The organism is Senegalimassilia sp. (assembly GCF_977052095.1).
Map to the genome: position 1 here is coordinate 1 of NZ_CDRSTZ010000004.1, position 57,671 is coordinate 57,671.

The following is a 57,671-nucleotide window of genomic DNA, read 5'->3' on the forward strand; positions in this document are numbered from 1 at the left end:
ATGGGGCGTTGTTTGCGTCGGCGGAATTGCCCCCCCTGGGCGGGGGCGGGTGGGTCGGCTGCTTCATCTGGGCCGCCGTCGCCGCACCGCCCGGCCAGCACTAAACGATGTCCGGACAGCCTGCGCCTCCGCAGCTCTTACTTTATTGGAAGCGTTGCCGTGAACGTAGTGCCCGCCTCTTGCGTGCTGGCAACCGTTAACGTGCCGCGATGCTCTTCGGCGATGGCGCGCGCGATGGCAAGCCCCAGGCCGTGGCCGCCCGTGCCGCTGGTGCGCGCCTTGTCCGCGCGATAGAAGCGATCGAACACATGCGGCAGGTCTTCGGGTGCAATAGGCGCACCGGTATTGCGAACCGCAAGCTTCGCGTACTTGCCCGTCTCCGAAAGAGTCACCTCCACCACGCCGCCTTCGTCAACGTACTTACATGCGTTGTCGATAAGCGTGCCTGCCAGCCGGCGCAGGCGCTGCTCGTTGCCGAGAAGCAAGATGCCGGGTTGCACGTACGGTTCCAGCTGCACGCCGCGCTCGAACGCCACGGACTCGAACTGCAAAAGCTCGCCTTCTACCAGGTCGGACAGGTCAACGAGCTCGAAATTCGCCCGCGGCGCTCCCGCGCTTGCGGCGGCCTCTTCCTCGTCCATCTTCGCCAGCTCCAGCAAATCGCCCACCAGGCCCTGCATGGCCTCGGCCTCGTGCTGCGTGCTTTCAAGCCACTGGCTTTGGCTGGCAACGCTGCGTTCGGGGCGCTCAAGGGCAATGGACGTGTTCGCCAGGATGACGGTAAGCGGCGTTTTCAGGTCGTGGCTGGCGTCGGCCACGAACCGGCGCTGCTGCACCCACGCACGCGCCACGGGGCCAAGCGCCCAGCGGCTGAAGAACAGGCTGATGACGAAGAACACGGCCAGCGTGGCAACCTCGATGACGGCAAGCGTGGCCGCAAGGCTTTCCCAGCCCCGCGCCGAGCTGATGTCGGCGAACGCCAGATACATGTCGCCGCCCGCCTGACGCTTCAAGTAGAACAAGCCGGAATCGGAAAGCTTGCCGAAGCCCTCGGCGGCATCGGCAAGCTCGGCGCCTGCCTGCTCAAGCACGTCGTCGCTGATGGATGCCGTGTTGAAGCGACCCGACGCCGCCGTGACACCGTTGGCGTCTACCGTAAACAGCGCCACGGGAATAACCTGCCCGCCGCCCTTGTCGCGCCCGCCGATGGTGGGCCCACCGAACCCGTCCGCATCATCGGCGATGCCGGCAATAAGCGCACTTGCGCCGGCGCCGGTTGCGGCAGGAGAATCCTTGCCCGTCGCGTCAGAGGAAGAGGCGGCCGAAGCCGAGCCGCCGTCAGGCGTTTGCGCCGCGGCGGCAGGCTGGCCGCCTTCCCCGCTTGCGGCGGCCTGATCGGCCGAAGTACCCTCGCCCTCCGGGGCCGCGCCTCCATCGGGCTGGCCGTCTTTGCCTGGCTGGCCATCTTTGCCCGGCTGCTGTTTTCCCTGATGATCGGACGCCTGGTTCACCACGTCGTTCAGCGTGGCCTCAACCACCGCCACGCTTTGCTGGTAGTTCACCACGCAGATGGTGGCAAACACCGCCGTCAGCACCACGGCAACGGTGATCATATTCAGGGCGATGAACTTGATGCGGAGCTTCTTCAGCATGCGCGCGCCGCCTTACGCCGCAGACTGGCCGTCGACGGCAAGCCGATAACCGGCCTTGCGGATGGTCTCGATGCACGCTTTCGATCCCAGGAAGCGCATCTTTTTGCGCAGGAAGCTGACGTAGGCTTCCACGTTGTTGTCCTCGGCCGTGGACTCGATGCCCCACACCCGCTCGATGAGCAGCTCTTTCGACACCACTTGGCCCGGGTTGCTCATAAGCACTTTCGCCAGGGAAAACTCCTTGAACGACAGGTGGATGGTCTTCTGCCCGCACGTCAGGTCGTAGCTTTCCAGGTTCAGCGACAAGTCGCCCGCCGCAAGCTTTTCGAACACCACCTCGCCCTGGCGACGCGTGAGCGCACGCAAATGCGCCAGCAGCTCGGCGGGGCTGAACGGCTTGGTCATGTAGTCGTCGGCGCCGCTGTCAAGGCCGGTGATCTTGTCGGGCACGGCGTCGCGCGCCGTCAGCAGCAGCACCGGCGTGCTGACGCTTTTGCGGCGCAGCTCGGCCACCACGGTGAAGCCGTCCATCTTCGGCAGCATGACGTCAAGGATGACCACGTCGTAGATGCCGCTTTCCGCATACGCCAGGCCATCGGCGCCGTTGTGCACCACGTCGACGCCGTAATGATTTTCCGTCAAGATATGCGCAAGCGCCTGCGCCAGGCGTACGTCGTCTTCCACGATGAGAATCTGCATGGTGTGCCTTTCATAACCGCAAGTTCGCGCCAAGCCAAGCACGAATGCCCCGCCAGCCACGCCGCGCCAACCAAACGCCAGCAAGCAAACGACATGGGGAGGCGCAATCGTTCATCCAACAGTATACGGTGAACCCTGAAAGCGGGCTGAAAGGGTGCAGTAAGCCGTAACCACGCGCAAAAGAGGCCGCCCCTTGGGACGGCCTCTTGCTTGCTTAGCGTTCGTAAACCTGGTCGCAGCCGAGCAGGTCTTTCATGGTGTGCCAAATCTGGTGCGGGTCGCCGATGGGGTGCGCCAGCGGTTTCATCTCGTAGCGCTCTACCGCGCCCGACAGCAAGTCGACGGCGAACACCTCGTCGGACAACGTCAGTGCCTGCTTCGGGCAGATGTCGGTGCAGCAGCGGCACTTCACGCAATCGCCCGGGAAGTGCTCCACGCCGAACGTGCCGTCCTCGTCGGTGAACTTGCTGATGGCGCCCGTCGGACAGAACGTGGCGCACATCTGGCAGCTGCCGCATTTGTCCGGGTCGATGATGACGTGACCCCACAGACGCGTCTCGATCATGACGTCCTGCGGCTCGCCCAGGCTGGCCAGGCTGTTCAGCAAAAGCTCGCGGCGATCGGGGATGAAATGCGGCAGCGTGCCGTCTTCCATAACCTTCTGGAAACGCGACTCGGGCTTGTCCTCGATTCCCAGCGTTTCCTTCACGGCGAAGTCGGCCGTGGTGCCGGCGGCCGTTTTGGCCTCGGACTTCATTTCCTCGAAGAAGTGGCGCTTGTCGGCGTCGAAGCTGGCCTTGCCCTCCAGGCGCGCGCAGCGCGGGAACTTGGCTACCAGGTCAACGCGCATGCCGTTGTTCCAGGTTTCCAGCAGCGTATTGGCGGTGTCGCGCACCTGCTCGGCCATGTGGAAGCCGGTGGCGTGCGGGCATTCGCCGCACTTGCCTTCGACAAGGCTGACGTGCTTGGCGCCGGCAACGGCCAGCGTGGTAAGCAGGCTTTCCTCGACGCGACCCAGGCACGTGACGGACACGACCTTCGTGCGGTCGATCAGGCCTTCGGCGGCATTCACGATCTGCTCGCACGCGATGATGACCTCACCATCGGCGGCACGCATAGCCTGGATGCACTGATGCAGCAGCTCGGCGTCGTTGGGACGGTGCGCCTCAAGCGCGCACGTCGGGCACACGGTGGCGCACGTGCCGCAGCCGATGCACTTTTCCGGCGAGATGATCAGCTCGTTGTCCTCATAAGAAATGCAGCCTGACGTGCACACTTCGGCGCATTTCAGGCATTTTGCGTTACGATTGCGCACAACGGCGCAGCGGTTCTGGTGAACCGTGATATCGGCGCTCTGCAGTTTTTCGAGCAGACCGAAGAAATTCTTTGCACTTGGCATTGCTGCCCCTTTCTCGTCTACCCCCTTGCAAACCGCCAGTATAGCGGTTCCCCACACCAGTCGCCCCCACGACCTGAAACGTTAACGCCGGCAAACAGCGCGAAGGCAGAGGCTGACTGCCCCGCCTTCGCGAAAACGCTACTTGAACGCGCCCGTTGCTGCATCGAACTCGCGCACGGTGCCGTCGGCGTACTCGATGCCCCAGGTGCCGTAGTCCACGTCGAACGCGGGGAGCACCGGAGCCGCAAACGCGGGCTCGGGCTGCTCGGCCGCATCTGCCTCGCCTGCCTCAGCAAACTCAGCGGCCTCGCCCTCGGCAACGACATCGGCGGCCGCAACGGCTTCCTGACCTGCAGCTTCGTCGACCTCGGCAGCCTGCTCTTCCGCAACCCCAGCAGCCTGATCGGCCTCGGCTTGCGCCTGCGCCGCCTCGGCGGCGGCCAATTGCGCCTCGTAGCTGGCGCGCGACGGGATGCGCACGCACGCGATGCCTTCGCCCAGCGCGCCCTCGTTCATAAGGTCGCGCACGCGCTCGACCATGTCCACGCCCTCGGCCGGGAACGACGAGTCGCTGCCCGTCTTCACCGCCATAAGCGCGTTGTCGCCGAACTCCAGCTCAAGCCAGTGATACGGAAACGCCGGCTCGCCGTTTTCAGCGTGAATGTTGTTAGCAGCCGTGATGGTGTTCGACACCTTCGCGAACATGTTGTGCAGCCACTTTGGCATGACGCCCTGCCACAACTCTTCGGCGTCGGCGTTGGACTTGTCCCAATACGGGCGGTGCAGCTTGATCATGAAGCGCATCACGTTCTCCACGCGCGCTTCATCGGCCGGCGCATGCGACTGCACCAGCGGCGGCGCCACGTAGGAATACGAGCGCTTGATGTCGGCAACCTGCTCGTCGTTGAATAAACGTTCGTCCAGGTCCATACGCAAAATTAAAGAGGGTCGAATAAAAGCGGTCATGGCTCGTCTTCCTTTCCTGAGAGCAATGCGGACCGCGCACGCCCCCGCGCGCGTCGGTACCGCCTTCCACTTGGATTCTTCCCCAAACCCCGTCGCGAAGTATCGCGCAACCGCCGGCGCGTTGTCAAACGCCAGTTGCCGAAAGCGTTGCAGGCAGGCTTGCTTTTATCCTACAGAAAGCATAACGAACCGCGCGAAATCAACCCTTGACACCGCCGGCGCGCCACCCCTATCATCGGTTGCGGGGAGTCCGCCTGCGTGCGAGAGGCGCGCGGCAGACATGTTTGCAAAAGTCGGAACTTCAGGGGTGAAGTTCCCGGAGTCGGCCTGACGGGCCGGCACTGTAGCGTCGAGCCGCTTGGGCTGGCGCTTGTTTTGTTGTAAGCAATGTCTGGGAGGGGCGGAGCATGTCTGATTCCACTTTCAATCTGTTCGATTCCGAACTTGATGAGTTCGATCCACTAGAGGACACCGGCGCCGACGAAGAAGAGGACGAGGGCGGCGACATCGCTGCTATCAGCGCTGCAACCGATACGCCCGGCGAACAGCCGGCCGAGCCCGTCGACACGCGCACACCCGAAGAGCGCATCGACGACCTGTTCAAATCCATGGCCCCGCGCCGCAAGGTGCTGCTGGGCATCCTGGCCTTCGTTGAAGAGCCGCAAACCGTCACCGACGTGAACGCGCACGTCGACAAACTGCAGGAAGACAACTTCAGCGTGTACACGGCCGCAAACCTGTGCAGCCTGCTTGAGCGCGCCGGCGCCATCGAGCGCGTCACCGCCGACGGCACGCCGGCCGACGAGGTTGAAACCGAGCCGAAGACCGTCGTCGTGGACGGCGTGGAGTATCTGGAAGCCGCCGAACCCGTTGAGGTGTTCTGGCGCATCACCGAGGCTGGCCAGGCAAAACTTGATTCCGACAAGCCCATCGACCGCCTGCGCGCCCTGCTTGAGGAAGACGCGAAGTACGCCACCATCTACAAGCGCATCCTTATGCTGTGCAACGACGCGTCCGGCGCCACCACGCCCACCATCAACGGTGTTGTGGACAACGACCCGCTGGTGCAAAAGCCGCGCCTGTACGCGCCGCACTTCGTGGACAAACTGGAAAAATGCGACGCGCTTGAATGGCGCAAGGCGTGGTTTACCACCGAAATCGGTAAGCAGGGCCTGGAAATGCTGGCAGATGTCGTGGACGAACCCACAGCTGAATACGAGGAGAACTAATCATGGCCGAGAACACCAACACCGCCGAAGAGGCAACCATGGACGAGCTTATCAAGCTGATTGAGCAGCGTGCCGCAACGTACGGCCTGCTCAGCCGCTTGTTCCGCGTGGAAATCGACCAAGAACTGCTTGACCAGCTGCACGGTATGCGCTTCCCCGCCGCCACGGGCAACTCCGATGTTGACGAGGGTTACCTGCGTCTGGCGAAGTACCTGTCCAACACCTGGGAGAACAGCCTGACCGACCTGGCCGTGGATTACACGCGCGTGTTCATCGGCCACGGCGTGGACGCCTTCTCGGCCGCCTACCCGTTCGAGAGCGTGTACACGTCCGAGAAGCGCCTGCTCATGCAGGACGCCCGCGACGAAGTGTTGGCCATTTACCGTTCCGCCGGCCTGGACAAGCAGGACAGCTGGAAGGAAGGCGAAGACCACGTGGCGCTGGAGCTGGAGTTCGAGCAGATCCTGGCCAACCGCACCGTCGAGGCACTGCGCCGCGGCGACGAGGACGAGGCCGCCGCGCTTCTAACCACGCAGCAGAACTTCCTGGAAGATCATCTGCTGTCCTGGGTGCCCATGATGACGGCCGACATGAAGCGTTTCGCGAAAACCGACCTGTACCAGGGCCTGGCGTATCTGACCGATGGCTTCCTGAACACCGACAAGGCGTTTCTGGACGACGTCCTCACCGACGAGGAATAGGCACCGCCCGCGGCGCGCGCGCTGAAACCGGCGCGCGCCGCGGTGACACTGCAAGGTTTCCCGGCGTGGAGGGCGCCGGCGTGGGGGCCGACATCGGGCGAACGAAAGAAGGAGCGATGACTACTACAGAAAACCGCACGGACCTGCCCGAAGACCGCGCGGACAAGACGAGCCAGGCAGCGGGCGCGGCAAGGGCGCAAGCTGCCGAAAATCAGGAGAAGACCGGCGGCATGACCCGCCGCACGCTGTGCCTTGGCATCGGCGGCGCCGCCGTGATGCTGGGCTTGGGCGGGCTGAAGTACGTGGCCCCGCAGGCCATCATTCGCCCTCCGGGAGGCCAGGACGACGAGCGCCTGATCAGCGCGTGCATCCGCTGCGAGAAATGCTACGAGATCTGCCCGCGCGACGTCATTCGCCCGGCGCACATCGAAGACGGCATCCTGAACATGCGCACGCCAACGCTCGATTTCAGCGACAACTACTGCGACTGGTGCACCGAAGAAAACGGCGGCACGCCGCTGTGCGTGAGTGCTTGCCCCACGAAGGCGCTTGAACTGCCTGCCGGCGCCACGAAGGAGAACACCATCATCGGCCGCGCCGTCATCAACACCGACTGGTGCCTGGCGTACAAGTTGATCGGCTGCCGCTTCTGCTACGATGCGTGCCCCTACCAGGCCATGGAGCTTGACGGCGACAATCGCCCGGTGGTCCTTGAGAATAAATGCAACGGCTGCGGTGCCTGCGAAAGCGTGTGCGTGTCGCTGCAAAACGGTTCCATTTCCGAGGGCGCCACGGCGCGAGCAATCACCATCCAGCCGCTTGACCAGGTAGAAAGGTAAGGTGCGGTCATGAAAAAGAATTCGAAGACGCTGCGCACCTTAACGGCGCTTGCCGTCATCGTCATCGTGTTCGTCGGTTTTTTGACGAACCTGGGCATCGGCACCATTTCAGCGCCGGGCATCTGGGACATCTCCATCCTGTGCCCGCTGGGCGCGCTGGGCACCATGCTTGCCAGCAAGATGATGGTGCCGCGCGCACTGGTGTCGCTGGTCATCATGGTGGTGCTTATCGTCATCTTCGCCCGCGCGTTCTGCGGCTGGATCTGCCCGGTGCCGCTGGTGCAAAAGCTGCGCGACCTGTTCAGCAAGCCGCAGGCTAAGGAAGCGAAGGCCGAAGACGCCGACGGCACCAAGGCCGCCAACGTGGCCCCGCTGACCGACGAGGAGAAGGCCACGCTTGCCACCGGCTGCGAGAAGGACGCGAAGGGCCTGGCCGGCTGCGCCAGCTGCGCAAAGAAGCGCGGCGACGCCGTTGACGCCCGTCATTTCGTGCTGGGCGGCGCGCTGGTGTCCACGTTCATCTTCGGCTTCCCGGTGTTTTGCCTGGTGTGCCCCATCGGCTTGACGTTCGCCACCATTTTGCTGCTGGTGAACCTGTTCGGCCAGGGCGACGTCACGTGGTCGCTCATCGTGGTGCCGGCGCTACTGATCGCTGAAGTGGTGCTGTTCAAGAAGTGGTGCCACAAGCTGTGCCCGCTGTCGGCGTTCATGAGCCTTATCGCGAAGCTGAACCGCACGTTCAAGCCCACCATCGACGACGCGAAGTGCCTGGAAACCAGCAAGGGCGCCACATGCGGCCGCTGCGGCAAGGCCTGCAACGAGGGCATCGACCCGCGCCATCCCGAGCTTTCCGAGGCCGCATGGAGCGAGTGCACGAAGTGCCGCAGCTGCGTAGACGCGTGCCCCGCGAACGCCATCACCATGCCGCTGATCGCCAAGAAAGGCGAGAAAGTTACGCTGGAGAAGAACGAGTAGTTGTTTGACCTGCGGCAACGCCGTTGCTGCAGGATTTACCGCCGGCGGCACGTGCACGCTGGCGGGGCTTGCGGGCGGCGGGCGCACAGGCGCCTTGCCGGCCGGCAGCCAGCGCGGGAACTGGTACTTCCCGCGCAGCACGACGGGAATCGCCGGGCCGCGCGCCCGGCCTCCCGGGTAGAGGGTGGCTTAGCAAGGGCCTTGGGGGATAGGCCACCTTCTACCCGGGAGCAGCGCTCTCTCACCCCCCTCCCTCCCCACAGAAGAGGGTGCCGCTCCCCCTTGCACCATTGAAGCGCGCTTCGCCTCGCACCCCTCCATTTCGCGAAGCGCAAAAGTGGGCCAAAGGGACACTCCCGGTGTCCCACTCCCCCGTCGCAGCCGGCAAGCATCGCCGCACGTGGCGAAGGGGCGTTTCGCGAACGCAAGGTAAAGTGTTTGTTGCTTTACGGAATACGCTGCGGACGCTCTTGCGCGTTCGCTCATTGAAACGCATGGTTCTGACGTTCGCCGCGCAAGAGCGTCAATGCTCGCAGCGGGGCACAGGACCAACGCGTTCGCCATATATATAGGTATAAGCAGACATCAGCTGGGAGGTCTGAAATGACGCAGGATCAATCGCAGGTTGCCGCAACGCGCATCGTTGGCGGTGTGGGCACCGGCAAAACGCAGGAACTTATCAACCGTGCGGTCAAGGTACTGAAGCAGGGCGCAAAAGCCACCAACGTGCTGGTGCTGTGCGCCACGCCGCAAGCCGCGCTGGCGTTCAAGGCGCGCCTTGACGCCGCCGCCGAAGCTGCGGGCGTAAGCGCCGCCGACGTTGCGGTTGCCACGCCGCGCGCGCTGGCGCTCGACGTGATGGGCGACGCCGAGGCCATCCGTTGGTCGGGCCGCGAGCCGCGCCTGCTCACTGATTACGAGAAGCTGTTCCTGCTTGAGGACATGAAGGTCAGCGGCCTGCGTCCGAAGCGCCTGCGCGAGATGCTGAAGTTCTTCTACCGCAGCTGGACCGAGCTTGCCGACGACGACGAGAACTGGCTGTTGGCCGGCGAGGAATCGAACATCCACGAGCTGGTGAAGGCGAACCTGGCGTTCACGCGCAGCATCCTTGAGCCCGAACTGGGCAACCTGGCCGTGAACTACCTGCGCAGCCATGCCGGCGCGCGCGATGCCCACGCGTTCGCCCACGTGTTTGTGGACGATTACCAGCGCATCAGCAAGGCATCGCAGCTGCTGGCGGGCCTGGTGGCACGCGAATCGCTTACCGTTGCGGGCGACCGCGTGGCCTGCGTGGAAGTGTACGACAGCTACCCGTACGCCGCCGGCCTGGACGAGTTCACGGATGCACACGCCGGCGCCGCCGACGTTGAGCTGACCGAGTGCCGCACGTGCGCCGCGGGCGCGCAGGCTGCTGCGAAGCTACTGGCCGACCCGGATGTGGAGTCCGTGGCATTCCGGCCCGCAGACAACGCTGCCGCAGGCGCAACCGAGGTGCTTGACTTCCCCGAGCCCGAAAACGAATTCGTGGGCGTGGCCAAGCGCGTGGCCGACGCCGTTGCCAAAGGCGCACCCCCGGCCGACGTGGTGGTGGCCGTGCCGAACGGCATCTGGGCGCGCAACATCACGAAGGCCCTGCTGGCCGCAAAGGTTCCCGCGCGCATCCTGACCGACCGTCAGCCCGTGCGCGGCGACATCCGCGACAACGCGCGCTGCGTGCCGGCGCACGTGCTGACGGCGCTTGACCTGGTGGCAAACCCCGAGAACGCGCTGGCATGGCGCTGCTGGTGCGGCTACAACGACTGGCTGGCCAACAGCTCCGCCATTGCGAACCTGCGCACGTACGCCGACGAGCGCAACGGGGGCCTGGTGGCAGCGCTGCGCGACGTGCTGGGCGGCGCGCAGGCCGTGGGCACGGGCGAGATCGACCACGTGGTGGGCGCCAAGCGCGTTGCCGATGCGCACGCAGCAGGCCTTTCCGTGATCGAAGCTGCCGCAGGGCTTGAAGGTTCCGCACTGCTGGACAAGCTTGCCGAGCTGGTAACCGGCGAGGCGGGAGCAACCGCCCCGGCCGTGGTGCGCAGCCTGTGCCTGGCCGGCGAGGACAACTCCGCCGCCGCCATGGCCGCACGCTTCCGCGCTCGCCTGCTGGCCCCTACCATCGACGCCTCCGATGCCGTGCAGGTTGTGCCGTACGATCAAGTTGCGGGCCTGTCGCCGAAGATGCTGGTGGTTGCCGGGTTCGTGGCCGGCTTCATCCCGTGCCGCGAGTACTACGACAGCGCCGAGATGCCGCTTGACAAGCAGGAGCGCGAGCACGAGAAAGACGTGCGCCGCGTGTACGCCCTGGCTGGCAAGGCAAGCCAGAAGCTGGTGGTGTCGCGCTTCGGCATGACCGACCTGGAAACGGCCGGGCGCCTGAAGCTGCACATCGGCCGCATCCGCCTGCAAAACGGCACGCGCATGTGCATCATCCCGCCCAGCGACTTCACCGAGCAGCTCGCATAAAAGCTGGTGAAGGGAGCAGATGCCCCGTAAGCCACAACGTAGGGCGGAGCAAAAGCTCCGCCCGCAACAAACAAGCGCGAAGCGCGTCACTGCTTCCCCAGCGGGAATTTGGCGACGCGCTTCGCGCTTTCTAGTTGGGGAAGAGCTTTCGCTCTTCCCTACGAGTCTTCTTGCAAGGCAGCCTATTTGAAGTGCATCATCTGCTCAGCCCTACGCCCCAGAGCCCAGTAGCCACCTGAATTTTCGGGTGCACGCGTTGAGCAGTGTTCCGCTAGAGCAAAAGCGGGTTAACATTCATCGCAACGCTGGCTTATAGCAGGGCCGCTTCCCAGTCCGCCTCTTTGAAGCCGGTAAGCACGAAGTCGGGGCCAACGACGATCGGGCGCTTCACCAGCATGCCGTTCGTTGCCAGCAGGTCGTAGGCCTGCGCGTCGGACATGCCCGCGTCGAGCTGCACCTTCACGTTGAGTTGGCGATACAGCTGCCCGCTGGTGTTGAAGAACCGGCGCAGCGGCAGCCCGCTTTTCGCGTGCCATTCGGCCAGCTCGGCAGCCGTGGGGTTGTCGGCCACAATGTCGCGATCGACATACGCCACGCCATGCGCGTCCAACCACGCCTTCGCCTTCCGACACGTCGAGCACTTCGGGTATTCCACAAACAGCACTTCCTGCATAGTTGTTCCTTCCTCGCACCAGCGCACACCACCGCGCGCCTTCGCCATCATTCTGTTCAGTATACAGAACAGATTTCACCCATTTTTGTTCTGTATACAGAACGGATTTCGACCCGCTCCACGCAGAAACAACCCGAATCGCGCTTAGCAACCGTAACCGGGTACGCTTTACCCAAAGCAGGACGACTCATTGCAGACCGCAAACCATCCCATTGGCAGGAATTATCGTTTGTGGGTGTTTTAACGCTCAAGCGTCAACAAGAGCCAATATGTTCAACTTATTGACCTGGGAAAATAGCTCCCGATTATCTGTTCGAACTGGGCTGGCTACGTTAAAACGCCCACAAGCGCAAATCCGAAACACAAGGCAACCCACACGTAGGCGCGTTGCGCACTTTGGGACGCAAAACGGCCCCTTTCGCTTGGAGACATTCCTGTTTGCAAGGGGGTTAGGGGAATGGGATGTCTCCAAGCGGAAGGGGCCGCTTGCGGAAGGGAGCTGGTTTTCAAGGGTCGCCACGCCGCCGGGGAGGGGTCAGTCGGCGGCATGGCCGTTTTCGTAGGGCGGAGCGAGAGCTCCACCCCGATTTGGCAGCGCCCGAAGGGCGCGTCACCGCCTTCCAGGGAGCGCGGGCGTTCGAAGAATTCGGTGTCACGCTTCGCGCTCCCTTTTGCGGGCCGAGCTCTCGCTCGGCCCTACGGATCGGGCGGCAGGGGCCGGGCGGCGGAATCGAACCGCCCGCGAGTGGGACGAAGGGACTGTCCCTTCGTCCCACTTTGCCGGCGCCCTAGTAGAACATGAAGACGCTCAGGCCCGCGCCGTAGAAGGCTACGCGGAGGCAGACGGCGCCGGCCAGGGCGGCCACCGCGGCAGCCGCGCCGAAGAGCTTCCAGCTGGCCTCGTCGCCCTTCTTCTTGGCGAGCAGGCAGCAGGCCAGGGGCACGATGGCGCCGACGACCACCGCGCCGAGCCACAGCAGGGCGGCCTGGTCGCCGATGGCGGCGCCGGCGTCGACCATGGCCTTGGTGGGGTGCGTGGGGTCGAAGTAGTAGCCCACCTGGGCGAACGAGCCGCCGGCCATCTGGATGTAGGCGGCGTAGGCTGCCGTGCACGCGGCGCCGACGGCGGAGCCCACGACGGCGGGCATGCCCAGCTCGGCGGTGTCCTCGCCCTTAATCGCCAGCACCACGGCCACGGTGGCCGGGCCGAGCAGGCAGGCGGCGCCCACGATGGACAGCACCTCCAGCACGGAGTTCCACGCCGGGCGCGCCGGCATCATGTAGCTGTGCGCGCACACGGCCGCGAGCACGACCGAGATCGCGATCGCCAGCACGGCCATCCACTTCGGCAGCGTGCCGCCGTCCTCGGACTTGCGGGCCGCCGCGAAGTACGCCACGGCCACCACCACGAACGCCACGATCGTGATGAGCTCCTGCGTGATGCCGCTGGTGATGTGGCCGAAGCCGTTGAAGATGCGCTCCCAGTGCTGCAGGTGGAAGAACACGCAGATGCCGCCCACCGCAAGCAGCACACACGACACCACGGCCAGCAGCTGCTGCGACTTCTTCCCCGCACCCTTCAGCGCCAGCACCCCCTGCGCGCCGAACACGCCGCACGCCCAGGCGGTAAGGGTGGTGAACAGAATCAAAGGCCATTGCAGTTCCATGATCTACTCCTCTCCCTTCCACTCGTGGTTGCGCAGGATGTAGCGGAAAGACGGATGGTTCCCCACATCGGGCAGATGATGCACGTCGGAATCCTTGTACGGCTTGATTGGGTAGTCGCCCGATTCGCCCGTCAGCTCGCCGAGCGTCTTGTTGTACGGACCCACGAACGTCTCGATGCCCTTGTCCAGGTCGCCGAAGAAGCGCGCGAAACCGCCACACTGGGCCACGCACTGCGGCAAGCCGCCCTGCGCGGTCTTCTGCTCGCACAGCGTGCACTTCTCGACCACGCGCTCCTCGGTGTTGAGGTAGCGCACGCCGTAAGGGCAGCTCATGGCGCAGAACTGGCAGCCGATGCACTTCGACTTGTCGATCTGCACGGTGCCGTCCTCGGCGATGTGGCTGGCCTCGGTCGGGCACACCTTCACGCACTCGGGGTCTTTGCAGTGCTGGCACTGCACGGTCAGGAAGTACGTGTACACGTCCGGGAAATGCCCCGAACCCTCGGCGGTCGGGTACGGCCCGATGCGCAGCGTCTTGTTCCAGAAGCTGCCGATCGGCACGCCGTTGAACGCCTTGCACGAAACGCTGCATGCCAGGCAACCGACACATTTGTTCAGGTCGGTCACGATTGCCGGATGGCTCATGCCTGCTTCCTCCCCTCGTAGTCAGGCGCCCATGCCTTCAGGCGCGGGTCGCTGGAGTCGTGAATGATCTCGGTGCCGTCGTCGCCGCAGGGCACCGGGTTGCCGAACGGGGAATTCTCCGCCGTGGCCTTGTACACCTTCACGCCGTAAGCGCGCAGGTTCGACGTGCCGATGAATGGGTCCTGAGCATCCTTGTCCAGCAGGCAGTTCACGCCGCACAGCGGGAAGCCCTTGTCGGCCTGCTTCAGCTCGGGGAACCACCACTGGTGCTCAAGGTTCACCACGCCCGGCGCGATGCCGTGGTACAGGTCGACGACCTCGCGGATCTTGTGCTCCTTCGTCTCGATCCACACCCAATCGCCCTGCTCAACGCCAATGCGCTCTGCGTCTTCGGGGTTCATCTCGATGCGCGGAACGGGCCACAGCTCGCGGCACCAGGGCAGCTGCCTGTGCTCGTTGTGGAAGTACACGGGGATGCGGCGGCCGGTGGTTGCCAGGAACGAGTTGTCATCCTTGAACAGGTCCGGGTCGGCCACAGGACCGTGCGGCGCCTCGCGGAACGTCGGAATGGCCTGGTCATCGTTGGGATAGTAGTTGTCGATAACCGTGGACCAGATCTCCTGCTTGCCGGTGGACGTGTCCCAACCCTGCGGGTGGTCCATCACAGCTTGCACGGCAGCCGGCGAGTCGGACGTGGTTGCCCAACCGGTTTCGTAACGACGGTACGTGCCCCATGCCTCGGGCTTCTCAATCTTGGAGTCCCACGGGCCGTTCTCCTGGAACGCCTTCTTGTAGTCCTGCCAATCGGGAATCTTGAAGCCGGCCAGCGCGATGTTGTTGCACACGTTCTCGGCGTCGTCGATGGGCCACTTCTCGTCGTCGGTCTCGCCGTCGCAGTACGGCTGGCCCATGGCCTTGAAGATGCGCATGATGATCTTCAGGTCAGGCTCGGCCTCCGCGGGCGGCTCAACGGCCTTGCACGTGGCGCCGAACGAACCGGACGCGCCCTGCGACTTGCGGATGCAGTCGAGCTCCATCCAGTGCGCGGCGGGCAGCACGATGTCGGCGATGCCCACGGTCGGCGTCTCCCACAGGTCGATGGACACCCAGAAGTCCAGCTTCTTCAGCTGCTCGTAGGCGTACAGGCTGTTCGACTGGTTCATGTGGTCGCCGGTCTGGCCAATGCCGCAGGACAGCTTGTACGGTTGGCCCGACTCGATGGTCTTGTAGATGCTGGTGGCGTCTGCCCAACTGGGGTTGCACTTCGGGTCGGCCAGCATGGGGAACTGCTCGCCGCCGATGATCTTGGACTGGTCGGGCGAGCCCTTCACGGAAGCCGCGGAAGGCAGCGTCATGCCCAGGTCGAAGAACGGCCAGCCAGCGGTGGAACCGCGCATGCCGCCCGGGATGTCCATGTTGCCGGTGATGCCGCACAGGATGTCCATGGTGCGGTTCGTCTGCAGCGAGTTGCAGCTGTGTTCAAGCGGCAGCATGTACTGAATGCCGCCGTTGCCGTAACCGGTGGACGGGTCCACGCGCGTGGCGTAGATGGTGGCAGCGCGCTCGATGTCGTCGGCGTTGCAGCCGGTGATCTCGGCGACCTTTTCCGGCGTGTACTCGGCAACGCGGTCGCACAGGTGCTCCCACACGGTGCGGCAGTGCACCTTCTTGCCGTCCTTCAGCGTCACCTCGATGCCGCCTTCGGGCGTGTACAGCGCGGGGTACAAACCGTCGATGAACGGCGTGGCGTCGATGACGAAGCCCTGCGCCTGGCCCGTCAGGTCCAAGCCGTGGATCTGCGCCTCGCGGCCGGCCGTGGCAGGCTTCCAGTCCTCGCCTTCCCAATGGGGAAGCTGGCCAGACGTGCCGCCGGACAGGTTCAGGTCGGCAGCGGAAGCGTCGGTCACGGAAGAAGCGACGGACTTACCGTTCGATTCATAATACGTCAGCTCGCCGTTGATCTCGTTGAGCACCATGAACGCGGTGTTCGAGCCGCCTTCCTGGATGTCGGACTGCTTCAGCAGGCGGTTGCGCTTCGAACCGTGCGTGGACTGCGAGTCGGACACGGAGCCTTCCCAGTCCTCGTCTTCCACAACCAGCATGGGAGCGTTCATCCATTTGCGCACGTACAGGTCGTCGTACAGGCCCTTGTTGATGACCACGTTGATCCAGCCCAGACCCATAGCGGCGTCGGTGCCGGGGCGCAGCGGCAGCCAGATGTCGGCTTCCTTGCCCAGGTTCGTTTGACGCGGGTCAACCAGAATGTGGAAATCGGCGCGCGTGGCGACGTCGACGGTGGTACGGCAGGAGTCGTCGTAGTTCGACAGCTCCGAAGCGCCGCCCCACTGCACGTACACGCGCGGACGACCGACAACTTCCATCCAGCTGTAGGCGTTGTAGTCGTTCAGCTTCGTGGCGTAGAAACGCGGGCCCTTGCAGATTTCGTTTGCCTGAATGGCGTTCGGGCTGACGAAGCACTGCTTCAGTGCAGCGTAGGGGCCCATGGACCAAATGCGGCTCGTGCCGGCCATGCTGAAGTACGTTTCGTTGCCGTATTTGGACTGCAGCTCGGAAAACTTGCTGCCGATGGTGTCCATAGCCTCGTCCCACGTGATGCGCTGCCAACCGGGATCGTCGGAATCCTTCGGGTTCGTGCGCTTCATGGGATACTTCAGGCGGTCCGGATGGTACGCGGCTTGCAGCGATGCCTGGCCCTTCGAGCAGTGGTTGCCCATGGACTGGAAGGCGGCCTCGTCGCCTTCGCTGCGGATGACCTTGCCGTCTTGCACGTATACCCACACGCCGCATTCCATCTTGCCGCAGCCGCGGCACGTGGAACGAATGCGCTTGACCTCGCCGGTCGACGTGGAGCTGGCGCTGGATTCGGCCAGCGCGGTGCCGGTGCCTGCGATTCCGACCGCGGCAGCGGTAGCGGCAGTCATCTTCGCGAACGTGCGACGCGTCATCGTGAGCTTGCCCATGCATCCTCCTTTCTTGTGGCGCGCTTGCATGGCGCGCCGTCTCCTCTTGCGGTTTGCGGCCTCTCGTCCGAGCCGCTTGCCGCCCCTCTAGTCGGCCGCGGGGCGTGCCCGCCGCCGACTTCGAGCTGCCACGCACTGCCCTGGGCAGGGCTTGCGCGCGGCGCGTTCGACACTGGCTACGATACGGCGACAAGCGGGCGGCGCGAATCCGGCCGGTTGCATGGTTGAGGGCGGAATGGCGAAATCATGTCAGTAGCATGATGGCGTTGACCTGGGAAGACATTGGTTAACGAGTTAGGTTTGATTAACATGAGCAGCGGCTTACCGACGCGGCATGAGCGTGTTTTATAATGGCTTCAGACGAGGAAAGGGCACGTTCTTGGGGGAGAAATCAAGCGCGAAAGCCGCCACGCGCGGCAGTAAGGAAGCACGCGAAAGCAAGCAGCAAGCAGGCGCACAGGTGGCCGGCAGCGAAGAAGCCGCGGCCGAGAATTTGCGCGAAATCAAGCAAGGCACAGCAGTCGAATCCGGCGGCAAAAGCAAGAAGGGCGGCGCGCAGGCTCGCAGCCAGAAAGCCAGCAGCGCCCGCGGCGGCGACGCCGAGGGCGGGCGGGCGGCGACAGCGCGCGACAGGGTTACCCGCTCGCTGGCAAGCGGCGGCGCGCAAGCAAAAGAGGCGCTTGGGCAAACCGAGGCGCTTACGGGAATCGCGCTTGGATGCTTCCTGGCATGGGTGCCCATGACGTTCCAAAGCCTGAACATAGTCGGGGACGCAGGCGAACCCGTGCTCGACGCCGTGTACCTGATATCCATTCTGGCGCTGCTTGCCACGCAGATATTCATTGGCATTCGGCACGCACAGAGTGGCCGCTGGATCGCCCGCCGTCCCGTGCGCGTCGGCGCGGCAGCAGTCATGATGCTGTCCACCCTGCTGCTGCCGCTTGCGGCCGGCAATGCGGGCGACGGCCTGCCGCTCGGCTCGTTCGCGCTGGGCGCCTTCGTCACCGGCGCGGCCGGCGTGCTATCGGGCGTGTCTTCGGGCGTTTTCTTGGCGCAGTTCGGCATTCTGGTCAGCAAATTCTCGGCGAAGGCCACTGCCGCTATCGCCGCCATCGGCTACATCCTTATGTCGGCGCTGTTCTGCGTGTACTCGTTTTTCGGTCCGCTTGAGTCGTGCCTGTTCGCCGCTAGCATGCCGGCCATCAGCGCATTCCTGCGCGACTTGGGCGCGTCAACCGCGAAAGGCAAAGCCGCCATCAGCGAGCGCGCGCTGCCGATGCAAGCGCTTCCCGAAAATGCCGATGACCGCCGCAACCTCAACCACCTCACCATCACGCTGGCGCTTTCTTCCGCGCTTATCGGCTGCGCCAACGAGCTGGCGCGCACGCTGTACATCCAAATGGGCATCGCCGGCAGCGGCAGCGGCAACTACGCGCTCATTCAGGCCGGCGGCGCGCTTATCGTGGGACTTGGCGCAACGATCATCATGCTGGCGCTGGTTAGCATGAAAACGCCGAAAGCCCCCGAGTATTGTTATCGCATCGTGCTGCTGTTTTTGGTGCTGGGATCGCTGCTGCTTCCCACGCCGCTGATCTACCCTATCGGCGTGATTACGCCTTACGCCGTCAATGCCGCGTCGTTTCAGTGCTTCGGCATCATGGCGTGGGTGCTTATTTGCGGCACATGCCACCAATACCCCACGGCTAGCGTGCGCACGTTCTCGCTCATCCGCGCCGGCTGGACATTCGGCCCCATCGTGGGCTTGCTCATCGGGCGCTTCGTGGTGCACTATACGCCGTTCGGCCTTTCCGAAATATTTGCCTGCGCCCTTGTCGGCGGCGTGTTCGCCATGCTCACAACCATGACGTTCACCGAGCGCGATCTTGCGTTCGCCGTGAACCTGCTGCCAACGGACAAGAAGCGCCGTTTCACTGACAAGTGCCTGGCAGTGGCTACGCGCTGCAACCTGTCCGAGCGCGAAACCGAGATCATGACGCTGTTCGCCAAGGGCCGCAACCTGGCCTACATCCAAGAGCAGCTTTGCCTGTCGAAAAGTACGGTCAGCACGCACCGCCAGCACATCTACCAAAAGCTCGGCGTACACTCCAGCCAGGAAATGATCGACCTCATCCAAGAAGAGAAGGCGTAACAGCGCTGCGCAAAACACAAACTAGCGCGAGTTCGTTCCGGCGACCGGAACAAGTTACACTTTTCGCCGCTATACCGACGCATTCGGTATGCTGGCTTCACCGAGAGAAAGGAACGCCATGCGGGCACTGGTTCAGCGCGTGACACACGCGCAGGTTGATATCGAAGGCACCACCGTTGGCTCGTGCGAGCGCGGGTACCTGATTTTGCTGGGCGTTGGCGCCAACGACGGCGAAGAGCAGATCGAACGCCTGTGGAGCAAGATCTTCAAGCTGCGCATCTTCGAGGACGAAGCCGGCAAGACAAACCGGTCGCTTGCCGACGTTGACGGACAAGTGCTGGTGGTGTCGCAGTTCACGCTGTACGCGAGCTGCAAGAAAGGCAACCGCCCCTCTTTCACGAATGCCGGCGCGCCCGATGCGGCCGAGCGCCTCTACGAGCAGTTCGTAGCCCGCGCTCGCCAAGATGTACCGCACGTAGAAACCGGCCGCTTCGGCGCCATGATGCAAGTCAGCCTCACCAACGACGGCCCCTTCACCATCTGGCTCGACACCGACGAACTGTAGTCTGACAAGGGACAGGTCGTTTGTCAGGTTTGGGCTCGATTGGGAAGCACCTTCTTACCAAGCTTTTTGCTTACATTTGGTGACGCGCTTCGCGCTATTTTATCTGGGTCGAGCTTTCGCTCGACCCTACGGTTCAATATGCATCCGAACCCAAACCCGCCTGTTGAATAGGGCGTCAAGACCGTTTTGCCCCCTTTTCAACCCCATACGTAAAAGAAGCCGCCCAATGGGCGGCTTCTTCAAATCCCGGATGTTTTCCCGCTCGACTAGCAGTAGAACAGGATGTCGTTGTAGGTGGGTACGGGCCACAGGTCGTGCGCTACCACGCACTCCATGGCGTCGACGCCGGCACGCAGGCGCTCCATCTTCGGCACGATCTCGTGCGCGTACTTGTTCGCCTTCTCCTGCTCGTCGGCGATGGCGCGCGCCTCAAGGTGCGCCTCATGCAGGTCGTTCAGCGCGGCGTTGATCTCCTTGATGCCGTCGGTGACCTTCTTCAGCAGCTCGTCCTGCACGGACGTGTCGATGCCTGCGGCGGCGGACTTCAGCTCGTTGATCTCGTTCGCAACCAGTGTGGCGTACTTGTTGATGGCCGGCAGGTACGTGCGGCGCGTCATGCGCTTCATGGTGCGCACCTCGATGTTCATAAGCTTGGTGTACTTCTCAAGCTTCACCTCGTAGCGGCTGCGCACCTCCACCTCGGACAGCACGTTGAACTCTTCGAACAGCTTGATGCTTTCGGGCGCAACGTACGCCGGCAGCGCATCGGCCGTGGTGCGGTTGTTGGCCAGGCCGCGGCGCTCGGCCTCGGCGGGCCACTCGTCGGAGTAACCGTTGCCGTTGAAGATGATGCGCTGGTGCTTCTTCAGCGTCTCCTTGATGTAGGCGATGGCGGCAGACTCGAACTCCTCGCCCGTCTTGCCCTCCATGGCGTCGGCGAAGTCCTTCAGCGACTTGGCCATGGCCGTGTTCAGCACCATGTTGCAGTCGGCCAGATTCACCGCCGAGCCCGGCATGCGGAACTCGAACTTGTTGCCCGTGAAGGCGAAGGGACTGGTGCGGTTGCGATCCGTGTTGTCCTTCAGGAAGTTCGGCAGCACCGAAACGCCCAGGTCAACGGCAACCTTTTCCGCAGATGTGTACTCATGGTCGTCCACAAGCGCGTCCACGATGGCGCCCAGCTCGTCGCCCAGGAAGATGGACACGATCGCCGGCGGGGCCTCGTTGGCGCCCAAGCGGTGATCGTTGCCAGCCGACGCGACGGTCATGCGCAGCAGTTCCTGGTAGTCGTCGACCGCCTGGATGACGCCCGTCAGGAACACCAGGAAGCGCAGGTTGTCCATGGGCGTTTCGCCGGGGTCAAGGAAGTTCGTCTTGCCGGCGGAAATGGACCAGTTGTTGTGCTTGCCCGAGCCGTTGATGCCATCGAACGGCTTCTCATGCTGCAGGCACACCAAGCCGTGATGGCTGGCCAGCAGGCGCATCTTTTCCATGGTCAGTAGGTTCTCGTCGATGGCGCGGTTGGCGTTCGTGAACAGCGGCGCCAGCTCGTGCTGCGCGGGGGCAACCTCGTTGTGCTTGGTCTTCGCCGACACGCCCAGCTTCCACAGCTCGCTGTCCAGCTCCTTCATGAACTCGTTGACGGTGGGGCGGATGGCGCCAAAGTAATGCTCCTCGAGCTCCTGGCCCTTCAACGGGGAGTAGCCGAACAGCGTGCGGCCCGTCATGATGAGGTCGGAGCGCTTCGCGTAGTCCTTCTCGCTGATCAGGAAGTACTCCTGCTCGGCGCCGACGGTGGTGATCACGCGATCAACGTGCTCGCCGAACAGCGCCAGCACGCGCTTGGCCTGCTCGTCGATGGCACTCATGGAGCGCAGCAGCGGGGTTTTCTTATCAAGCGCCTCGCCGGTGTAGCTGCAGAACGCCGTGGGGATGCACAGCACCTCGTCCTTGATGAACGCGTAGCTGGTGGGATCCCAGGCAGTGTAGCCGCGGGCCTCGAACGTGGCGCGCAGGCCGCCGGACGGGAAGCTGGAAGCATCGGGCTCGCCCTGGATGAGCTCCTTGCCCGAGAAGCTCATGATGGCGCGGCCGTCGCCGGTGGGGTCCAGGAAGCTGTCGTGCTTCTCGGACGTGATGCCGGACAGCGGCTGGAACCAATGCGTGTAGTGCGTGGCGCCCTTCTCGATTGCCCATTCCTTCATGGCGTGGGCAACCACGTTGGCCACCTCGAGGTTCAGAGGCTCACCCTTCTGGATGGTCTTCATCAGGTCTTTGTACGTTGCAGATGGCAGCCGCTCCTGCATCGTGTGCTCGTTGAACACCATCGAGCCGTAGATCTCAGGAATTTTCGACATAGGCGTGAGCTCCTTCATAGTTACCTTTCAGACGCGTGCTTCCCTCGAGACTGCTTACGGGTAAGCGGATTTGCCAATTCCCGTAGCTTAGCATCTTGAGCAGACTAGCTGCACGTCAACTTGCTATAACTTACGGTACCGGCGCTATGTTTCCGGTAGTTTTCAGGGGCGGTAACGTTTCGTTACGCGCGCGGCGTGAAGCCCGTCGCCGCCAACCACTCCAAGATTCCCCAACGGCAATCAATGCGTAGCCCCGAACAACCGCATATCACAACAAGCGGTAGCATATCTTGCCGAAAATCGCTCATGTATGTGATTTAATTTGCCGGCCCGAGCAAACAGCCACTTGCTGCTTGCATATGCCCAGGTCACAGCAGTCTGCAACCGATGGGCACTTGACATGTCACCAGCAAATCACATACATGAGCGATTTTTGATCCGAAACACGCTACTTGCAGCGCATACCGACAACAAATCCCCCAATTCCAGTTCGTTGAGGAGCCTTCCTGCCCACCTTACGCTCCCTACCACAGCAAAGTCGCCATTGCGAAGTTCCGCCGCAAGGCTCACCTCGCACTCCTCCTCAAAAACGCGGAAAGCCCGCTCCGCAAATGCGGAACGGGCTTTCGTGGCTTGCACGGCTGCGTAAACGCAACCGAAAGGTGCAAACTTAGCGCTTGCTGAACTGCGGGCGCTTGCGGGCCTTCTTCAGACCGTACTTCTTGCGCTCGACCATACGAGCGTCGCGCGTCAGGAAGCCAGCCTTCTTCAGCTCGGCGCGGTAGTCGCCAGCTGCCAGCAGGGCGCGGGAGATGCCGTGACGCAGAGCGCCGGCCTGACCCGAGATGCCACCGCCGTCGATGCGGGCGAGCACGTCGAAGTGATCCACAGTATCCGTGACCTTGAACGGGGTCTTGGCATAGTCGAGCAGAGCCTCGCGGCCGAAGTACTCTTTGCCGTCACGACCGTTGACAGTCACCTTGCCGGTGCCGGGAACGAGACGCACGCGAGCGACAGCGTTCTTACGACGACCAGTGCCGTAGTACAATGCTTCATTCGCCATGGGTTAGTCCTCCATCTTGATCTCGACCGGCTTCTGAGCCATATGCGGGTGCTCAGCACCAGCGTACACCTTGAGCTTCATGCCCTGTGCACGGCCCAGCGTGTTCTTCGGCAGCATGCCCTTGACGGCATGCTCGATGACGCGCTCGGGATGCTTGGCCATGGCCTCGGCGAAGGTCTCAGACTTCAGTCCGCCCGGATGACCGGAGTGGCGATAGTAGCGCTTGTTCAGTTCCTTCGAACCGGTCACGCGAACCTTGTCCGCGTTGATGATGATCACGAAGTCACCGGTGTCCACATGCGGCGTGTACTGCGGCTTGTGCTTGCCCTTCAGAATGGTAGCAGCCTTGGTAGCCAGACGACCGAGAACCTGGTCCTCAGCGTCGATGATGTACCATTTGCGCTCAACTTCATGAGGCTTAGCGTGATACGTCTTCACTGTTTTTCCTCCATGTCCTTCCTGTTACGCTGTGCGACCACAGCGCACAGGGTGTCGTTTTTCAAAAGTGCAGGTCTGTTAGCCGCCGGTTTCCTACGCCAGCACGCCGGGCCAGGGTCTGGACACCCCATCCAGTGGCGTTGCCTCCACCCTACGTTTACGGGGCTTTTGAAAGCGAACTTTTGTAGTCTACGGGTTTTGGCGCGAGCAAGTCAATGGGCCACGAATGCTCAACTGGGGAAATCCCGCGATTTTCACACGGATTACACAGGTCCCGAGCGCGCGTTTACGCAAACTGCAACAGGTAGACGGGCGTGCCGGCTATCGCCCCATCCTTGCGCGCGCTTTCGCATAGACGAGGAGCCCGCCACCAACGCGAGAGGCGCATTTCGCGGCGAATTCATCGAGCAGGAACGCGTCTAATTTCTGGCGGTTTCGCTTTCCACGCTTACTCTAGGGACTGCCCGTCTCGCGTCTTGCGCAATCCCTCGGGGCGATAACTTGCTTTCTGGTTTGCCAATAGCCCGGCTTTCGGGCGCTTTGATATCATGGTGCCAACGGTATTTCGCGCTCGGCAAACGGCAACCCGCCCGAACGTGCATATATAGAAAGGAAGCATACGTCATGCCTATCCGCATTCCCGACCAGCTGCCTGCAACCGAGCAGCTTGAAAGCGAGAACATCTTCGTGATGACGGAGCATCGCGCCATGCACCAGGACATTCGTCCGCTGCGCGTGCTGCTGCTCAACCTTATGCCGAAGAAAATCGAGACGGAAACGCAGATCATGCGCAAGCTGTCCAACACGCCGCTGCAGATCGAAGTGGAGCTGCTACACACCATCAGCCATGAGTCGAAAAACGTGTCACAAGAGCACCTGAAAACGTTCTACCGCACGTTTGACCAGGTGAAAGACAACCGCTATGACGGCATGATCATCACGGGCGCGCCCGTTGAGCTGCACGAGTTCGAAGACGTGGACTACTGGGACGAGCTGTGCCGCATCATGAAGTGGTCCACCACGAACGTGCACTCTACGCTGCACATCTGCTGGGGCGCACAGGCGGGCATCTTCTACCACTACGGCATCCAGAAGCACGAGCTGCCGAAGAAGCTGTCCGGCGTGTTCAACCACGACGTGCTGAAGCCCTCCAGCCCGCTAGTGCGCGGCTTCGACGACAAGTTCTGGGCACCGCACTCGCGCCACACCACCGTCGATGCCGCCGACATCGAGGCCGATCCGCGCCTTGAGATCGTGGCGCAGTCCGACGAGGCCGGCGTGTACATCGCGAAGAGCATCGACAGCCGTCACTTCTTCGTGTTCGGCCACCCCGAGTACGACACCGACACGCTGCGCAACGAGTACAACCGCGACGTGAACAACGGCCTTGACGTGCCCGTCCCCGCGCACTACTTCCCCAACGACGACCCCACGCAAGAGCCGGTCAGCACATGGCGCGCGCATGCGCAGCTGCTGTACACGAACTGGTTGAACTACTACGTGTACCAGACCACGCCCTACGACCTGGACAGCCTCGGCGACGCCGAGTAGCGGCACGACAAAGAGGATGTGCGCTGAACTCGCACCGAAGCAGCCGGCAACAGTTTGATGCCGTAAATTGCTCCAACCGATAGGCAGGGCCCCGCACCATGGCGCGGGGCCCTGCTTGCGCTTAGATGAGATAATGCTTCCGGACTAAAAGACAGGAAGGAGACGAACAGCCCCATGGCGAAGTACTACACGCTGAAACCGCAGGTCACGCCTTTGCCGAAAGCTGACGATGCGAAGGGCCCGGCTGCGAAGACGGCGAAGGACGGTGAGCAGCCCAAAGACGACCCGTTCATTCGCGCCGAGGCCGAAGACGACGACGGGTACGACCCCTATTCGGACCGCCCTCCCACACCCGAGCCGCAGTTTCAATCGAACCCCTGGGATTAGAAGACCGCCCGCGCTGGAGAATCCAACGCGGGCGGTTTGTTTTGGGAAAGATGGTGGCGCGTCGATGGCCTTTACTTTTCCACTTTGCCCACGTAGAGAGGGCTTTCGTTCCATTTGAGGAAGTCTTCGAGCTTGAGGTCCTCGAAGGTCTTGACGGCGTGCTCGGCGCCAGTCTGCATTGCCTCCCACGTGCCGGCGTCGTCGCTATCGTACACGCCGAGCGTGCGGTAGCCCGCGTTGCGCAGCGTGTCGATGGCGTACGCGGAATCCTCCACGCCCCAAGTGGTTTCCTTCGGCGTGCCCATGATTTCGCGCGCGCGATCCCACACATCGGGCTGGCGCTTCGTGGAATGCACGTCCTCCACCGACAGCACGCGGTCGAGCAGCGGTGCGAACCCACAACGCTGCATGCCCGCCATCAGGTACGGCTTCGGGCTTGATGACGCCACGGTCAGGTGCGCCCCCGCCTCGGCAAGCGCGCGAGCGAACTCAAGCGCGCCCGGCCGCGCTTCGGCGCGGTTGCGATAGAAGTCGAGCATGTACTCGTCGATCATACACACCACGTCGCGGTCGTCTTCGCCCAAGCCGAAGTGCTCGTGGAAATACGCGCCGCATTCGGGAATGCTCATAGGCGCAAGCGCGGCGATGTCGTCGGCAGTCAGTTCGCCACCTGCACGTTTCGCCAGGTCATACTGCAGCTCGTGCCACACACCCATCGAATCGAGCAACGTTCCGTCGCAATCGAAGATCACGCCGAAATTCGAAGCATCCATGTTTGTCTCCTTATTACGGAAAAGGCGGGCTTATGCTGCCCGCCCCCGAAAACTTGAGTTATGCCCGCGCGGTTATTCCTTGGCGCCGTACTGCTCGTAGTACTTGTCAATGGCGGCCTTGATGTCGTCGTTGATGACAACTTCGCCTTCCACCTCTTTGTTGCACAGGCACTCTACAACCTCGGCCATGCTAACGATGGACGCCACCGGGAAGCCGTACTTCTCCTGCACTTCCTTTTGGGCCGTAACAACACCGCCCTTGCCCACTTCCATGCGGTTCAGGCTGACGATCAGGCCTTTCACGTCCACGTCGGCCGCACCCTTCAGGATGGGGTACGTCTCGTCGATGGACTTGCCGGACGTGGTGACATCCTCGACCATGATGACGCGGTCGCCGTCGTGCAGGTCGGCGCCCAGCAGGTTGCCTTTGTCCGCGCCGTGATCCTTCACTTCTTTGCGGTTACAGCAGTAGCGCACTTCCTTGCCATACAGCTCCTGCAGCGCGATGGCCGTGACCACCGCCAGCGGAATGCCCTTGTAGGCCGGGCCGAACACCACGTCGAAGTCCAGGCCGAAGTTGTCGTGAATGGCCTGCGCGTAGTACTTGCCCAGGCGATGCAGCTGCTCGCCCGTGACGTACGCGCCCGCGTTCATGAAGAACGGCGACTGACGCCCGCTTTTCAGAGTGAAGCTACCGAACTTCAGCACATGGCTCTCCACCATAAAGTGGATGAACTCTTCCTTATACTGCTCCATCATGTCCCCTTTTCCGTATACCAAAGTGGGACAAAGGGACTGTCCCTTTGTCCCACTCTTCTCACTCACAGGCCCACCAAAGTCAGCGAGGGCGCTTGTGGTGCGTCGTATTCGGTTGAAGCAAGCGGGCATTGGCCTTTGGGCCATGCCTGCGCAGCTGAAATCGAAGACGGCGTGCCACAAGCGGCCACAGCGTCGAGCAGGTCCGCCGGCCAGCAGGCCGGCGGAACCCAATTAGTCTTCTACGCGGATGACGCTGGGTTCGGCGCGCAAGACGTCGTCGAGCTGGCCGATCTCATCGAGCACGCGGCGCACGCTGGCCTCGCTGGCGGTGTGCGTGACGTAGCTGAGGTTCACCGTTTCGTGCTCGGCGCTGCCGCGCTGCACCACGCTGCGCACGCTGACGCCGTGCTTGGCGAACACGCCGGCCATAGAAGCCAGCACGCCGGAACGGTCAGCCACGGCGAAACGAATGTAGTACTTCGTGTGCAGCTGCTCCATCGGCACGATGGGCAGGTTGTCGGTGCACGTGCAGCCGACAACAGGCGGGATGCCCAGCGTCATGTGGCGCGCCACCTCTAGCACGTCGCCCATAACCGCCGCAGCGGCCGGGCCCGCACCGGCGCCTTCGCCGAAGAACATGGTCTCGCCCACGGCGTCGCCCGTGACGTAAATGGCGTTGTACACGCCGTTGACCATGGCCATCTGGTGCGCCTTCGGCAGCATGGTGGGATGCACGCGCACGTCGATGCCCTCGGGCGTGCGATGCGCCAGCGCCAGCAGCTTGATGACGTAGCCCATGTCGTCGGCCGTGTCCATGTCAAGCTGCGTGATGTTGCGGATGCCCTCGGTATACACGTCGCCCAGCTTCACGCGGCTGTTGAACGCGATGGATGCCAGGATGGCAATCTTTGCAGCGGCGTCGAAACCGTCCACGTCGGCGGTGGGGTCGGCCTCGGCGAAACCCTTCGCCTGCGCCTCGGCCAGCGCATCTTCGTAGGACAGGCCGTCGTCGACCATGCGCGAAAGCATGTAGTTCGTGGTGCCGTTCACGATGCCCATGACGGACGTGATCTCGTTGCTGATGAGCGAATGCTTCAGCGGCTGGATGATGGGGATGCCGCCGCCGACGCTGGCCTCGAAGCCCACTTCCAGGTTCTTCTCGCGCGCCAGGCCCATGACCTCTTCGCCGTACGTTGCCATAAGCGCCTTGTTGGCGGTGACCACGTTCTTGCCGGCGTTCAGCGCGCCCAGCACGATGTCGCGCGCAACGGTGGTGCCGCCGATAAGCTCGATGACGATATCGATTTCCGGGTCGTTCAGGATGTCGTTGAAATCGTCTGTGAACAGGTCGGACACGCCATGCGCCTCGGCCTGTTCGGGATTGCGCGAGCACACGCGCACAAGCTCCATATCAACGCCCAGACGGCGCTTGAAATCCTCGCGATGGTTGTGCAGGATGTCGATGCAGCCGCCGCCGACGGTGCCCGTTCCCACAAGTCCAAGTTTGATGGTCATATATCCCCCTTCAGAAAAGGCAATCAGTCCCGAAACCCCTACAAATCGCGATGGTACAGGTCGGCGTAGGTTTCGCGACGGGTGGTCACGCGTGCTTCGCCGTCCTTCACGAACACGATGGCGGGACGCGGCTGGCCGTTGTAGTTGCTGGCCATGGTGTAGCAGTACGCGCCGGTGCCGAACACGGCAACCACGTCGCCCACCTCGGGCGTCTGCAGCGGCATGTCGATAACCACGGCGTCGCCGCTTTCGCAATGCTTGCCGCACAGCGTGACGATCTCGGTGCGCGGCTGGCCCGCCTTGTTCGCGATGGTCGGTTCGTAGTCGGCATGATACAACGCCGTGCGGATGTTGTCGGACATGCCGCCGTCAATGGCCACGTACTTGCGGATGTTCGGCAGCGTTTTCAGGATTCCGATGGTGTACAGCGTGATGCCGGGCGTTGCCACCAGGCTGCGGCCGGGCTCAACGGCCAGGCGCGGCAGCTTCACACCTAGGCGCTCGCAGTTCTCGCGCACGGCGTTGACGGTGCATTCCGCGAACTGGTCGATGGTGGACGGCTTGTCCTCGGCGGTGTAGGCGATGCCCAGGCCGCCGCCCATGTCCAGCTCCTCGACCTCGTAGCCGTACGTTTCCTTCACGCGCGCGATGAACTCAACCATGACCTGCACGGCCTCGGCGAACGAATGCAGCGCGAAAATCTGCGAGCCGATGTGGCAGTGGAAACCGGCCAGATGCACGTTCGGAGCCTCCAGGGCGTCCTTCACGCATTTGAACGCGAAGTCGTTGAGCATGGTGAAACCGAACTTGCTGTCCTCACAGCCCGTGCGGATGTACTCGTGCGTGTCGGCCTCCACGCCGGGGGTAACGCGCATGTAGATGTTCTGCGTGACGCCCAGCTCGCCGGCAATTTCGCTCACGCGCGCCAGCTCGATTCTGCTGTCAACCACAATGCGGCCCACACCTGCGGAAATGGCCTCGCGCAGCTCCTGCGGCGTTTTGTTGTTGCCGTGCACGAACACGCGCTCCATGGGGAAGCCCGCCTGCTGCGCGCACCACAGCTCGCCACCGCCGGACACGTCCAGGCACATGCCTTCCTGCGCGGCGATGCGCGCGGCTTCCTTGTTCAGAAACGCCTTCGACGCGTAGATGACGTCGGAGTTTTCGTAACGGCTGCGGAACGACGTGAGGTACGTTTCCATGCGGTTGCGCAGGTCAGCCTCGTCCATGACGTACAGCGCGGTGCCTTCCTTGTGCGCCAGCTCAACCATGTCGACGCCGCCCACGAACAGGTGGTCGTCGCGAACCTCGGCCGTCATGGGCAGCACGGCGCCCAGGTCCATGGTGGTTCGGTTGTCGGGTTGCTTCGTGTGGTCTGATGGTGCCAAAGACATGGGAGCGCTCGCTTTCTTCGCATTTCCAGACGCCTGTTGCGCGAGCTTGTTGCCCGCGGCAAACTAGCGACGTTTTTAATCCGAACCATAGTACCAGCCCGCGCGCGATGCACCATGTTCGGCGCGTAAATTTCGCGCGTAAAACAGGTAAGGAAGCGCGAGGCTTCCAGAAGCAGGGACGCCGGCTGTTCGAGCGCAGGTGCGCTAATCATCCCGCGAGCCGCAGCCCCGCGCCCAGAGCGCTCAATGCGAATCCGGCTGCAAGTATTCACGCTAGCGTCTAAGCGAGTTACCGCCGGCCAATCCCCCTCGGTGCTGTTCGCCCCTGGGAGCGCAAATCGTTCGCAGCGCCCTCGCGCTTGTTTTATCACGGCCGGAATCCTGCAGCCAGATGCGGTACCATGGGTGCCAGCGATATCGTTTGAAAGGGGAAAACAATGGCGAAACCCGAACCGTCTATGGACCAGTGGCTGGCCGAGGCGAAGCAAGATCCGAAAGCCGCACAATGCGGCATGTTCCTCACGCACAACGGCGTGGTGCGCATCACGCCCAAGGCGCAGGTGCGCGAGGGCGTCGAGGGGCTTGGCGATGTGGCGCAGGTCGACTTCAGCTACGACGCCGAAGGCCTTGAGCAAGCCATCAAGGAAGCACTCACCTGGCCGGGCGTCTATTATGTGCGCGTATGGCTCAACGAGGGCGTGCTGAACGTGGGCGATTCGCTCATGTACGTGCTCATCGGCGCCGACATCCGCCCGCGCTGCATCGACGCGCTGCAGAAGCTGGTCGGCAAGATCAAGAACGAGCTGGTGGTGGAGAAGGAGATTTACGCATAGGCGAGACATCCGAGCATAAACGAGAACAGGGCGGCGGGTTCCAACGAACCCGCCGCCCTGTTCATTGATGAGCGAAACTGTTAACGAGACGCCGCGCTACTCGCGAGAGCGCCTGCGATAGGCGATCACCACCGCGACAACCGCCGCCAGGGCCACCAGCCCGATCAGCATCGCCGCTACTCCCACCATATCGCCCGTCTGCGCCATGGATGCCACCTGCGGCTGCGCAAGAGACGTGGGAGCCTTGTAGTTGTTCTCGAACGTGCATGCTTCGCACTTCTCGCCCGCCGCATTCTTCACGGACACTTGCGTATACAGGGAATCCGGACCATCCTGCCCGCTCCACATGCAATACACTTCGACGTTGTAGACCCGCTCGTCATACGTCCAGCCCTCGGCATTGCCGGGGACCTGCCGCACCGTGTAATGATGCAGCCCTACCTCGGTGAACGACATAGCAAACTGCGCAGAGCCCTCGCCCGCGATAGTCGCCTGCAGCTGGTCCGGCAAAACCGTCTCGCCATCGGCACCAGAGATTTGGACGGCGAAATCCTGCGCTTGCGCAGGCGCGTCCCCCTTAACGATCACCTGTGCCGGAACCTGCGCCGAAACCGGCGCGTATGCCTCTACAGCCGCATACGCCTGTGCAGATGGCACAACACATGCGAGCACGGCGACGAGTACCGCCGCGACAAGCGACGCGATCGCGAGGTTTCGTTTTACGTTCAATGCATACGCCATAGCTTGTCCTTTTCTTTCCTCGCGCTATTCGGTGCACCGTGCGCCGTGCGCTACGCCTTATCGACAGCGCGCTCCCCAGTAACCCTGCACAGCAGCAGCGTTCGCTCGTTCACCCCGGAGGATGCGCACGTTGACAGCGCCACAACCTGATCATTTGCGGACGGCATGCCATCTCGCTGGGACACGGCATCCTGCGCGACCTTCTCTGCCAGCGCAGGCATACGATCGGCGCCGGCGGGAGTGCCATAATAGACACCGTCATAGGCATCTGCCTTAACCACCGCGCAGATCTGCAGGTTAAGCGTGCGGTCAGGCAGATACAGCGCGCCCGTCTGGTTCTGATTGAAGAAACCTTCGTCCAAGAACTTGTCCAAGTCGCCGAACATCTTGCCGTATTGCATGTGATGACCCATGAGCACCTCGTACGGCTCGACGAAGTCCCTCGAGCATTTGCTGTCAAGGAAGATGCCCCCCGAAGCGCTGTATGCACCGGTAGCATCTTTGCTGAGATACTCGAAGTCATCCTTGCCGCGAACCACCGGATAATCGATGTTCGTGTTATCGATGGTGATCCAAGCGCATACGTCAGGGTTCAATGCCAGCAACTCGGAGAAGCTAACCGTATCGCCCGACTTTAGCGCGACAAGCCGGGCCTGGCTATCCCCTCCATTCGCCAGAGCATACGCATCCCAAAGGGCATAGGCGGACACGGCAAGCGCGAGCGCCAGCACGACGCCAAGCGCCCAGACGACCGCACGGTCGAGCGCGCAAGCAACCCGCAGGGCACGAGTGCGCTTGCGCGCTCCATAGCCGCCGAAGCTGTCAGCAGCCAGCCGCAATTAGAATTCCTCGCTCGCGCGACGCTTGCGGGAAATCAGCAGAGCGCCGGCGCCTGCGACGACCACCAGGCCGCCGAACACGAAGGGCATGGTGTCGGAGTTAACGCCCGTCGCCGGAGCGAAGCCCTTCTCGTTGGTGTAGGCAACTGCGCTGCCCTGATGGATTTCGCCGGTAGCAACCGCGCCAGCCTGAGCCTGGCCGCCATCAACGGCGAAGTTCTCGTTGTATTCCGTGTCGGCCTCGGTCACCGTGTAGGTTGCGCCCTCGGGCAGGTTCTTGATTTCAATGGACTGACCATGCTTCAGCTTAAAGGCAAGAGCGTCCTTGGCATCAAAGGTGCCGGCAGCACCGTCCAGCACGTAATCGTAGGAGCCCTGAGCACCCTCAATCTTAAGCGTGTAGCTGAACTCGTCCTGCGTGTTCGCAGCGGTTCCGGCAACCTTCTTGGACACCGTCAGGCTATCGTTTGCCTTGGCGGTGTTGGCGAATGCGGCCTTGTCAGCCTTATCGCCATCAGCCGCCTTCGCCTTGATATCCTTGATAACGGGCGTGTCGCTTTCAGGGTAGTTGTCCGGCATAGTGACGACCACTTCGACGCTGTACTCGGTGCCGTCATACACGATGTTGGGGTTCGAGCCGGCGATCTCCTTCACGGTGAAGCTATAGGTGCCAGGTGCAGTGAAGTCATAGCCCGCAAACAGCTGCTGAGCCGTCAGGCTAGCATTCGCGGAGGCACCCGCACCAGCAAGGGTCTTCCAATCCGCCGTCAGCGTACGCTGAACCGGAGTCTGAGACAGCGCGGCGGGCTTCCAGGTGCCCTGCGCGGTAGCACCCGTAAACTGGATCTGGAACGTAAATGCTTCCGTGTTGTTCAGTTGCGTGTTCGACGCCGCGGTCCAGGTCTTATCAACAGCAAAACCGTTGTCCCCAACCGTCGTTGCAAACGCAGCGCCCGGAAGAGCGATCACCATGGAACCAGCAAGTGCCGCCGCAACCACATTCTTCTTCAAGCGAGACATAGCCATAGCCTTTCCTTTCTCCCGTCTCGTTTCCTATATCCCACGCAGTCGCAGCAGGGCCACAACCTTGCCCTCAACCACGTTGGTACCTATCGCGCCTACTTCGCGGCTATCGACCGCCTGCATGCGGTCGTCGCCTAATACGAAGTACTGCCCCTCGCCAAGCGTCAGCGGATATGCCGGACCGCTTTCCGCCGGCGCGGTGGATTGGCCGTTCGACGAAGGCTGCGCGTTCCCGTTGACCTTGAACGTGCCGTCTTCAGCGACCTCGACCATGTCGCCGGGCAACGCCACCACGCGGCCGATAAGCTGCTGCCCGGATTGGGCTCGGTACACGATCACGTCGTTTGCCGAATACGCTTGCTCGAACCGATACGTCAGAGCAACATCACCGTCGCCCGATGCGGGCGACATGCCACCGCCGCGAACGATCGCGAGCCCGAACACCGTCTGCAGCAAGATCGCAGCCATGCCGGCCGCGCAAATCGCCTTTATCGCCGCGGCGCCTGCACGTCTTCGCGCCTCCGCACCTTGAGCACGTCGCTCGATGACGCGCACTTCGGGCGCCTGCGCTACTTCCCGTGCGAACTCTTCGGCCTCTTGCTCCGATGATGCTTCGGATCCACGGGCTGCTGCACGCGAATCAACCGCTGAGGAACCGGCGGCACTTGCAAAGCCTGCGCCTTCGGAGCCTGGGGCTTTGGCGACACAGGCTGCTCCGCGCGCTTGCTCCAGCAGAGCCTCGTAGCGAATCCGCTGCTCCCGGTAGAGTTGGCGGTACATTTCGTCCAGGCGATGCACCACGTGCCATGCCTGACGCTCGTCGATCCCCCACAGGCGTCGGCGCCATACCAGACGTTGCAGCTTGTCGGCGATCAGCTGCAGCGAGACCGGCTGATCTTCTTGGATACTCTGAGGAACGCGTTTTTTACTCCTTCCAAGCATCCTGCTCACGCTTCCTGCGCTTGTAGCCGCTTGCGGCAAGAGCGCCCGCACCCGCAGCGGCGACCGCGAACAGCCCCGCCATCGGGCCCGCGTCAAGCGAGACCCCCGTTGCCGAGACCGCCTCGGCCGAGTTGGTGAATGCAAGCGTTTGCGTTTGGTTGGAGGCGATGGTCACCGTCATGGGCGCTGTGGCCGTCTGACCGTCGGTCGCAACGGTCTCGGCAGCGCCGTTGTTGATCGAAACCTTGGAAGAAGTCCCGGCGTTGCCGGAAAGGCCCGTTTCACGAACGGCGACCCGGGAGCCGGCGGGAACCTCGGTCAGCGTGACGGACTGGCCATGCTTCAGCTGAACCGTTGCCACACCTTGATTGTCGAATGTCACGGAGCCGGCAACGCCCTCCGCGGTAAACGTCTTGCCCGCAAGAGCCGCACACGAAAGTTCGAACGTGAACGATTGGTCGACGTTCGCAGCGCTTCCCGTCACGTTCTTCGAAACGGAAAGGCTTCCCGACTGCGGGACGTAATGAGCGTAATAGGTGGTGTTCTGCGTGATGGTGCCGTCGAAGTTCGCCTTCTGCGTGCAGTCCTTGTCCTTGTACCAGCCATCGAACTGATACGTCACGCCATCGACGGTTTGGGTTTCGGGGGTCACTGCGCTGTCGCGCGCAGGTCTCTTCAGCTTTGACTCGCTGTAGCCGCTTTCCACGCGCTGAGCGTAATCCTTCAATGCGACCCACTCGGATTCTCCAGCGTACTGAACCTCGTAGTTAACCGTGTAGTAGTCTTTTTCATTCAGCACCATGACATGATCGTAATGGTACGTTTTGACCAGGCTGCCCTTGGTGCTGTTGTAGTTGTTGTTACCAGCATTTGCACCAGAAGCCACCGTTACTCGAACCGGCGACAGCGTATAATAACCCTGCATCGAAGCTTCGGCAGTGCCTGCTTTGGCGTATTTGTACGTCGTGCCCTCAAACGTGATGTCCGGATACAGCGGCTTGCTCGGGTCTTTGCTTACCTCGGAGATGCTTCCATATTGCGTGATCACCTTGCCTGAACTATAAATACCCGGACTGTATACGCCGGAGATCGTGCTCACGCCAAGACCGAACCAGGTTTGATCAGGGTCCTCTCCGCTATCCATCGTCTTGCCCGGTATGAGCGCGTACCAGTACAGATCTTCCGTCCCGACAGCCACCGTCATCGGCTCGTCAGCTGCTTCAGTTGCAGCTACAACACCAGGGTTGACCTGGTCCGTTGTCGAGGTCGCCTCCGCTTTCTCGGCAGAGGCTGCGGCCTTGTCATCGGCGACCTGCGTCTGGTCGCCGACACCTGCCTGCGCCTGGTCCTGGGCGGAACCCTCCACCTGCGCCTGCGCGGGGACCTTGACGTCTCCCACCTGCTCGCCATCAGCCGCCAACGCCGCCACGGGGAGCAACCCCACGACGAGCATCGCGGAAACCAATAGCCTTAACGCTGCTTTTCTCGCTTTCATCTCTCCTCTTCCCTTTCCCGTTATCGCCTTGCGTTGCTCGTTTCTCATCTGGTTCGCAATCACGAAAGGACCAGGTCGTAAGAGTCCCGATCAGCTATTCACAACGCTATATGCATTCGAAAGCTGCCCTCCGTTTTCGGAATGGCATGGCTCGACGTTGATAAGCCCTTCCCGGCTCATGCGCGTGATGGCGCGGTCGATGGTCTTGACGCTGCAGCCCATCAGCTGAGACAACTCCTTTTTCGTTGCCTGCGCCGCACCTGATATGGTTGTTTGCGCGGCGATGTAGCCGAGCAGACGCTCCTGCGTGGGAGTTAGCGATATATCACTCTCATGTATCTTGCGCATATCTGCCTTTCCGCGCATACGTGGTATAGAGGCGTAAGCAAATGCAGACATTACTTGAGTGGTCGGCTATATTGATTTCACCGAGCGAATGAAAAGAAACGGCCAGGTAAAGCGTTTTGCACTCCGAAACGAGTAACGCTTTATCAGACCGAGGAGGCTGTAAGCAAACGTCTAGATTATTTGCCAACATCCAAATTCGGTATTGGCAAACGATGCGATTCTTGCTATGAACGCACCTATTTGTGCGAGATTGTGACGTCCGCGGGCCGCTGCTTCACCCACTTCAAGAACGTCGTATGCGAAACTCCCAACGATTCCGCCGCTTGTCGGCTGTTCAAACAGCCATCTTCCCACTTGCGATGCACCGCATCGAACTCTTCGGGCACGGCCAGCGCCGGTCGCCCCAGCTTGACGCCGCGCGCACGCGCCGCCGCGATCCCCTCCGCCTGGCGCTGGCGTATGTTGTCGCGCTCGACGTGCGCCACGTAGCTGAGCAGTTCCAGCACGATGTCCGCGATCAGCTTTCCCGTCACCCCGTGGCCGGACGTCGAACGCGTGTCGAGCAGCGGCATATCCAGCACCACGATGTCGATGCTCCTTTGCTTGGTGAGCAATCGCCACTGGCCGAGTATCTCATCGTAGTTGCGGCCAAGGCGGTCGATGCTCTTCACCACGAGCACGTCGCCAGGCTGCAGACGTTCGACGAGCGATTGATATCCGGGGCGATCGAAGTTGCGCCCGCTCAGGTAATCGACGAACACGGATTCCTCCGAAACGCCAACGGCGGATAGGGCATCGAGCTGCCTGTTCAGGTTTTGGTCCTTGCTTGACACTCTTGCATATCCATACATGGTCATGACTCGCTCCTTTCTGCGCCCAAAAGCGCACCAAGAACGGTCGGCATCGGCCAGTCTACTTATATGGCATTTGAGCGCAAGCGAATCTCGCGTACGTTGCGGAACGGTTTACGATTCGAACCTCAATCGTGACGCCAGGACCAACCTAGCCACCGCAGCTGCATATATCGCTTCGAGTGTACCTGGTTCCTAACTTTGCGAAGAAGCGTCCCGACTCCCCCATGCCACCTACGCACCTACGGGGCGGCAAAAGGAGTCGAGCATCGCGAAATCCATGAGAGGGAGCATTCAAGGATTGCCTGGTAAAACGGCGGCTTACCTGGTATCGATTATCCCGCCCTGACCGAATCGGGCAAAACAAAAGCCTCCCGCCGGCAAAATAGCCAGCAGATGCCGTAACCCAAAAGCGCCCTGCCGACGAAAGCCGACAGGGCGCTATCGATTCCCAGACGCTGCGCCGGCCGAACGGTCGGCGCATTCGCATTCTAGTCCGTGAAGTACTTCACGCCGCTTTCGAACAGGGGCATGAACTTGTTGCCCGGGACGTTCTTGTACAGACCGCCGCCGCGGCGTTCCACGTGGCCCATCTTGCCGAGCACGCGACCGTCGGGGCTGGTGATGCCCTCGATGGCCATGACCGAGCCGTTGGGGTTCACGTCCCAATCCATGCTGGGCTGGCCGGCCTCGTCGACGTACTGCGTGGCAATGCGGCCCGTCACTTCAAGTTCGTGCAGCAGCTCGGGGCTGCACACGAAGCGGCCCTCGCCATGGCTGATGGCCACGGTATGGATGTCGCCGGGCTCGCACTGGGATAGCCAGGGGCTCAGGTTGCTGGCCACGCGCGTGCGCACCAAGCGGCTCTGATGGCGGCCGATGGTGTTGAACGTCAGCGTGGGGCAGCTGTCGTCCATGGGGCGGATGTCGCCGTACGGCACCAGGCCCAGCTTCACAAGCGCCTGGAAACCGTTGCAGATGCCCAGCATCAGGCCATCGCGGTTGAACAGCAGGTCGCGCACCGCTTCGGTAACCTCGGGGGCGCGGAAGAACGCCGTGATGAACTTCGCCGAGCCGTCGGGCTCGTCGCCGCCGGAGAAGCCGCCCGGCAGCATGATGATCTGGCTGTTCTTGATGGCCTCGACCAGGGCCTTCGTGCTTTCGGCAACAGCGGCCGGCGTAAGGTTGTTGATGACCAGCGTGTCGGCCACGGCACCCGCCTGCTCGAACGCGCGGGCGGAATCGTACTCGCAGTTCGTGCCGGGGAACACCGGGATGATGACGCGCGGGCGGGCGATGGTGCCGTTGTACGTGAGCGGCAGGCGGTTGTCCACCGTCACCTGCTTCACCGGCTCGCCGGAGCGACGATACGGGTACACGCTTTCGATACCCGACTCCCACGTTTCCTGCAGCGCGGCCATACCAAGCGTCTCACCTGCGGCAACGAACTCGTATGCCTCGGTGGTGGCGCCAATGACGGCAACGTCGAGGTTGTCGGTTGCCTGAGGCAGCTGCGCATCGTCGGCCAGTTCCACCAGGAAGCTGCCGTACGCAGGCGCGAACAGCGCATCGGCGTCCGCGTCGTCAAGCGACACACCGAAGCCGTTGCCCACGCACATCTTGAACAGCGCCTCGGCGATGCAGCCGTAACCCGGCGTGGAAACCGCCAGCGCCGCACCCGAGCCGATAAGCTCCTGCACGGCGTCCATGGCGGCCAGCGCGTCCTCGGCCGCCGGCGCGATGCCCTCGGCGTCGTAGCAGCGCGGCGCCACCAAGGCCACGCGATGGCCGGCGCCTTTGAACTCGGGCGACGTCACGCGGTCCACCTTGCCCACGGCCGTGGCGAACGACACCAGCGTGGGCGGCACGTCAAGCTGCTCGAAGCTGCCGGACATGGAGTCCTTACCGCCGATCGACCCGATGCCCAGGTCAACCTGAGCCATAAGCGCGCCGAGCACGGCCGCCGTGGGCTTGCCCCAACGGTCGGCGTCGCCGCGCAGGCTTTCGAAGTATTCCTGGAACGTCAGGTACATGTCTTGGCGCTTGAAGCCGGCCGCCACCAGGCGCGCAACGGACTCAACCACGGCCACGTACGAGCCGACGAACTGGTCGGCCTCGGTGAGATACGGGTTGAAGCCCCAGGCCATGCCGCTGCACGTGGTGGTTTCGCCGTCGACAGGCAGCTTGGCAACCATGGCCTGCGCCGGCGTGAGCTGGTACTTGCCGCCGAACGGCATAAGCACGGTGGCTGCGCCGATGGTGGAGTCGAAGCGCTCGGACAGACCCTTGTTCGAGCACACGTTCAAGTCGCTGACCAGGGAGTTCATGCGCTCAGCAAGCGTGGTGCCCTCCCAGGTGCGCGCATAGGCGCCACCTTCGGCCACGTGCACGTCCTGCTGCTTGGGCGCACCGTTGCTGGCCAGGAACTCGCGGCTGACGTCGATGATGGCTTCGTCGTTCCACATGACGCGCACGCGCGGCTCCTCGGTGACTTCGGCCACCACGGTTGCCTCGAGGTTCTCCTCGTGCGCGTAACGCAAGAACTCGTCCACGTCGGCAGCGGCGATGGCGCAGGCCATGCGCTCCTGCGACTCGGAGATGGCAAGCTCGGTGCCGTCGAGGCCGTCGTACTTCTTCGGAACCTTGTTCAGGTTGATGCGCAGGCCGTCGGCCAGCTCGCCGATGGCCACGGAAACGCCGCCTGCGCCGAAGTCGTTGCAGCGCTTGATAAGACGGCATGCCTCGCCGCGGCGGAACAGGCGCTGGATCTTGCGCTCCTCGGGCGGGTTGCCCTTCTGCACCTCGGCACCGCAGTGCTCAAGCGATTCCAGGTTGTGCTCTTTGGAGCTGCCCGTGGCGCCGCCAATGCCGTCGCGGCCGGTGCGGCCGCCCAGCAGCACCACCACATCGCCCGGAGCGGGCGTTTCGCGGCGAACGTGGTCGGCCGGCGTGGCCGCCACCACAGCGCCGATTTCCATGCGCTTGGCAACGTAGCCAGGGTGGTACAGCTCGTGCACCTGGCCCGTGGCCAGGCCGATTTGGTTACCGTAGCTGGAGTAACCGGCAGCAGCCGTGGTGACCAGTTTGCGCTGCGGCAGCTTGCCCGGCAGCGTTTCGGACACGGGCGCCAGCGGGTTAGCAGCGCCGGTGACGCGCATGGCCTGGTACACGTAGCTGCGACCCGACAAGGGGTCGCGGATAGCGCCGCCCAGGCACGTGGCCGCGCCGCCGAACGGCTCGATTTCCGTAGGGTGGTTGTGCGTTTCGTTCTTGAACAGGTACAGCCAATCCTGGTCCTCGCCGTTCACGTCTACCCTGCACTTCACCGTGCAGGCATTGATCTCCTCGGACTCGTCCAGGCCGGTGAGGATGCCCTTGGCCTTCAGCCACTTCGCGCCGATGGTGCCCATGTCCATAAGGCACACGGGTTTGGCGTCGCGGCCCAGTTCGTGGCGCATGTCCAGGTACTGCTCGTACGCGGCCTTCACGCGCTCGTCGTCGATGGCAACGTTCGTCATTTCCGTGCCGAACGTGGTGTGGCGGCAGTGGTCCGACCAGTACGTATCGATCATCTTGATTTCGGTGATGGTGGGGCAACGGCCTTCGCTTTGGAAGTACTGCTGGCAAAACGCCAGGTCAGCCTCGTCCATGGCCAACTCGCGCTCATCGATGAAGCCCTGCAGCTCGTCGGCGGTAAGGTCAAGGAATCCGTCGAGCACCTCGACAGGCGCCGGCTGAGGCTGCGCCATGGCCAGCGTTTCGCGCACATCAAGCGACGCCTCGCGCGCCTCGATGGGGTTGATGACGTAGTGCTTGATAGCGTCCACGTCTTCGCTGGTCAGCGCGCCGGAAAGCAGGTACACCTTCGCGCTGCGCACCTCGGGACGCTCGCCCTGGCTGATCAGCTGGATGCATTCGCTGGCCGAAGCCGCGCGCTGATCGAACTGGCCGGGCAGGAATTCCGCGACAAACACGTGCGCGCCGTCGGCGGCAGGCAGCTCGGAGGTGGCCACGTCAACCTGCGGCTCGCTGAACACGGTGGGGATGCACTGCTCGAACAGCTCCTGCGAGATGCCCTCCACGTCGTAGCGGTTCACCAGGCGCAAGCCCTCAAGCGCCGTGATACCCAGGATGCTGCGCAGCTCGTGCGCAAGCTGTTGGGCCTCAACGTCGAAGCCGGGCTTCTTCTCCACATAGATGCGGGAAACCATGGACGTCCTTTCTGTGCGTCGTATGCCGGGCGCACGCGGCGCCCTTCCGAAAACGCAAGCGGGCACCGAACCGGCACCCGCTTGCAAATTGCCTTATGAGGCCGAAGCGAGTTTGAAACCTGCTTGGTCTTGCTTACTGGTCCTTCTTCTTGCCGAAGCCGAACAGGCCCTTCTTCTTGGGCTCGGGCTCAGCGGGCGCCTCGGCGGCCTTCTTCTCGGCGGCGCGCTGGTCGGCCTTCGCCTTCTTCTCAGCGGCGCGTTGCTCTTTACTGGGGTGGCTGAGCACCTCGTCGGCGTACTTCTGGCGCGCCTTGCGGCACTTCGCGAAGTCGATGTAGAGCGCGGCGATGATGGCAACGTAAGCAAGCGCCAGCGTGACGTACGTTGCCGCGGCCGGCATGCCGAAGCTGTTGCCGGCGAAGCTGAGGCACGTCAGCACGATGGCCGCGATAAGGCACACCCACCAGATCTTGCGCAGGCGCTTGTACTCCGCGGTGGGCGGGTTGTAGAACTGGCGGTCGCGCTCCTGCTGCTTGGCGCGCTGCTGCTTGCGTTCGGCCTTCTTCTGCTGCGGCGTTTTCTCGGTGGGCTGAATGCGCACCGAGGACGCAGCCTTCGTGACCGGCTTGGCAGAAGCAGCGGATTTGCGCGTGGCACCCTTGTGGTTGTCGGTGGTGTAGCGCTCGTTCATCGGGTTTCGTTGGGTCATGTTCAGTCGTTTCTAGAATCGAAGAATTGCAGATGCGGCGAAGCCTCTCATTGAAACGCAACACCGCAGGTCTCGACTAAGTCAGCGAGGGCGCGCGAGGTGCCTCAGATTGCCTTGAAGCAAGGCGGCATTGGCCTTATGGCCATGCCGCCGCAGCTGAAAGGCAAGATGAGGTGCCTCGCGCGGCCGCAGCGTCGAGTGGTGTCGCCGGCCGGCAGGCCGGCGAAACATTAGTACTCGAATTTCTTGCCGGAAATCTTCTCGTATGCGGCGATGTACTTCTGGCTGGTGCGCTCGATGACTTCCTGCGGCAGGCGCGGCGGGTTGCCCGTGCGGTCCCAGTTGGCGTTAAGCCAGTCGCGCACGTACTGCTTGTCGAAGCTGGCCTGGTCGCGGCCCTCTTCGTACTCGTCGCCCGGCCAGAAGCGGCTGCTGTCGGGCGTGAGCACCTCGTCGGCCAAGATAATCCGACCGTCGATGACACCGAACTCGAACTTCGTGTCGGCGATGATGATGCCGTTTTCGGCCGCGTGGTCGCGCGCGGTGGTGTACACCTTGATGGCCAGGTCACGCAGCTGCGTGGCGGCATCTTCGCCGATGATTTCGGCGCAGCGCTCGAAGCTGATGTTCTCGTCGTGATCGCCGATTTCGGCCTTCGTGGAAGGCGTGAAGATGGGCTCGGGCAGCTTCGAGGAATTCACCAGGCCCTCAGGCAGCTTGATGCCGCACACGGTGCCCTGCTTCTGGTATTCCTTTAAGCCGCTGCCGGCCAAATAGCCGCGCACGATGCACTCGATGGGGAACATCTCGGCTTTCTTCACCAGCATGAAGCGGCCACGCAGGTAATCGGCGTAGGGCTTGAACTGCTCGGGCAGGTCGGCCACGTCAGCGCTGATGAGATGGTTGCCGATGACGTCCTTGAGCTGGTCAAGCCAGAACAGCGAGATTTGCGTGAGCACAGCTCCCTTGTGCGGGATCTCGTCCTCAAGAATGTAATCGAATGCCGAAATGCGGTCCGTTGCCACCATCAACAGCTTGTCGCCCAAGTCGTAGATGTCGCGCACCTTGCCTTGTGCGTCCGGCTTGATGTCGATTCCGCTCATGCCTGCTTTTCCTTTCCTATGCGGTTTCGCGCTGCGCGCACCGCGCACGCAGCCTGCTTATCCGCGCCGCCCCCGGCGACGTTGTAACCTTGCCATTATCGTCTATTTTTCATCGTCGTGCGAGCGTCCGAACGGTATCCCCGTTTTTTGCGCAAGTCGCTGCTCGCGCTGCTCTTTGCGCTGCTGCTGTTGCTCTTTACGTTGTTGCTGCTGTTCCTTGCGCTGCTGTTGCTGCTGCTCCTTGCGTTGCTGCTGCTCTTTGCGCTGTTCCTTGCGCTGCTGCTTCTGCTCTTCCTCTTCAGTGTACAGAGGCAGGTTGATGGTGAAGCAAGCGCCCTTGTCCTTCTCGCCTTCCACGGTGACGAACCCGTTGTGACGGTCGACGATCTCCTTCACCACCGACAGGCCGATGCCCAGGCCGCCGCTTTCACGCGTGCGGCCGGCGTCGGCGCGCCAGAAGCGGCTGAACACCATCTTCGCCTCCTCAGGCGTCAGGCCGATGCCCGTGTCGCGCACGGCGATGGCCGCTTTGTCACCATGGCTGGAAACGCTGACGGTGATGGTGCCGCCCTCGGGCGTGTAGCGCACGGCGTTCGAGATGAGGTTGGCCGTGGCCTGGCGAATCATGTCGGAGTCGCCGCGCACGCGCACGCCGCGCTCCACCTCGTAGATGAGCTTCAGACCCGAATCGGCCACGTAGGCCTCATGCGTGGCGATGATGCCGCTGATGAGGTCGCCCACATCGAGCACTTCCTTCTTCATGGGGTTGCTGCGGTTCTCCAGGCGCGACAGCTTCAAGATGGCGTCGACCAGGCGCGACAGGCGCTGGACCTCGGAGTTCACCGTTTCCAGGCGCTCCTCGTTCGGCTCGAACACGCCGTCGACCATGGCCTCGACCGTGGACTGAATGGCCATAAGCGGCGTGCGCAGCTCGTGCGCCACGTCGGTGGTAAGGCGACGCTCCAGCTTGCGGTCGCGCTCGATGGAGTCGGCCATGGCGTCGAACGTCATGCCCAGGCGGGCAATCTCGTCCTCGCCGCGAATGCCGGTGCGCGCCGAGAAGTCGCCTTCCTTGATGGCGCGGGCGGTGGATGCCATGGTGTTGACGGGGCGCACCAGGTTGCGCGCGAACAGAAAGCCGATGCACGACGCCAGCACGATGGCAAGCACCGTGGCGAACACCATGGCCTGATAGGAGTTGCTCGAGAATTGCTCGTCGGCCTGCGTCAACAGCGACTCGCTGCCGTACACCCAGATGCGCACCGAGCCCACAGCCGTGCCGCCGTATTCGATGGGCGCGCTGGTGAACTGCTGGCTGGCGCTGACGGACGGGGCAAGCGTGCGGCTGTTTTCGGAGCCGACGCTTGACGATTGGCCGCCCGACGTCATACCGCTTTTCGTGCCGCCGTCGTCGTTCTCGATGGTAACGGCCGACGAGTCGTACACCGCCTTGCCGGTGGTGTTGTCGATGATGGCCACGCCCACGCCGCTGTTCAGGCTTTCGGCGTACTTCGCCACTGCCTCCACCTGCGGATCGTGCAGCGTGTGCGAGGTGTCGTACACCTCTTCGATGCGCGAGGCCGTGCTTTCGGCCAGCGACTTCATGTTCTCTTGCGTGTACGTATGGAAGTGCTGCTGCCACACGAACGACAGCACGCCGATGGCAACCATGGCGGTCATGGCCGCTATCAGGGCGAACGCCATGGTCATGCGCGTGGCGTACGTCAGGTTGTTCCACCAGTTGCGCACGCCCTGGAACGGCTTTTTCTTGCGTTTCTTCCCCTCGGAGGGGCGTTCAACCACAACCGGCCCCGTGGATGCGGAGCCGGTTGTTTGAGCGTCTTGCGTTGTGTTGGTATCCACGTGGCACGCGACCTTTCGTCACGAAATGAAAGGCGCGGCCGACGCTGCCAGCCGCGCGCTGGCTAGCGATGGCAGGTTACTGGCCCTGCTTGGTGGGGTCCTCGAAGCGATAGCCCACGCCATGCACGGTGTGCAGCCACTTGGGGTTGCGCGGGTTGTCGCCGATCTTGGCGCGCAGATTCTTCACGTGGGAGTCGATGGTGCGCTCGTAGCCTTCGAAGTCGTAGCCGAGCACCTTTTCCACCAGCTCCATGCGCGAGTACACGCGGCCCGGATAGCGGGACAGCGTGGTGAGCAGCTTGAATTCGCTGGCCGTGAGGTCGATTTCCTTGCCGGAGACCATGACCTTGTGGCCGGACACGTCGATGGTGAGCTCGCCGAATTCCAGCACCTCGCGCTGAGGCTCGGAATCGGCATGCACGCGGCGCAGCAGCGCGCGGGCGCGGGCCACCAGCTCGCGCGGGCTGAACGGCTTGACCAGGTAGTCGTCGGCGCCAAGCTCCAAGCCGATGATGCGGTCTTCCACTTCGCCCTTCGCCGTAAGCATGATGATGGGCACATCGGAGTTGTCGCGGATGGCGCGGCAGACGCGCTCGCCGGGCACACGCGGCAGCATGAGGTCAAGGATGACCAGGTCAAAGTGATGTTTCGAGAATTCTTCCAGCGCCTCCTGGCCGTCGCCCACGGCGGTTACCCAGTAGTTTTCACGCTCGAGATAGGCGGTAACGGCATCGCGGATGGCCTTCTCGTCCTCAACCAAAAGGATGCGGCGCGTTTCGTTGCTCATGGTTCACTCCTTAGGAAGTACGGTCCATGTTGACGTCCGGCGCGTCCCCCTTGGGCACGCCGGATGAATGGTGTTTGGGTTTATTGTAACAAGTGAAGTCAAACCGCTTCGCCCCTGTTGGCGAAATGACATAATTACCGCCATGGTAACCCGTAGAACATCTTCGGGCGGCACATCGCACCGCCCTTCCCAAACACCCCGCGCGAACAGGAGCGCCAGCAAGCCGGCCCGCCCCGCACGTGGCGCTGCCGCACGCTCGCACGCGGCTTCGCGCAGCAGCGTTTCGGCAGGTCGTAGCCGCGGAACGCATGCAAGCGCACGCCCTGTTGCCGGGCGAGGCCCCGCTGGGCGCGGCAAGGCGACCCGCGGAGGCGCCGTGCGCAACGTCGGCTCGCGCGACGCCGGCATGTATGTGGACACCGCCACGCCCACGCCGCTTTCGGGCACGCCGGGGCTTGGCGGCATCGGGCTTTCCGGCGGCGCGCCAAGCAGCCACGGCACGCCGCGACCGTCCGCAGGCGATGGCGGACAGACGCTCATCACACGCCGCGGGCTGCTGCTTGGCGCGCTGGGCGTCGGCGTTGTTGCCGCCGTGGGCGGCGGCGCGGCGGCCGTTGTCAGCAGCCAGAACAACAAGGCGCCCGACATCCAAACGCTGAAGGTGCCCACAGATGCCGTGTCCACCATTTCGGACTTGTCCCAGGTAGACAACGTTGACGACTGCATGACCAAGCTTGGCGAGTACGATCTGCCCTACGGCACGCTCGTGTTCGCCAACGACAGCAAGTTCGCCTGCTGCCTTCTGCCCACCGAAAAGGCGAAGCCGCTGGCGCAGGTTGCCACGCTTTCGCTGAGCTCGGGCACCTACACCGTGGTGCTGGACAAGGCGCAGGGGCAAGATGACGGCTTCGAGATTTACGATGCGCGGTGCACGTCGCAAGGCGTCGTGTGGACCGAGGCCGACATTCTTGACGGCGTGTGGCGCGTGTTCTCGGCGCGCCTGGGCTCGGACGGCGGCAGCGTTTCTGGCGTGCAAAAGCTTGACGAGGGGTCCACCAGCGAGTTCGAAACGCCTACGATCGCCGCTGTGGGCAACCACGCGTTTTGGCAGGTCATGCCGAAAATCGACAACACCGTTTCCGCAGCTTCGCAAATTGCGCAGCTCAAGCGCGCCACCATGGGCAGCACCGATGGTAATGTGGTGTACGAGTCCGCTGGCCGCATGGCCACCGCGCCGTACGCCTCAAGCGACGGCGTGGTTATCACGCCGCGCGCCGACGGGGCCTCGTCGTACTACCAGCTGACGCTTGTCAGCGAAAACGGCGACGTTTCCGACACCGTGACGCTGCCCGCTTCCATGAAGCCGCTTGAGGCCGGATACGGCAAGACGGGCTTCACGTTCGCGTTCGACGCCACATACAGCTACGGCGACGGCATTGCCAACTTGGGCACGTATGCCCCGGTCAGCAAGCCGGGCAACGGCGGCTACAGCGACCAGAAGTGGCTGCGATTCGACCGCACCCCCACCACCGCGCCGGCGTGGTGCGGCAACTGGCTGATGGTGAAGTCGACAAGCGCCGTGTGCGGCGTGGACGTGGAGGGCAAGCGCTATTTCGCGCTTGACGTGGCCAACGGCGCCGACGATTACGGCGAGTGGCTGGCGTCCGAAGGCGCAGGCGACACCGTGGTGACGTACTCGAACATCGACTACACCCCCATCGGCGGCGAAGCCGTGAACTGCTGCCGCGTAAAAGTCTGGCAAGCAAAATAGCGCAGGGCAAGTTGCACCTGCACCGAGAAACGCTCACCGGCCGGCCCGCTCTTTCAGGAACTAGCGAATATGGCCACTGTTGGGCAAAAAGTCGAGAAGTTGAATTGCTTGCTCGGTAGATAACCAAGCAAGCAATTCGCCATCAGACATCGATGAAGAATTCAAGTTTCTGAACAGGCATTTCCTAGATATCCCAAAGTCGCCCTTCGCCAGGGCGCCCATTATGTAAAGTGGGTCATTCAGCTTCTGAAGATAATGTCCTCATTTCGTTCAGGTTCTCGAAAAAATGGCAAACAGTGGACGTTTTCTTGCGAATCTGAATGGACGGAAACGTTTGCTGGTGCCCACGGCGGCCGGGGAAGAGCGCAGCGGTCCCAAAGCAGTGAGGCATCAATGAAGCGCCGGCTTTCGGAAGGATTATTCCTTGTCGGTTTTCACGACGAAGCCGAAGTAGATGAGGTGGCCGGCCCATACGATGGCTAGCACGATGCGGCCGACAGGGACGCTGCCCATGAGGGCGAAGCCGATAGCCAGCAGCGCCGTTACGGGAACGAGGATGGTGAGCTTGGCCTTCAGCGTCATGGAGCGCTTCGTGACGTAGCCCTCGAGCACCTGCTTGTAGAACTTCGTGCTTTTGAACCAGGCGTTCAGGCGCTCGGAGCTGCGCGCGAAGCAGAAAGCGGCCACCAGGATGAACGGCGTTGTGGGCAGAATCGGCAGGACCACGCCTACCATACCAAGCGCGAAGCAGAGGAAGCCGCCCGCGGCCCACAGGCCGTGGCGGAGCTTCGAATTACTGCGTTTTGGCTGGTCGGACGCGATGACCTGATCGGCTGTCATCACCTGTTCGTTCACGTGTTGCACCTGCTTACTGTTCGATGATGGTAACAAATGAGAGAAGTTTACCAGATTTTCCCACAAAGGCAACCGCGGAAAACTCTGGCGAGGGGACACAAAGGGGCTGAGGGGGCTCGCACCTACACCGCAAGCACGAAGGGTTTGCCTTCGATGGTCGTGACGCCTAGGCGCACGCCGTAGACTTGCTCGAGCAGGTTGGGCGTGATGATGCTGTCAGGCGCGCCTTGTGCGACGATGCGGCCGCCGGCCAGCGCTACCAGGTTGTCGCTGTAGCGCAGCGCCTGGTTCACATCGTGCAGCACCATGATCACCGTCATGCCGAATTCGCTGTTCAGGCGTTTGACCAGGTGCAGGATGTCCAGCTGATAGCGGATGTCCAGGTACGTGGTGGGCTCGTCGAGCAACAGCACGTCTGAGCCCTGCGCAAGCGCCATGGCAATCCACACGCGCTGCGCCTGCCCGCCCGACAGCGCCGACACCGGCCGGCGCGCGTACTCGGTCAGGCCCGTCACTTCAAGCGCCCAGGCCACCATGCGCTCGTCTTCCTCGGTGCTCGCCGCGCTGCCCACGCCGTGGTACGGGAAGCGCCCGTAGCCCACCAGCTTCTCCACCGCCAGGTCGCCCGGCGCGGAGTTCTTCTGGTGCACAATGGCCACCAGCCGCGCGAAATCGCGCAGGCGCAGCGCGGACACGTCGCCGCCGCGCAGGTGGATGCTGCCGCCCGTGGGCTTGAGGTTTTTCGTCAGCAGATTGAACAGCGTGGACTTACCCGAGCCGTTTGCCCCGATGAGCGTGGTGATTTGCCCCTCGGGAATGGTCAGGTCCAGGCCATCGAAGATTGGCACGCGTCCGTGGTCGTAAGCAAACCGCAACCCGCTTACGGTGAAGACGGGGGCAGCGGGGGTCGAATCCGTCAAGCTATCGCCGGCCTTCCCCTCCATCTCATCAGCCACACCGGCCGAAGGCGCGGCGGTCAGCTGCTCGGTTTCGTTATTCGCCATAGGTACCACGTGCCTTTCGGAGCAGCAGGATGAACGCCGGGCCACCCACCACCGACATGATGACGGCGGCGGAAATCTCGTACGGGGCGGCGATGGTGCGGCCGAGTGTGTCGGCCAGAAGCAGGCAGAACGCGCCAAGCAGCATGCTATAAGGCACCAGCCACTTGTGCGACGTGCCCACCAGCAGGCGCGCGATGTGCGGCACGATCAGGCCCAAAAAGCTGATGGGGCCGATGATGGCCGTGGAAATGGACGCCAGCAGCACGGCAACGGCGCTGATGAAGATGCGGTTCTTGTTCACGTCAAGACCAAGGCTGCGCGCCGTTTTATCCTCAAGCGAAAGCAGGTCGCAGCGCTTCGTCACCAGCAGCGCAACGATCAGCCCCACCGCCGCATAGCCCGCAAGCGTTTCCAGATCGCTCCACGTTTTCATGGTGATGTTCGCGTTCACGATGCTGGCCACGCCCGACAGCGTGCCGCCCGTGCCCGAGCTAAACGCGCTGGAGATGCCCGAGAACATGGCGCTGACGGCCACACCCACCAAAATGACGCGCAGCGGCGAAAGCCCGCCGCGCCACGACAGGCTGTACACCAGACCGAACGCCACCATGCCGCCCGCGAACGCGAACAGCGGCGTGAAGTAGAACAGCGCCGGCGCGAACGCCGTCACCAACACGGCCGCCAGGCTTGCACCGCTTGACACGCCGATGATGCCCGGATCGGCCAGCGGGTTGCGGATGACCGCCTGCAGAAGCGTGCCCGAAACCGCCAGCGCCGCGCCGCCCACCATGGCAATGAAGATGCGCGGGAAACGCAGGTCGTAGATGGTGGCAACCGTGTCGTCGTATTCGACGAACAGGCCACTGACCAGCTGTTCTGGGCTTACCTGCAAGCTGCCCGTGTTCACGGCAACGAAGAATAGCGCCACAAGCGCCACCGCCGTCACCACGAACGCAGCTATTTTCCTTCCAGTACCTACCATCGGTTAACCTTCCTCGCCGTACAGCATGGGCTGCAGGGTTTGCAGCGCTTCGGGGTAGTTGAATGTGGCGCTCATGCCGAACTGGTCATACGGCAGGTCGTACACGCGCCCTTCCTTCACCGCGCTGAAGTGTTTCCACACGTCGTTCGTAGCGAATTCGTCGGCGAACATGGCCATGACCTGGTCGGGCAGCGCGTGCGCCGTACGCAGGATGATGTCGGGGTCGCGCGCCTGCATGTCTTCGGTGTTCACATTCAGGAACTCCTGGTCGGAACCGGCATACACGTTTTGCCCGCCCGCAAGCGCCACCAGACTGCCGGCATAGCTGTTCTCCGTGGCCACGATGTAGCTGCCGGGCAGACCCATGAGCACCAGCACGCTCGGCTGCGGCTTGTCCTCGATGCTGGCGCGGTAATCGGCCATGAACGCATCATATTCCGACACAAGCGCCGCCGCCTGTTCGCGACGGTCGAACTTCGCGCCCATGGCCGAGATGCTGGCGTACATGCCCTCGACGCTGCGCAGGTCCAAAAACATGCACGCCACCGCAATGCCGGCGTACTTCGGGCGCAGGTCGTCGATGAGCGAATTCGGGCCGATGACGCAGCTGGGATGCAGCGACTTCACCACTTCCAGATCGGGCGACATGGGGCTTCCCACCTGGGGAAGCTGCGCGTAGCGCTCGGGCATGTCGCGCGAGGAGCTGCACACACCCACCAGGTCAAGGTCCAGCTTGTCGCAGATGGTGGCCACAGCGGGCGATGTGGCGATGAGCCGCTGCTGCTCGGTGCCGTCGGCATTACGATATGGATGCTGGTCGACGCAGCCGACAAGCGGCAACGTCGCCGCCGACAGCGCGGCTAACGCCAAGCCGCCGACAAAGCGACGGCGCGTCATCGTACGGCAAGCGCGCGGCTGCCCAGCATTGGCGGAAGCCTGTGCGAGTGCTGCAGAAAGCTGCCGTTGAACAGGCTTCTTGCCAGTTGAGATCGCCGAACCTTCAGGCGATGGCGGCAAAGGGGCGCCTGTCGGGGAAACGCAAGCGCCCTGCCGCTCCCGCCCTTGCCGTTCGCCGCGCACGCTACTTGCCCTTCGGCTTCGCAGCCGCTGCTGCGGCTGCTGCCGCGGCGGCCTGTTTGGCGCGCTTGGGCTTGAGGTACGCGAAGTACGCGGCCACGCCGGCAATAACAACTACCGCCACGATGCCCGTCACAACAGCGCCGGTGGTGGCGCCATCAAGCGGGGCGGACTGGCTGCCTTCGGTGGTTTCCTGGCCATCGGCGTTGTACTCCTTCACGCCGGAATTCGCTCCGGAATCGGTGCTCGGGGCGGCTTCACTCGTTGCGCTTGCAGCGGCATCAGCAGCAGGCGCGGTTTCGGCCTGGGTCGCCGGCGTCGGCTCGACAGCTTCCTCACCAGGCACAACGCTCTCGACGAACGGCAACGCATCCGTGTTGCCCTCCGCCAGGTCCGCCAGCTGCACGAAGTAGACAACGGCGCGGCTCATGGGGTTGACGTACATGCTGACGCGGATGTTCGACGTCTCGCTGGGCACCTGGAAGCGCCAGTCGGCCACCGCGGTGTCGCCCACGGTGGACGTCTGCATCTGCGTTGCCTCCACCTCGGCAAACGCGCCGTCGCCGGCGTTGTCGGCCCAGAACGTCATGGCGCCCATCTGGTCGGCCAGCTTGAAGCGCAGCGTCACGAACGTGTTGCCCGCAGTGTCGGTTTCCACGAGCGCCGCCGGGTACGTGCAGCCCGTGGTCATGGATTCGGCCAGCGCAATGTTGCTCTGACCTGCGGAGTCTTCGATACTTCCCGTAACCGGGTTGCTGTACGACGGCACGGTCGCCGCCGTGTACACGGCCGACGTGGCGGCATGCGCCACGCCAACGTGGGCCACCGCCGAAACAGCAAGCGCCACCACCACCGCGCACACGGTGGCCAACGCGCTGCGAACCATTCGCTTCGTCATGGATTTCTCCTTCTGAACAGGGAAAACGATTCCACTTGTTAAACGGCGAACAGGCCGACCCCGCACTGCGAGGCCGGCCTTTCGCTTCGCCTGCAAAGGGATGCCCCGCAGGCAACGAGGCAAACGCACGCCCCGAAATCAATAACGTGCAAGCGCAACAACCGAGTTTGCGAGCCAGCGCCCGGCATGCCAGCAAGCGCCCCAAGCGCCGTCACGCACGATAGCCGCCCTTGCTTTGCGCCGCATCAGCCCCGCCCGAGTTCGCGAAATGCTGCAAGGCGAATAGCGGCGCGCAAGGGCAAAACCGGCTGCTACTGCCGCTTGCTGCGGCGACGGGACGCCACGGCAACGCCGCCGGCCACCAGGGCCGCAACCGCAGCAGCGCCCGCAACACCGGCAGCGACGTCGCCGGTCTGCGCCATGGTGGTACTGCTAGAAGCCACCACGGAGTCCTGACCCGTGCCCAGGTCCTTGGCCTGCGACAGCTTCAGGTGCATGTCGGCCACCTGCGCGCCGCCGCCAAGCTGCTCCATCTCCTTGATGGTCATGCTGATGGGCACCACCGTGTCGGAGTCGGCCTTCGGAATGGAAACGGTGTACTGGTTGCCGCTTTTCGCCAGCGTGGAGCCGTTGTACGCCAGCGAAATGATGTGGCTAGCGCCCTCACTGGTGGCCGAGAAGCTCACCTTGAACGTGCCGTCGGACTGCGGGCGGACCAGTGCGGTGTCGCCGAAGTACTTCGCGGCCATGGACGTCTCGGAGCTGTTCTGCTTCAGCCAAGAAACGGGCACTTGATAGGTGTGGCCAACCTGGAAGCCCTGCTCAGCCTTCTGGCCAGCGGGGTCGGTGGTGGTAGTACCGCCATTGCCCTGACCGTTATTGCCGCCGTTGCCGCCCGCGTTATCGTTCGGGTTGCTCGGCTTGATCGGCTCGCCGCTGGTGGTGGGCAGGCTGGTGGTGTCCAAGCTCAGGTATGCCGTCTGCTGCATATCGCCCACCGGCGTGCTCAGGCCGAAGGTCAGCTCGATTGCCTCTGCCAGCGAGTCGACCGTCACTTCATACTGGTTGTTGCCCAGGCTGGTGGCATCGGCGCCGGCATGCGCAACGCCCTTGATGTACTCGGCGCCGGCAGCGGTAATACCGAAGCGCACCTTATAATGAGCGCCGTCCCACACCACCGTGGCGTTCTGCTCGAAGTACTGGGCAGCCATGGAATCGGAGCCGTCGGCTTTCGCCAGCTTGGCGGGCACGGTGTACTCCTTACCCTGCTCAAGTGCGAAATCAGTCTTCGAGCTAGAGGGCTTGTCGGCGGAGTTGCCGAACGCTTCAATGGCCGCATTCAGCTGCTCGGTTGCCGCGTTCACGCCCGCCTGAGGAATCTTGTCGTTGGCAGCGGCCTTCTCAGCCGTGGCAATGGCCTCCTGCAGCGCTTCGAACGCCTTGTCGGTCTTGTTGCCCTGCTCGATGGCCTTCGCCTTCGCAATGGCAGCGTTCAGTGCGGTCTTGTCAACCTGCTGCTCGTCCTGACCAGGCTTGGGCTTGGTGCCTCCGGGGTTGTTGAACGCCTCCACAGATGCGCTCAAAGCCGTAATGGCGTTAGCAATGCTGTCGTCCGTTGCACTGGCAGAGTCGACAGCAACGTAAGCGTCGTCGATGGCCTTCTGCAGCGCTGCGTTCGCGCCGTCGGTCTTTCCACCCGCGGCAAGCGTCTTCTCGGCAACCACGATTTGAGACGTCAGGCCCGTCCTATCAACGGAAGAAGGGTTCGGCGTTGCATCGCCGATGACCAGCTGGAACGGGTGCAGGTTCGTCATCAAGCCCATGGGGCCCGCGTTAACCGTGTAACCGAACGTGATGTCATACGTGCCATCAACGCCAGGCAGCGGCAAAGAATACGTGGCCGAGCCGTCCTCGTGCACCACCTTGGGTACCTTTACGCCCGCGAACGTGATGTCTCCAAGCGTGTTGCCCGCGCCCAGCGAATTCGCCGTCAGCTCGACGGCGTAGCCGTTGTCGCCCGGAGTCACCTTCACCTTGTCCTGGAAGCTGCGACCATACTTGGACGTGGCATCTTCGCCCTTGAAGAACAGCGAGAAACCGGTTTCGTAAGGATCAACCTGAGCGGAGCCGACTTCCTGGATGGAATCTTGGTCGACCACCATGCGCGCAGACGGGGCAAACGGCATCGCACTCACCTTGACGGTGAACACCACCTCAGTCAGCTCGGGAACCGCAACCGTATAAGTGCGCGTGCCATCGGCGTTGTCGACGGAAGGAAGATCTTTGCCCTCGTACTGCAGCGCCGAAAGCAAGCCTGCTCCCGTTGCGTTCGCCGTGACGCTTACCTCGTACTTGCCGCCCTTGTACGTTGCGGAGATCTCGGAATCGAAGTAGCCACCCATGGTGGACGCCGCGTCGCTATCGGAGCGCAGCCAGGACACCTCGGCCGTGTACGTTTTACCCTCGGCCGGCATAAAGCCCTCGCCAGAGAGCGCCACGGGGGTTGCGCCGTTGCTACCGGCGTCTTGCGCCAGGGCGATTGCCGGCACCATGCCCGTGGCCAGCGTGGCCGCCAGCACCAGCGAAGTTCCGCGACGAACAACGCTGTATCTCATTTCCTGTTTCATTCCGCTGTTCCTTTCATCTTCCAACGACGACCAAACGCGATTGCAAACCACCAGTTCGGAGTGTCGATTTACCTGAGGCAAACAGTTGGTTTTTTCGAACTGTTATCTCGGGTGTACTAAACGTTAGAAGTATACCTAAGTCCACAAATAGGGGAAGAACCGCGGGTAACTTTTGTTACAAATTCTCCGTAACTAGCAAATGTGCTGAAACTGCCGCGCGTTGTTTGGAAATTGGTGGTGCGCCTTCGGCGCTTTCTATTTGGGGAAGAGCTTTCGCTCTTCCCTACGAGTTTTGGCTGCATGGCTATTCGGTGTCGCAGCTGGCATCAAGCCCTGCAAAAGAAGGGGAGACAGAAGCCTCCCCTTCTTTCAAACACGTGGCTACTCGCGATTCCTGCGGCGCGCGAAGAACGCTGCGATTGCTGCCACGGCGGCGCCGAAGACGCCCGTTGCCGCCAGTGGAGCAACCGGAGCCGCATCGCCGGTCTGCGACAACGTGCCGCCTGCCGGGCTCGATGTGGCCGACGCGCTACCGCCGGCATTGCCACCGGCACCGTTGTTTGCACCTGGCGTACCGTTAGCACGCGTTTCGCCCGTCGGGGCCTTATCGCCCGGCGTTCCAGCAGCAACCTTCACCAGCCCAGCCTGTGCCTTGGTCAGCGCGTCAAGCGCAGCGCTCACGTCGGCGCTGCTTGTCGGGTTGGCCAGCTGCTGCTCGGCCGCCGCCAGCGCTTCGGAGAACAGCTTCCACGAATCCGCCGTGTAATCAGCCTCGTTCAGCTGCTTCGCCTGTTCAACCGCCTGCTGCAAACCGGCAACATCAACGTCGCCAGGCTGCGGATTCGGGTCGGGATCAGGCTTCGGCGTCGGTTCCGGATCGGGAGCGGGATCAGGCTTCGGCGTCGGTTCCGGATCGGGAGCAGGATCAGGCGCCGGGTCGGGCGTGGGCTCGGGATCCGGGTCGGGCGCCGGCGCAACCTTCACCAGCGCGGCTTGCGCATCAGCCAGCGCGTGCAACGCATCGTCGGCCGCCTGCTGCGTAGTGGGATTGGCCAGCACGTTCTTCGCCGCGGCAAGCGCTGTCGAGAACGCCTTCCACGAATCCGCCGTATAGTCGGATTCGACAAGCTTGTCCGCTGCAGCAATGGCGTCTTGCAGCGCAGCCGTGTCCACGTTCGCTTCCGCAAGCGCACTCTGCGCGGCAACCAACGCCTCAAGCGCTCCATTGACGGCCGCCTGGCTTTCAGGATTCACCAGCTGCGCACGGGCCGCGGTCAACGCCTTCGCGAACGGCGCCCACGTTTCGGCCGTGTAGTCGCCACGGTTGAGCTTCTCGGCCGCCGCCACTGCATCGGACAACGCCTGCGTGTCAACCGACGCAAGCCCGGCCACCGTCTTCACGGTCACCGCAGCACTTGCCACGTTCACACTGACGCCGTCGACGGTCACGCGCGCCACCACGTGGTACGCATGGTCGCCCGCGCCCGGCGCATACGATGCACCCGTTGCGCTCTCGATGGCCGCGCCGTCGCAGAACCACTGGTACGTTACCGCCGCCCCATCAGGCGCGCTCACCGTCGCGTTTAGCACCGGCGCGTTCTGACCTTCGCCAACCACTACCACGCCGGACTTGTCAAGCGTCACCTTCGGCTGAATACCCAGCAGCGTTGATGACTCCGTCAGCCACGTGGCATCGCGCACGTCAGCGCGAATGGTGGAGCCATCGGTGGGAACGGCCCAGTTCAGCGTGTCGGCGGTAGACCAGTCGGCCAGCACCTTCTCCTGGCCAGACGGCGAAACCTCCACGAAGCGGAACTCTTTTGCCCCGTTGACGCCGCCCTGCGCCCTGGCCGCAACCGGCGTCACCTGGCCCGGATCCACCGCGCCCGCTGCGGCAAGCGACACGGAAAGCGGCGTGTACGCAAGCAGCTGATGCTCGGGGTCAAGCGAGCCGTACGTGCCCTGCATGGCCGCCTTCGCCACATCGTAGCCCTGCGACCCCGCCGGCGCATAGATGCGCACGTCGCTGGCGTAACCGCCGATGTTCCAGCCGAACTCAAGGCTTTCCAGATCAGCAGGCACCACCAGAATCTTCGGGCACGTTTCCGATGCGCTGAAGCTGATCTTCGTCATGCCGGGGCCGAAGTACGCGGACTGCATGATGCTGTCGTCCTGCTTCGAGCTGGACACGTACTGGCCACCGTCGCCGCCGCGCACAATCAGATGCGTGGGCAGATGCCCCGAGAACGCCGACGCGCCGATGTAGTTGTTCGGGTTGCCCATCTGCTTGATGTTCGTGCCGAACTCCACGAAGTTCAGGCTCAAATCCCAGTTAAACGCCGTGTCCGCCACGTACTGCAGGCTATCGGGGAACGTGACGCTTGCCAGGTTGTCGCACGTGTTGAACGCACCCCACTCGATGGACCTCACGCCCTCGGGAATGACTACGGACTTGATGACGCGGTTCGAGCGGAACGCCTCGCGGTCGATGGATACGGTGCCGCTTTGCACGGCCACGTTCTCCGTCTTGCTGGCCGCAGCGCTCTTGACCAGGTGCAGCCCGTCGTCCATCTGCGCGTACAGCACGTTGTCCAGCGCCGAGTACACCGGGTTTTCGCCCGAAACCGTCAGCGTTTCAAGCGACGAAGCGCCCGCGAACAGCTCCGCGCCGCCGCTGGTGATGCCCGCGCCGATATGCGCCGCGGTCATGCCCGTGAGGTTCTTGAACGCGTTCGAGCCCACCTCGGTCACGGAATCCGGCAGAATGATGGCCTTGATGGCGCCGTTGTAGGATGCCGTGTCCTTGCCGTCAGTGCTGGAGTCGTCGTCC

Annotated in this window: 45 protein-coding genes (1 of these 45 running past the window's edge); 11 read left to right on the forward strand and 34 right to left on the reverse strand. The window is 62.8% G+C overall.

The genetic code is table 11. The features are described 5' to 3' along the window. Positions 1 to 137 precede the first annotated feature (137 nt). From ACWI6D_RS01390 to ACWI6D_RS01405, 4 genes are all read right to left on the reverse strand, one after another. Entirely contained in the window at positions 138 to 1,652 is a 1,515-nt protein-coding gene (locus tag ACWI6D_RS01390; protein WP_449133397.1) for a sensor histidine kinase, read from the reverse strand. Positions 1,653 to 1,664: 12 nt separating this feature from the next. Next, entirely contained in the window at positions 1,665 to 2,351 is a 687-nt protein-coding gene (locus tag ACWI6D_RS01395) for a response regulator transcription factor (RefSeq protein WP_449133398.1), read from the reverse strand. Positions 2,352 to 2,565: 214 nt separating this feature from the next. Then, a complete protein-coding gene (locus tag ACWI6D_RS01400; RefSeq protein WP_449133399.1) occupies positions 2,566 to 3,750 on the reverse strand; it encodes a 4Fe-4S binding protein in 1,185 nt (394 codons plus the stop codon). 138 nt (positions 3,751 to 3,888) lie between these two features. Further along, positions 3,889 to 4,716: a hypothetical protein gene (locus tag ACWI6D_RS01405; protein WP_449133400.1), complete on the reverse strand. Its 828-nt coding sequence runs from the start codon at positions 4,714 to 4,716 to the stop codon at positions 3,889 to 3,891. A 407-nt stretch (positions 4,717 to 5,123) separates the two neighbouring features. Between ACWI6D_RS01405 and ACWI6D_RS01410 the strand changes: the two genes are divergently transcribed. The 5 genes from ACWI6D_RS01410 to ACWI6D_RS01430 all read left to right on the forward strand — a co-directional run bounded on the left by ACWI6D_RS01410 (position 5,124) and on the right by ACWI6D_RS01430 (position 10,965). After that, a complete protein-coding gene (locus ACWI6D_RS01410) occupies positions 5,124 to 5,945 on the forward strand; it encodes a hypothetical protein (protein WP_449133401.1) in 822 nt (273 codons plus the stop codon). A gap of 2 nt (positions 5,946 to 5,947) precedes the next feature. Continuing rightward, positions 5,948 to 6,646, forward strand: a complete 699-nt coding sequence (locus ACWI6D_RS01415) for a TorD/DmsD family molecular chaperone (RefSeq protein WP_129423331.1) — start codon at positions 5,948 to 5,950, stop codon at positions 6,644 to 6,646. 116 nt (positions 6,647 to 6,762) lie between these two features. After that, entirely contained in the window at positions 6,763 to 7,485 is a 723-nt protein-coding gene (locus tag ACWI6D_RS01420; RefSeq protein ID WP_302936009.1) for a 4Fe-4S dicluster domain-containing protein, read from the forward strand. A 9-nt stretch (positions 7,486 to 7,494) separates the two neighbouring features. Beyond that, complete coding sequence (locus tag ACWI6D_RS01425) at positions 7,495 to 8,460, forward strand: 4Fe-4S binding protein (RefSeq protein ID WP_449133402.1); 966 nt, start codon at positions 7,495 to 7,497, stop codon at positions 8,458 to 8,460. A 603-nt stretch (positions 8,461 to 9,063) separates the two neighbouring features. Further along, entirely contained in the window at positions 9,064 to 10,965 is a 1,902-nt protein-coding gene (locus tag ACWI6D_RS01430) for a UvrD-helicase domain-containing protein (RefSeq protein WP_449133403.1), read from the forward strand. A gap of 310 nt (positions 10,966 to 11,275) precedes the next feature. Here ACWI6D_RS01430 and ACWI6D_RS01435 read toward each other — a convergent pair whose 3' ends face one another. The 4 genes from ACWI6D_RS01435 to ACWI6D_RS01450 all read right to left on the reverse strand — a co-directional run bounded on the left by ACWI6D_RS01435 (position 11,276) and on the right by ACWI6D_RS01450 (position 16,931). Further along, positions 11,276 to 11,638, reverse strand: coding sequence for an arsenate reductase family protein (locus tag ACWI6D_RS01435; protein WP_302936004.1), 363 nt, complete (start codon positions 11,636 to 11,638; stop codon positions 11,276 to 11,278). 788 nt (positions 11,639 to 12,426) lie between these two features. Continuing rightward, on the reverse strand, positions 12,427 to 13,305 hold the full coding sequence (locus ACWI6D_RS01440; protein WP_449133404.1) for a dimethyl sulfoxide reductase anchor subunit family protein: 879 nt from the start codon (positions 13,303 to 13,305) through the stop codon (positions 12,427 to 12,429). A gap of 3 nt (positions 13,306 to 13,308) precedes the next feature. Next, positions 13,309 to 13,950 carry a 4Fe-4S dicluster domain-containing protein gene (locus tag ACWI6D_RS01445; RefSeq protein ID WP_337368240.1) on the reverse strand — a complete coding sequence of 214 codons (642 nt, stop codon included), beginning with the start codon at positions 13,948 to 13,950 and terminating at the stop codon, positions 13,309 to 13,311. Beyond that, positions 13,947 to 16,931 carry a molybdopterin-containing oxidoreductase family protein gene (locus ACWI6D_RS01450; RefSeq protein WP_449133405.1) on the reverse strand — a complete coding sequence of 995 codons (2,985 nt, stop codon included), beginning with the start codon at positions 16,929 to 16,931 and terminating at the stop codon, positions 13,947 to 13,949. Before ACWI6D_RS01450 ends, ACWI6D_RS01445 begins: the two co-directional genes overlap by 4 nt. A 379-nt stretch (positions 16,932 to 17,310) precedes the next feature. On the opposite strand from ACWI6D_RS01450, the gene ACWI6D_RS01455 reads away from it, so the two are divergent. Continuing rightward, a complete protein-coding gene (locus tag ACWI6D_RS01455; protein WP_449133406.1) occupies positions 17,311 to 19,080 on the forward strand; it encodes a response regulator transcription factor in 1,770 nt (589 codons plus the stop codon). A gap of 118 nt (positions 19,081 to 19,198) precedes the next feature. Then, complete coding sequence (gene dtd, locus ACWI6D_RS01460; protein WP_449133407.1) at positions 19,199 to 19,645, forward strand: D-aminoacyl-tRNA deacylase; 447 nt, start codon at positions 19,199 to 19,201, stop codon at positions 19,643 to 19,645. 266 nt (positions 19,646 to 19,911) lie between these two features. Here the strand turns inward: dtd and ACWI6D_RS01465 are convergent, their stop codons facing one another. The 3 genes from ACWI6D_RS01465 to rplM form a co-directional block, all read right to left on the reverse strand. Next, positions 19,912 to 22,002 (reverse strand): glutamine synthetase III family protein, encoded by a 2,091-nt coding sequence (locus tag ACWI6D_RS01465; RefSeq protein WP_449133408.1) that lies wholly within the window; start codon positions 22,000 to 22,002, stop codon positions 19,912 to 19,914. Between the two features lie 670 nt (positions 22,003 to 22,672). Further along, on the reverse strand, positions 22,673 to 23,065 hold the full coding sequence (rpsI, locus tag ACWI6D_RS01470; protein WP_129423344.1) for a 30S ribosomal protein S9: 393 nt from the start codon (positions 23,063 to 23,065) through the stop codon (positions 22,673 to 22,675). A gap of 3 nt (positions 23,066 to 23,068) precedes the next feature. Then, positions 23,069 to 23,503 carry a 50S ribosomal protein L13 gene (gene rplM, locus ACWI6D_RS01475; protein ID WP_129423345.1) on the reverse strand — a complete coding sequence of 145 codons (435 nt, stop codon included), beginning with the start codon at positions 23,501 to 23,503 and terminating at the stop codon, positions 23,069 to 23,071. Between the two features lie 624 nt (positions 23,504 to 24,127). On the opposite strand from rplM, the gene metA reads away from it, so the two are divergent. Continuing rightward, complete coding sequence (gene metA, locus ACWI6D_RS01480) at positions 24,128 to 25,054, forward strand: homoserine O-acetyltransferase MetA (RefSeq protein WP_302937885.1); 927 nt, start codon at positions 24,128 to 24,130, stop codon at positions 25,052 to 25,054. 174 nt (positions 25,055 to 25,228) lie between these two features. After that, positions 25,229 to 25,441 carry a hypothetical protein gene (locus tag ACWI6D_RS01485; RefSeq protein ID WP_288285134.1) on the forward strand — a complete coding sequence of 71 codons (213 nt, stop codon included), beginning with the start codon at positions 25,229 to 25,231 and terminating at the stop codon, positions 25,439 to 25,441. A 71-nt stretch (positions 25,442 to 25,512) separates the two neighbouring features. On the opposite strand, the gene ACWI6D_RS01490 is transcribed toward ACWI6D_RS01485, so the two are convergent. The 4 genes from ACWI6D_RS01490 to lysA form a co-directional block, all read right to left on the reverse strand. Beyond that, positions 25,513 to 26,214 (reverse strand): HAD family hydrolase, encoded by a 702-nt coding sequence (locus tag ACWI6D_RS01490; protein ID WP_449133409.1) that lies wholly within the window; start codon positions 26,212 to 26,214, stop codon positions 25,513 to 25,515. A 72-nt stretch (positions 26,215 to 26,286) separates the two neighbouring features. Continuing rightward, positions 26,287 to 26,970: an orotate phosphoribosyltransferase gene (gene pyrE / locus ACWI6D_RS01495; protein ID WP_449133410.1), complete on the reverse strand. Its 684-nt coding sequence runs from the start codon at positions 26,968 to 26,970 to the stop codon at positions 26,287 to 26,289. Between the two features lie 234 nt (positions 26,971 to 27,204). Then, a complete protein-coding gene (locus ACWI6D_RS01500; protein ID WP_449133411.1) occupies positions 27,205 to 28,488 on the reverse strand; it encodes a homoserine dehydrogenase in 1,284 nt (427 codons plus the stop codon). 38 nt (positions 28,489 to 28,526) lie between these two features. After that, positions 28,527 to 29,882, reverse strand: coding sequence for a diaminopimelate decarboxylase (gene lysA, locus ACWI6D_RS01505; protein ID WP_302717954.1), 1,356 nt, complete (start codon positions 29,880 to 29,882; stop codon positions 28,527 to 28,529). 437 nt (positions 29,883 to 30,319) lie between these two features. On the opposite strand from lysA, the gene ACWI6D_RS01510 reads away from it, so the two are divergent. Beyond that, on the forward strand, positions 30,320 to 30,715 hold the full coding sequence (locus ACWI6D_RS01510; protein WP_449133412.1) for a molybdenum cofactor biosynthesis protein MoaE: 396 nt from the start codon (positions 30,320 to 30,322) through the stop codon (positions 30,713 to 30,715). 96 nt (positions 30,716 to 30,811) lie between these two features. Here the strand turns inward: ACWI6D_RS01510 and ACWI6D_RS01515 are convergent, their stop codons facing one another. The 12 genes from ACWI6D_RS01515 to ACWI6D_RS01570 form a co-directional block, all read right to left on the reverse strand. Beyond that, complete coding sequence (locus ACWI6D_RS01515) at positions 30,812 to 31,456, reverse strand: Spy0128 family protein (RefSeq protein ID WP_449133413.1); 645 nt, start codon at positions 31,454 to 31,456, stop codon at positions 30,812 to 30,814. A gap of 50 nt (positions 31,457 to 31,506) precedes the next feature. After that, complete coding sequence (locus ACWI6D_RS01520) at positions 31,507 to 32,295, reverse strand: class B sortase (protein ID WP_449133414.1); 789 nt, start codon at positions 32,293 to 32,295, stop codon at positions 31,507 to 31,509. Then, positions 32,296 to 33,321 (reverse strand): DUF7601 domain-containing protein, encoded by a 1,026-nt coding sequence (locus ACWI6D_RS01525; protein WP_449133415.1) that lies wholly within the window; start codon positions 33,319 to 33,321, stop codon positions 32,296 to 32,298. Between the two features lie 27 nt (positions 33,322 to 33,348). Beyond that, on the reverse strand, positions 33,349 to 34,260 hold the full coding sequence (gene lepB, locus ACWI6D_RS01530; protein WP_449133439.1) for a signal peptidase I: 912 nt from the start codon (positions 34,258 to 34,260) through the stop codon (positions 33,349 to 33,351). Further along, positions 34,244 to 35,755 carry a DUF7601 domain-containing protein gene (locus ACWI6D_RS01535; protein ID WP_449133416.1) on the reverse strand — a complete coding sequence of 504 codons (1,512 nt, stop codon included), beginning with the start codon at positions 35,753 to 35,755 and terminating at the stop codon, positions 34,244 to 34,246. The genes lepB and ACWI6D_RS01535 overlap by 17 nt, the downstream gene beginning before the upstream one ends. A 90-nt stretch (positions 35,756 to 35,845) precedes the next feature. Then, on the reverse strand, positions 35,846 to 36,103 hold the full coding sequence (locus tag ACWI6D_RS01540; RefSeq protein ID WP_303250697.1) for a hypothetical protein: 258 nt from the start codon (positions 36,101 to 36,103) through the stop codon (positions 35,846 to 35,848). A 236-nt stretch (positions 36,104 to 36,339) separates the two neighbouring features. Then, complete coding sequence (locus ACWI6D_RS01545; protein ID WP_337368224.1) at positions 36,340 to 36,960, reverse strand: recombinase family protein; 621 nt, start codon at positions 36,958 to 36,960, stop codon at positions 36,340 to 36,342. Positions 36,961 to 37,445: 485 nt separating this feature from the next. Further along, positions 37,446 to 41,165 (reverse strand): phosphoribosylformylglycinamidine synthase, encoded by a 3,720-nt coding sequence (locus ACWI6D_RS01550; RefSeq protein ID WP_449133417.1) that lies wholly within the window; start codon positions 41,163 to 41,165, stop codon positions 37,446 to 37,448. Between the two features lie 133 nt (positions 41,166 to 41,298). After that, a complete protein-coding gene (locus tag ACWI6D_RS01555) occupies positions 41,299 to 41,874 on the reverse strand; it encodes a hypothetical protein (protein WP_302937871.1) in 576 nt (191 codons plus the stop codon). 230 nt (positions 41,875 to 42,104) lie between these two features. Further along, positions 42,105 to 42,977: a phosphoribosylaminoimidazolesuccinocarboxamide synthase gene (locus ACWI6D_RS01560; protein ID WP_288285140.1), complete on the reverse strand. Its 873-nt coding sequence runs from the start codon at positions 42,975 to 42,977 to the stop codon at positions 42,105 to 42,107. Between the two features lie 102 nt (positions 42,978 to 43,079). Further along, a complete protein-coding gene (locus ACWI6D_RS01565; RefSeq protein WP_449133418.1) occupies positions 43,080 to 44,840 on the reverse strand; it encodes an ATP-binding protein in 1,761 nt (586 codons plus the stop codon). Between the two features lie 76 nt (positions 44,841 to 44,916). Then, positions 44,917 to 45,627, reverse strand: a complete 711-nt coding sequence (locus ACWI6D_RS01570; RefSeq protein ID WP_042432516.1) for a response regulator transcription factor — start codon at positions 45,625 to 45,627, stop codon at positions 44,917 to 44,919. A gap of 376 nt (positions 45,628 to 46,003) precedes the next feature. On the opposite strand from ACWI6D_RS01570, the gene ACWI6D_RS01575 reads away from it, so the two are divergent. Beyond that, positions 46,004 to 47,398: a hypothetical protein gene (locus ACWI6D_RS01575; protein WP_449133419.1), complete on the forward strand. Its 1,395-nt coding sequence runs from the start codon at positions 46,004 to 46,006 to the stop codon at positions 47,396 to 47,398. A 417-nt stretch (positions 47,399 to 47,815) separates the two neighbouring features. On the opposite strand, the gene ACWI6D_RS01580 is transcribed toward ACWI6D_RS01575, so the two are convergent. The 7 genes from ACWI6D_RS01580 to ACWI6D_RS01610 form a co-directional block, all read right to left on the reverse strand. Beyond that, the gene (locus ACWI6D_RS01580; protein WP_449133420.1) at positions 47,816 to 48,253 is read right to left on the reverse strand and encodes a YbaN family protein; all 438 of its coding nucleotides are present in this window, start codon (positions 48,251 to 48,253) and stop codon (positions 47,816 to 47,818) included. Between the two features lie 122 nt (positions 48,254 to 48,375). After that, positions 48,376 to 49,257, reverse strand: coding sequence for an ABC transporter ATP-binding protein (locus ACWI6D_RS01585; protein WP_449133421.1), 882 nt, complete (start codon positions 49,255 to 49,257; stop codon positions 48,376 to 48,378). Next, positions 49,247 to 50,239 carry a FecCD family ABC transporter permease gene (locus tag ACWI6D_RS01590; RefSeq protein ID WP_298626048.1) on the reverse strand — a complete coding sequence of 331 codons (993 nt, stop codon included), beginning with the start codon at positions 50,237 to 50,239 and terminating at the stop codon, positions 49,247 to 49,249. Before ACWI6D_RS01590 ends, ACWI6D_RS01585 begins: the two co-directional genes overlap by 11 nt. Before the next feature lie 3 nt (positions 50,240 to 50,242). Next, positions 50,243 to 51,136: a heme ABC transporter substrate-binding protein IsdE gene (isdE, locus tag ACWI6D_RS01595; RefSeq protein ID WP_449133422.1), complete on the reverse strand. Its 894-nt coding sequence runs from the start codon at positions 51,134 to 51,136 to the stop codon at positions 50,243 to 50,245. Between the two features lie 184 nt (positions 51,137 to 51,320). After that, on the reverse strand, positions 51,321 to 52,214 hold the full coding sequence (locus tag ACWI6D_RS01600) for a heme-binding Shp domain-containing protein (protein WP_449133423.1): 894 nt from the start codon (positions 52,212 to 52,214) through the stop codon (positions 51,321 to 51,323). A gap of 311 nt (positions 52,215 to 52,525) precedes the next feature. Further along, positions 52,526 to 54,841, reverse strand: coding sequence for an NEAT domain-containing protein (locus tag ACWI6D_RS01605; RefSeq protein ID WP_449133424.1), 2,316 nt, complete (start codon positions 54,839 to 54,841; stop codon positions 52,526 to 52,528). Between the two features lie 381 nt (positions 54,842 to 55,222). Then, a protein-coding gene (locus ACWI6D_RS01610; protein WP_449133425.1) for a leucine-rich repeat protein crosses the window boundary here: on the reverse strand, positions 55,223 to 57,671 show its 3' portion. 5,270 nt of this gene lie beyond the right edge of the window; the window shows 2,449 of its 7,719 coding nt (coding positions 5,271–7,719); the start codon falls outside the window, past its right edge; the stop codon is at positions 55,223 to 55,225.

Bases quoted from the DNA above. Each gene is read 5' to 3' on its own strand.
- ACWI6D_RS01585 (WP_449133421.1), bottom strand. From the start codon at position 49,257: ATGGCGAATAACGAAACCGAGCAGCTGACCGCCGCGCCTTCGGCCGGT.
- ACWI6D_RS01390 (WP_449133397.1), bottom strand. From the start codon at position 1,652: ATGCTGAAGAAGCTCCGCATCAAGTTCATCGCCCTGAATATGATCACC.
- ACWI6D_RS01490 (WP_449133409.1), bottom strand. From the start codon at position 26,214: ATGGATGCTTCGAATTTCGGCGTGATCTTCGATTGCGACGGAACGTTG.
- metA (WP_302937885.1), top strand. From the start codon at position 24,128: ATGCCTATCCGCATTCCCGACCAGCTGCCTGCAACCGAGCAGCTTGAA.
- ACWI6D_RS01420 (WP_302936009.1), top strand. From the start codon at position 6,763: ATGACTACTACAGAAAACCGCACGGACCTGCCCGAAGACCGCGCGGAC.
- ACWI6D_RS01570 (WP_042432516.1), bottom strand. From the start codon at position 45,627: ATGAGCAACGAAACGCGCCGCATCCTTTTGGTTGAGGACGAGAAGGCC.
- lepB (WP_449133439.1), bottom strand. From the start codon at position 34,260: ATGCTTGGAAGGAGTAAAAAACGCGTTCCTCAGAGTATCCAAGAAGAT.
- ACWI6D_RS01465 (WP_449133408.1), bottom strand. From the start codon at position 22,002: ATGTCGAAAATTCCTGAGATCTACGGCTCGATGGTGTTCAACGAGCAC.
- ACWI6D_RS01425 (WP_449133402.1), top strand. From the start codon at position 7,495: ATGAAAAAGAATTCGAAGACGCTGCGCACCTTAACGGCGCTTGCCGTC.
- ACWI6D_RS01405 (WP_449133400.1), bottom strand. From the start codon at position 4,716: ATGACCGCTTTTATTCGACCCTCTTTAATTTTGCGTATGGACCTGGAC.
- dtd (WP_449133407.1), top strand. From the start codon at position 19,199: ATGCGGGCACTGGTTCAGCGCGTGACACACGCGCAGGTTGATATCGAA.
- ACWI6D_RS01605 (WP_449133424.1), bottom strand. From the start codon at position 54,841: ATGAAACAGGAAATGAGATACAGCGTTGTTCGTCGCGGAACTTCGCTG.
- ACWI6D_RS01510 (WP_449133412.1), top strand. From the start codon at position 30,320: ATGGCGAAACCCGAACCGTCTATGGACCAGTGGCTGGCCGAGGCGAAG.
- ACWI6D_RS01555 (WP_302937871.1), bottom strand. From the start codon at position 41,874: ATGACCCAACGAAACCCGATGAACGAGCGCTACACCACCGACAACCAC.
- ACWI6D_RS01500 (WP_449133411.1), bottom strand. From the start codon at position 28,488: ATGACCATCAAACTTGGACTTGTGGGAACGGGCACCGTCGGCGGCGGC.
- ACWI6D_RS01590 (WP_298626048.1), bottom strand. From the start codon at position 50,239: ATGGTAGGTACTGGAAGGAAAATAGCTGCGTTCGTGGTGACGGCGGTG.
- ACWI6D_RS01535 (WP_449133416.1), bottom strand. From the start codon at position 35,755: ATGAAAGCGAGAAAAGCAGCGTTAAGGCTATTGGTTTCCGCGATGCTC.
- ACWI6D_RS01445 (WP_337368240.1), bottom strand. From the start codon at position 13,950: ATGAGCCATCCGGCAATCGTGACCGACCTGAACAAATGTGTCGGTTGC.
- lysA (WP_302717954.1), bottom strand. From the start codon at position 29,882: ATGTCTTTGGCACCATCAGACCACACGAAGCAACCCGACAACCGAACC.
- ACWI6D_RS01450 (WP_449133405.1), bottom strand. From the start codon at position 16,931: ATGGGCAAGCTCACGATGACGCGTCGCACGTTCGCGAAGATGACTGCC.
- rpsI (WP_129423344.1), bottom strand. From the start codon at position 23,065: ATGGCGAATGAAGCATTGTACTACGGCACTGGTCGTCGTAAGAACGCT.
- ACWI6D_RS01540 (WP_303250697.1), bottom strand. From the start codon at position 36,103: ATGCGCAAGATACATGAGAGTGATATATCGCTAACTCCCACGCAGGAG.
- ACWI6D_RS01400 (WP_449133399.1), bottom strand. From the start codon at position 3,750: ATGCCAAGTGCAAAGAATTTCTTCGGTCTGCTCGAAAAACTGCAGAGC.
- ACWI6D_RS01485 (WP_288285134.1), top strand. From the start codon at position 25,229: ATGGCGAAGTACTACACGCTGAAACCGCAGGTCACGCCTTTGCCGAAA.
- ACWI6D_RS01415 (WP_129423331.1), top strand. From the start codon at position 5,948: ATGGCCGAGAACACCAACACCGCCGAAGAGGCAACCATGGACGAGCTT.
- ACWI6D_RS01430 (WP_449133403.1), top strand. From the start codon at position 9,064: ATGACGCAGGATCAATCGCAGGTTGCCGCAACGCGCATCGTTGGCGGT.
- ACWI6D_RS01545 (WP_337368224.1), bottom strand. From the start codon at position 36,960: ATGACCATGTATGGATATGCAAGAGTGTCAAGCAAGGACCAAAACCTG.
- isdE (WP_449133422.1), bottom strand. From the start codon at position 51,136: ATGACGCGCCGTCGCTTTGTCGGCGGCTTGGCGTTAGCCGCGCTGTCG.
- ACWI6D_RS01440 (WP_449133404.1), bottom strand. From the start codon at position 13,305: ATGGAACTGCAATGGCCTTTGATTCTGTTCACCACCCTTACCGCCTGG.
- pyrE (WP_449133410.1), bottom strand. From the start codon at position 26,970: ATGGAGCAGTATAAGGAAGAGTTCATCCACTTTATGGTGGAGAGCCAT.
- ACWI6D_RS01560 (WP_288285140.1), bottom strand. From the start codon at position 42,977: ATGAGCGGAATCGACATCAAGCCGGACGCACAAGGCAAGGTGCGCGAC.
- ACWI6D_RS01550 (WP_449133417.1), bottom strand. From the start codon at position 41,165: ATGGTTTCCCGCATCTATGTGGAGAAGAAGCCCGGCTTCGACGTTGAG.
- ACWI6D_RS01435 (WP_302936004.1), bottom strand. From the start codon at position 11,638: ATGCAGGAAGTGCTGTTTGTGGAATACCCGAAGTGCTCGACGTGTCGG.
- ACWI6D_RS01395 (WP_449133398.1), bottom strand. From the start codon at position 2,351: ATGCAGATTCTCATCGTGGAAGACGACGTACGCCTGGCGCAGGCGCTT.
- ACWI6D_RS01515 (WP_449133413.1), bottom strand. From the start codon at position 31,456: ATGGCGTATGCATTGAACGTAAAACGAAACCTCGCGATCGCGTCGCTT.
- ACWI6D_RS01525 (WP_449133415.1), bottom strand. From the start codon at position 33,321: ATGGCTATGTCTCGCTTGAAGAAGAATGTGGTTGCGGCGGCACTTGCT.
- ACWI6D_RS01410 (WP_449133401.1), top strand. From the start codon at position 5,124: ATGTCTGATTCCACTTTCAATCTGTTCGATTCCGAACTTGATGAGTTC.
- ACWI6D_RS01600 (WP_449133423.1), bottom strand. From the start codon at position 52,214: ATGACGAAGCGAATGGTTCGCAGCGCGTTGGCCACCGTGTGCGCGGTG.